General features: G+C 71.6%; 50 protein-coding genes (2 of these 50 running past the window's edge). 34 read left to right on the top strand and 16 right to left on the bottom strand.

Features of this window, described 5'->3' with window-relative positions; translation table 11 throughout:
• The 5 genes from ABZ822_RS15915 to ABZ822_RS15895 form a co-directional block, all read right to left on the bottom strand.
• A protein-coding gene (locus ABZ822_RS15915; protein ID WP_360853095.1) for an alkaline phosphatase D family protein crosses the window boundary here: on the bottom strand, positions 1-914 show its 5' portion. Its footprint begins 730 nt before the window's first position; 914 of the gene's 1,644 nt are visible here — the first part of the coding sequence; it begins with the start codon at positions 912-914; the stop codon falls past the left edge of the window.
• A gap of 361 nt (positions 915-1,275) precedes the next feature.
• On the bottom strand, positions 1,276-2,130 hold the full coding sequence (locus ABZ822_RS15910) for a thioredoxin domain-containing protein (protein ID WP_360853092.1): 855 nt from the start codon (positions 2,128-2,130) through the stop codon (positions 1,276-1,278).
• A 100-nt stretch (positions 2,131-2,230) separates the two neighbouring features.
• The gene (locus ABZ822_RS15905) at positions 2,231-2,914 is read right to left on the bottom strand and encodes a hypothetical protein (RefSeq protein ID WP_360853089.1); all 684 of its coding nucleotides are present in this window, start codon (positions 2,912-2,914) and stop codon (positions 2,231-2,233) included.
• Positions 2,915-3,203: 289 nt separating this feature from the next.
• Positions 3,204-3,656 (bottom strand): hypothetical protein, encoded by a 453-nt coding sequence (locus ABZ822_RS15900; protein ID WP_360853086.1) that lies wholly within the window; start codon positions 3,654-3,656, stop codon positions 3,204-3,206.
• 287 nt (positions 3,657-3,943) lie between these two features.
• A complete protein-coding gene (locus tag ABZ822_RS15895; RefSeq protein WP_360853083.1) occupies positions 3,944-5,278 on the bottom strand; it encodes a DUF2252 domain-containing protein in 1,335 nt (444 codons plus the stop codon).
• A gap of 159 nt (positions 5,279-5,437) precedes the next feature.
• Here ABZ822_RS15895 and dnaE point away from each other — a divergent pair, with 159 nt between their 5' ends.
• Positions 5,438-8,980 carry a DNA polymerase III subunit alpha gene (gene dnaE, locus ABZ822_RS15890; RefSeq protein WP_360853080.1) on the top strand — a complete coding sequence of 1,181 codons (3,543 nt, stop codon included), beginning with the start codon at positions 5,438-5,440 and terminating at the stop codon, positions 8,978-8,980.
• 79 nt (positions 8,981-9,059) lie between these two features.
• On the opposite strand, the gene ABZ822_RS15885 is transcribed toward dnaE, so the two are convergent.
• Positions 9,060-9,251 (bottom strand): hypothetical protein, encoded by a 192-nt coding sequence (locus tag ABZ822_RS15885; RefSeq protein WP_360853077.1) that lies wholly within the window; start codon positions 9,249-9,251, stop codon positions 9,060-9,062.
• A gap of 282 nt (positions 9,252-9,533) precedes the next feature.
• On the opposite strand from ABZ822_RS15885, the gene ABZ822_RS15880 reads away from it, so the two are divergent.
• From ABZ822_RS15880 to ABZ822_RS15865, 4 genes are all read left to right on the top strand, one after another.
• On the top strand, positions 9,534-10,781 hold the full coding sequence (locus tag ABZ822_RS15880) for an NYN domain-containing protein (protein WP_360853074.1): 1,248 nt from the start codon (positions 9,534-9,536) through the stop codon (positions 10,779-10,781).
• Positions 10,782-10,954: 173 nt separating this feature from the next.
• Positions 10,955-11,920, top strand: a complete 966-nt coding sequence (locus ABZ822_RS15875) for an ABC transporter ATP-binding protein (RefSeq protein WP_360853377.1) — start codon at positions 10,955-10,957, stop codon at positions 11,918-11,920.
• Between the two features lie 54 nt (positions 11,921-11,974).
• Positions 11,975-12,844, top strand: coding sequence for an ABC transporter permease (locus ABZ822_RS15870; protein ID WP_360853071.1), 870 nt, complete (start codon positions 11,975-11,977; stop codon positions 12,842-12,844).
• Between the two features lie 71 nt (positions 12,845-12,915).
• Positions 12,916-13,506 (top strand): ABC transporter permease, encoded by a 591-nt coding sequence (locus tag ABZ822_RS15865; RefSeq protein WP_360853374.1) that lies wholly within the window; start codon positions 12,916-12,918, stop codon positions 13,504-13,506.
• 82 nt (positions 13,507-13,588) lie between these two features.
• Here the strand turns inward: ABZ822_RS15865 and ybaK are convergent, their stop codons facing one another.
• From ybaK to ABZ822_RS15845, 4 genes are all read right to left on the bottom strand, one after another.
• Complete coding sequence (ybaK, locus tag ABZ822_RS15860; protein ID WP_360853068.1) at positions 13,589-14,089, bottom strand: Cys-tRNA(Pro) deacylase; 501 nt, start codon at positions 14,087-14,089, stop codon at positions 13,589-13,591.
• Between the two features lie 17 nt (positions 14,090-14,106).
• The gene (locus ABZ822_RS15855; RefSeq protein ID WP_360853065.1) at positions 14,107-14,847 is read right to left on the bottom strand and encodes an LON peptidase substrate-binding domain-containing protein; all 741 of its coding nucleotides are present in this window, start codon (positions 14,845-14,847) and stop codon (positions 14,107-14,109) included.
• Positions 14,848-14,858: 11 nt separating this feature from the next.
• Positions 14,859-15,851 (bottom strand): hypothetical protein, encoded by a 993-nt coding sequence (locus ABZ822_RS15850; protein ID WP_360853062.1) that lies wholly within the window; start codon positions 15,849-15,851, stop codon positions 14,859-14,861.
• 560 nt (positions 15,852-16,411) lie between these two features.
• Positions 16,412-18,013 (bottom strand): oxidoreductase, encoded by a 1,602-nt coding sequence (locus ABZ822_RS15845; RefSeq protein WP_360853059.1) that lies wholly within the window; start codon positions 18,011-18,013, stop codon positions 16,412-16,414.
• A gap of 178 nt (positions 18,014-18,191) precedes the next feature.
• On the opposite strand from ABZ822_RS15845, the gene hisD reads away from it, so the two are divergent.
• From hisD to hisF, 8 genes are all read left to right on the top strand, one after another.
• Positions 18,192-19,508 carry a histidinol dehydrogenase gene (hisD, locus tag ABZ822_RS15840; protein WP_360853057.1) on the top strand — a complete coding sequence of 439 codons (1,317 nt, stop codon included), beginning with the start codon at positions 18,192-18,194 and terminating at the stop codon, positions 19,506-19,508.
• Positions 19,508-20,614, top strand: a complete 1,107-nt coding sequence (locus ABZ822_RS15835) for a histidinol-phosphate transaminase (protein WP_360853054.1) — start codon at positions 19,508-19,510, stop codon at positions 20,612-20,614. The genes hisD and ABZ822_RS15835 overlap by 1 nt, the downstream gene beginning before the upstream one ends.
• Complete coding sequence (hisB, locus tag ABZ822_RS15830) at positions 20,611-21,204, top strand: imidazoleglycerol-phosphate dehydratase HisB (protein ID WP_360853051.1); 594 nt, start codon at positions 20,611-20,613, stop codon at positions 21,202-21,204. The genes ABZ822_RS15835 and hisB overlap by 4 nt, the downstream gene beginning before the upstream one ends.
• A 93-nt stretch (positions 21,205-21,297) precedes the next feature.
• Complete coding sequence (locus ABZ822_RS15825; protein ID WP_360853048.1) at positions 21,298-21,465, top strand: hypothetical protein; 168 nt, start codon at positions 21,298-21,300, stop codon at positions 21,463-21,465.
• Positions 21,462-22,109, top strand: a complete 648-nt coding sequence (gene hisH / locus ABZ822_RS15820; RefSeq protein WP_360853045.1) for an imidazole glycerol phosphate synthase subunit HisH — start codon at positions 21,462-21,464, stop codon at positions 22,107-22,109. Before ABZ822_RS15825 ends, hisH begins: the two co-directional genes overlap by 4 nt.
• 59 nt (positions 22,110-22,168) lie before the next feature.
• Positions 22,169-22,894, top strand: a complete 726-nt coding sequence (gene priA / locus ABZ822_RS15815; protein ID WP_360853042.1) for a bifunctional 1-(5-phosphoribosyl)-5-((5-phosphoribosylamino)methylideneamino)imidazole-4-carboxamide isomerase/phosphoribosylanthranilate isomerase PriA — start codon at positions 22,169-22,171, stop codon at positions 22,892-22,894.
• Positions 22,891-23,301, top strand: a complete 411-nt coding sequence (locus ABZ822_RS15810; protein ID WP_360853039.1) for a RidA family protein — start codon at positions 22,891-22,893, stop codon at positions 23,299-23,301. Before priA ends, ABZ822_RS15810 begins: the two co-directional genes overlap by 4 nt.
• Complete coding sequence (hisF, locus tag ABZ822_RS15805) at positions 23,298-24,068, top strand: imidazole glycerol phosphate synthase subunit HisF (protein WP_360853037.1); 771 nt, start codon at positions 23,298-23,300, stop codon at positions 24,066-24,068. Before ABZ822_RS15810 ends, hisF begins: the two co-directional genes overlap by 4 nt.
• 332 nt (positions 24,069-24,400) lie before the next feature.
• On the opposite strand, the gene ABZ822_RS15800 is transcribed toward hisF, so the two are convergent.
• Together ABZ822_RS15800 and ABZ822_RS15795 are read right to left on the bottom strand one after the other, a co-directional pair.
• The gene (locus ABZ822_RS15800) at positions 24,401-25,039 is read right to left on the bottom strand and encodes a TIGR03085 family metal-binding protein (RefSeq protein WP_360853034.1); all 639 of its coding nucleotides are present in this window, start codon (positions 25,037-25,039) and stop codon (positions 24,401-24,403) included.
• A gap of 137 nt (positions 25,040-25,176) precedes the next feature.
• Positions 25,177-26,091, bottom strand: a complete 915-nt coding sequence (locus ABZ822_RS15795; protein WP_360853031.1) for a hypothetical protein — start codon at positions 26,089-26,091, stop codon at positions 25,177-25,179.
• A gap of 192 nt (positions 26,092-26,283) precedes the next feature.
• Here ABZ822_RS15795 and hisI point away from each other — a divergent pair, with 192 nt between their 5' ends.
• The 13 genes from hisI (at position 26,284) to ABZ822_RS15730 (ending at position 43,288) form a co-directional block, all read left to right on the top strand.
• The gene (gene hisI / locus ABZ822_RS15790; RefSeq protein ID WP_360853028.1) at positions 26,284-26,673 is read left to right on the top strand and encodes a phosphoribosyl-AMP cyclohydrolase; all 390 of its coding nucleotides are present in this window, start codon (positions 26,284-26,286) and stop codon (positions 26,671-26,673) included.
• Positions 26,674-26,684: 11 nt separating this feature from the next.
• On the top strand, positions 26,685-28,217 hold the full coding sequence (locus ABZ822_RS15785; RefSeq protein ID WP_360853025.1) for an anthranilate synthase component I: 1,533 nt from the start codon (positions 26,685-26,687) through the stop codon (positions 28,215-28,217).
• Positions 28,218-28,346: 129 nt separating this feature from the next.
• The gene (locus ABZ822_RS15780) at positions 28,347-28,991 is read left to right on the top strand and encodes a TIGR02234 family membrane protein (RefSeq protein WP_360853022.1); all 645 of its coding nucleotides are present in this window, start codon (positions 28,347-28,349) and stop codon (positions 28,989-28,991) included.
• A gap of 155 nt (positions 28,992-29,146) precedes the next feature.
• Positions 29,147-29,371 (top strand): HGxxPAAW family protein, encoded by a 225-nt coding sequence (locus ABZ822_RS15775; RefSeq protein WP_360853019.1) that lies wholly within the window; start codon positions 29,147-29,149, stop codon positions 29,369-29,371.
• Positions 29,372-29,594: 223 nt separating this feature from the next.
• Positions 29,595-29,975 carry a DUF2752 domain-containing protein gene (locus tag ABZ822_RS15770; protein ID WP_360853371.1) on the top strand — a complete coding sequence of 127 codons (381 nt, stop codon included), beginning with the start codon at positions 29,595-29,597 and terminating at the stop codon, positions 29,973-29,975.
• 196 nt (positions 29,976-30,171) lie between these two features.
• A complete protein-coding gene (gene trpC, locus ABZ822_RS15765; protein ID WP_360853016.1) occupies positions 30,172-30,981 on the top strand; it encodes an indole-3-glycerol phosphate synthase TrpC in 810 nt (269 codons plus the stop codon).
• Positions 30,982-31,455: 474 nt separating this feature from the next.
• Positions 31,456-32,730, top strand: coding sequence for a tryptophan synthase subunit beta (trpB, locus tag ABZ822_RS15760; protein ID WP_360853013.1), 1,275 nt, complete (start codon positions 31,456-31,458; stop codon positions 32,728-32,730).
• Complete coding sequence (gene trpA / locus ABZ822_RS15755) at positions 32,730-33,545, top strand: tryptophan synthase subunit alpha (RefSeq protein ID WP_360853010.1); 816 nt, start codon at positions 32,730-32,732, stop codon at positions 33,543-33,545. Before trpB ends, trpA begins: the two co-directional genes overlap by 1 nt.
• 170 nt (positions 33,546-33,715) lie before the next feature.
• The gene (locus ABZ822_RS15750; RefSeq protein WP_360853007.1) at positions 33,716-34,492 is read left to right on the top strand and encodes a thioredoxin domain-containing protein; all 777 of its coding nucleotides are present in this window, start codon (positions 33,716-33,718) and stop codon (positions 34,490-34,492) included.
• A gap of 318 nt (positions 34,493-34,810) precedes the next feature.
• A complete protein-coding gene (lgt, locus tag ABZ822_RS15745; protein WP_360853004.1) occupies positions 34,811-35,941 on the top strand; it encodes a prolipoprotein diacylglyceryl transferase in 1,131 nt (376 codons plus the stop codon).
• 237 nt (positions 35,942-36,178) lie between these two features.
• The gene (locus ABZ822_RS15740) at positions 36,179-36,910 is read left to right on the top strand and encodes a VIT1/CCC1 transporter family protein (RefSeq protein WP_360853001.1); all 732 of its coding nucleotides are present in this window, start codon (positions 36,179-36,181) and stop codon (positions 36,908-36,910) included.
• A gap of 323 nt (positions 36,911-37,233) precedes the next feature.
• The gene (gene gltB / locus ABZ822_RS15735) at positions 37,234-41,835 is read left to right on the top strand and encodes a glutamate synthase large subunit (protein ID WP_360852998.1); all 4,602 of its coding nucleotides are present in this window, start codon (positions 37,234-37,236) and stop codon (positions 41,833-41,835) included.
• A complete protein-coding gene (locus ABZ822_RS15730) occupies positions 41,828-43,288 on the top strand; it encodes a glutamate synthase subunit beta (RefSeq protein WP_360852995.1) in 1,461 nt (486 codons plus the stop codon). The genes gltB and ABZ822_RS15730 overlap by 8 nt, the downstream gene beginning before the upstream one ends.
• A gap of 206 nt (positions 43,289-43,494) precedes the next feature.
• On the opposite strand, the gene ABZ822_RS15725 is transcribed toward ABZ822_RS15730, so the two are convergent.
• The 3 genes from ABZ822_RS15725 to ABZ822_RS15715 all read right to left on the bottom strand — a co-directional run bounded on the left by ABZ822_RS15725 (position 43,495) and on the right by ABZ822_RS15715 (position 45,089).
• A complete protein-coding gene (locus tag ABZ822_RS15725; protein WP_360852992.1) occupies positions 43,495-43,953 on the bottom strand; it encodes a hypothetical protein in 459 nt (152 codons plus the stop codon).
• 211 nt (positions 43,954-44,164) lie between these two features.
• Positions 44,165-44,599, bottom strand: a complete 435-nt coding sequence (locus ABZ822_RS15720) for a CBS domain-containing protein (RefSeq protein ID WP_360852989.1) — start codon at positions 44,597-44,599, stop codon at positions 44,165-44,167.
• Positions 44,600-44,657: 58 nt separating this feature from the next.
• Positions 44,658-45,089 carry an SRPBCC family protein gene (locus ABZ822_RS15715; RefSeq protein ID WP_360852986.1) on the bottom strand — a complete coding sequence of 144 codons (432 nt, stop codon included), beginning with the start codon at positions 45,087-45,089 and terminating at the stop codon, positions 44,658-44,660.
• Between the two features lie 195 nt (positions 45,090-45,284).
• On the opposite strand from ABZ822_RS15715, the gene ABZ822_RS15710 reads away from it, so the two are divergent.
• The gene (locus tag ABZ822_RS15710; protein ID WP_360852983.1) at positions 45,285-46,007 is read left to right on the top strand and encodes a sulfite exporter TauE/SafE family protein; all 723 of its coding nucleotides are present in this window, start codon (positions 45,285-45,287) and stop codon (positions 46,005-46,007) included.
• 117 nt (positions 46,008-46,124) lie between these two features.
• Here the strand turns inward: ABZ822_RS15710 and ABZ822_RS15705 are convergent, their stop codons facing one another.
• Complete coding sequence (locus ABZ822_RS15705; protein ID WP_360853368.1) at positions 46,125-47,027, bottom strand: hypothetical protein; 903 nt, start codon at positions 47,025-47,027, stop codon at positions 46,125-46,127.
• Positions 47,028-47,349: 322 nt separating this feature from the next.
• Between ABZ822_RS15705 and ABZ822_RS15700 the strand changes: the two genes are divergently transcribed.
• The 7 genes from ABZ822_RS15700 to ABZ822_RS15670 all read left to right on the top strand — a co-directional run.
• The gene (locus ABZ822_RS15700) at positions 47,350-48,144 is read left to right on the top strand and encodes a serine protease (protein ID WP_360852980.1); all 795 of its coding nucleotides are present in this window, start codon (positions 47,350-47,352) and stop codon (positions 48,142-48,144) included.
• Positions 48,145-48,685: 541 nt separating this feature from the next.
• Positions 48,686-51,733 (top strand): endo-alpha-N-acetylgalactosaminidase family protein, encoded by a 3,048-nt coding sequence (locus ABZ822_RS15695; RefSeq protein ID WP_360853365.1) that lies wholly within the window; start codon positions 48,686-48,688, stop codon positions 51,731-51,733.
• Between the two features lie 330 nt (positions 51,734-52,063).
• Positions 52,064-52,492, top strand: coding sequence for a VOC family protein (locus ABZ822_RS15690; protein WP_360853362.1), 429 nt, complete (start codon positions 52,064-52,066; stop codon positions 52,490-52,492).
• Between the two features lie 292 nt (positions 52,493-52,784).
• The gene (locus tag ABZ822_RS15685; protein ID WP_360852977.1) at positions 52,785-53,675 is read left to right on the top strand and encodes an AraC family transcriptional regulator; all 891 of its coding nucleotides are present in this window, start codon (positions 52,785-52,787) and stop codon (positions 53,673-53,675) included.
• 229 nt (positions 53,676-53,904) lie between these two features.
• A complete protein-coding gene (locus tag ABZ822_RS15680) occupies positions 53,905-54,255 on the top strand; it encodes a chorismate mutase (protein WP_360852974.1) in 351 nt (116 codons plus the stop codon).
• Positions 54,256-54,560: 305 nt separating this feature from the next.
• Complete coding sequence (gene pepN / locus ABZ822_RS15675) at positions 54,561-57,089, top strand: aminopeptidase N (RefSeq protein WP_360852972.1); 2,529 nt, start codon at positions 54,561-54,563, stop codon at positions 57,087-57,089.
• A 390-nt stretch (positions 57,090-57,479) separates the two neighbouring features.
• Positions 57,480-57,671: the start of a pyridoxal-dependent decarboxylase gene (locus ABZ822_RS15670; RefSeq protein WP_360852969.1), read on the top strand. Its footprint extends 1,281 nt past the window's final position; the window shows 192 of its 1,473 coding nt (coding positions 1-192); it begins with the start codon at positions 57,480-57,482; its stop codon lies beyond the right edge, outside the window.

The raw sequence follows: 57,671 nt of genomic DNA, 5'->3' as shown, positions 1-57,671 counted from the left end.
GCGAGCTTGCCGAAGCGCAACCGCCGGTAGGTCGTGCCCTCGGTGGAGGTGCGCACCGGCATCCACTCGAAGTACGCCTGCTTCGCCACCGCCATGCGCTGCGCCCAGGCACCCTCACCGTCCGGGGTGTGGTTCTCCGCGCCGCCCGACCAGGCGTCGTTGGCGAACTCGTGGTCGTCCCAGATCGCGACGACCGGGTGCGTGGCGTGCAGGGTCTGGAGGTCGGGGTCGGTCTTGTACGTGGCGTGCCGGACGCGGTAGTCGGTGAGGCTGACGATCTCGTGGACGGGGGAGTGGGGGCGGACGACGTATTTCGCCTCCGGGTACTGGCCGGTGCCGTACTCGTAGATGTAGTCGCCGAGATGAAGTACCGCGTCGAGGTCGGCACGGGCCGCGAGGTGGCGGTACGGGGAGAAGTAACCGGACTCCCAGTTGGCGCACGAGACCACACCGAACCGTACGGAGTGGGCGGCGTCGTCGTGCGCGGGCGCGGTCCGCGTGCGGCCGACGGGGGAGGTGGCATCGCCCTGGGTGAACCGGAAGTAGTAGGCGGTGGCGGGGCGGAGCCCGCGGACGTCGACCTTCACGGTGTGGTCGGTGGAGGCGTCGGCGCTGGTGCTGCCCTTGGCGACGACCTTGGTGAAGGACTTGTCCTCGGCGACCTGCCAACCGACCGTGACCTTCGGCCCCTTGCCGGAGCCGGGCATGGCCTCGGGGGTGGGCGTGACGCGGGTCCACAGGAGCACGCCGTCGGGGAGGGGATCGCCCGATGCGACGCCGTGCAGGAAGACGGGGGCTGCGCTTTCGGCAGCCATGGCGCCGGCGGTTCCGACGAGCGGAATCAGCGCGGCGGAGGCGGCAGCGGCCTTGACGACCGTGCGGCGCGTTGTGGTGTTGGGTAGGAAATCGGTCACGGCCGATCAGATTACGGGCGAGTAGGGTCGATGTGGAGAGTGTTGCCGCCTCTTCTTGTCGTGTTCACCGCACGGGCAATCTTGGCTCCGGGGACGAAGCACGAACTGGTAGCTGCCCCGGGACCTGAGAGCGTCAGGGGGCGCGATGGGACACGTCAGACACGGAGGCTGAAACCGTCTGCGCTCGCCGCCGCAGAGTGGAAGCGCTGCATGCAACCGTCGCTTCGCCAAGAGCTGCCTCGTTGAGGCGCGTTCACTCATGGCCGTGCCGCGTCGACTGAGCGGTTCGACTGAACGGGGCGAACGCGGACGGGCGGGGTCGCATGACGCGTGCCGACAGCGACCCCGCCTGCGCCGTGAATCAGCTCTTCTGCTTGAGCGCCTTCTCGTAAGCGGCGTTGAACTGCTCAGGTGTCACGATGGGGGTGCCCTCGGGGGCGCCCTCGACCGCCATCTTCACCCCGTTGACCTTGAAGCTCGGCGTGCCGGACACGTCCTTGGCCTCGTTGAAGCGGTCCTTCATCGCCAGGGCCCACTTGTCGTAGGTGCCGCGCTTCACTGCCTTCTCGAAGGCTGCGTTGCTCTTGAGCTCGTCGACCTTCTTGGCGATCTTCAGCAGGTACGCGTCGTCGGAGAACTTGTCCTCCGTCTCCTTCGGGTGGTTCGCCGGGGAGAACAGCGCCTTCTTGTACTCCAGGAAGGCATCGGGGCTGACGTTCAGGGCGGCTCCCAGGGCGCTGAGAGCGTTCTTGGAACCGGACCCCTTGATCTGCGGGTTCTCGTCGAGGAAGGCGCCCAGGGTGAACTGCAGCTTGTACTTGCCGGCCTTCATGTCCTTGATGACCGTGTCACCACTGGCTTCCTCGAAGCTCGCGCAGACCGGGCAGCGCATGTCCTCGTACACCTCGACGGTGTTCTTGACCTTCTTGTCGCCGATGACGACGACCGTGCCCTTGTCGCCGGAGGTGTTGGCAGGCTTGGTGAACGCCGACTTCTGCGCGGTGCTCACCCAGTCTTCGTTGCTGACCTTGCCGCCGCTGCCGCCCATGTTGCTGACGGCGATGCCGATCCCGGCGGCTATGCCGAGGACGGCGACGATCGAGCCGCCGACGACGAGCTGCCGACGGATCTTCTCCCGCTTCGCCTGTCGGGCGCGCTCCTCGCGGAGGCGCTCGCGTGCGGCTGCCTTGTTTGCCTTGCTGTTGCGGTTGCTCATGGTGAGATTCCTGCTCTTCAAGTCGGTGTCGTCGTGACGTCAGCGGCGCAGTGACGTCACGACGTCACTGATGCGGTGGGGGATGTTCTGTGCCGGGACTTCAGAAAGCCGTCGGGCACGGCGGTCCGCGTCGGCCGACGGAATGAGCGAGCAGGGGGAGGAGCCGCGACGTCGGTGGGCCGAAGGCAGGCCTCGAACGATCGATGGTCTGCTCGGCCGCGTGGGACAACGACGCGACAGCGATCAGCAGCGGCCGGAAGGCAAAGCCCGCGGCTGCCCGCACCAGCCGGGCCAGCGCTGTCTCGCCTCGCCGTAGCCATGCTGCGGCCACGAGGCCGACCGCTACATGGACGGCCAGCAGTAGCCACGGCGTCATAGGGTCGGAGGACAGGTGCGGCAGTGGGGGTACGTCGTCCCGACTCGCCATCCGAGCAAGCGGAGTGCCGAAGTCCCCACCCCGGCAGAGCAGGTCCACCCCGACTGAACGCAGGGGACCCGCCACCGGACCGCCCGCATGGCCGTAACAAGCGTGCTGGCCGGCGGTGAAGACGGTGTCCGCAGCCAGCTCGAGCGGTATGAGCAGCCCGGCGATGGCGCCGAAACGGCGCTCCCGGCCTGCGACGGCGTAGGCGATGGCGAAGACGCCGACGGACAGGCCCGTGACGGTGAGGGCAGGAAGAGGGGCCCCCGAGAGCAGCACGTGTGCGGCAGCGGACATCGTCACGCAGAGCGCGCTGAAGAGCGCTGCGCGTAGTGCCCGCAGGGGTGCCCCGGATATGTCCATCGCGGAGAGTGTGCCATGACCGCGGATAAGAGGTGCCTAAGTGGTCGTACTCGTTCGTCAGGTGCGCTCGCAGGGCGCGCGAGCCTGGGGCGGTCTCACTCGGCGGACCAGTTCGGTCCAATCCAGTACGTGTGTCCGGTTCGCCCTGTAGATCCCTCGGGTCCTGGGTGGGCTGAGCCGTGAGTCGACTGCGTCTGCTTGGCGTGAGGGTGGGCGCACCGCGAAGTGCGCCCACCCATCCCGACTGCTGGTCAGCAATCAGGCGGTGACATCGAGCGGGGGGTAATGGTTAAGCCTTACCCCCGCGGTCGATCGCGCAGTATTTCTTGTCCCCGCTCGATCCGTTCTGGAGGCAAATCTCAACGCTCACCTTTTCCCCCTCCCCGATGGAGAGGTTCTTGCGGGCGCATGAATTTCCGGAGCCGTTGGTGTCCTCAACCGGAACCCAGTGGGATCCGTTGGAGTCCTGCCAGAAGATGTGGCCAATGGCCCTCATCCCGTCCGACCTGTTGTCGCAAACGGTGAATATTTCACCGTCCGAGTAGAATCCAGCAGCTCCCCCGTTGAACGGATCCGTTGTGTTGACGTAGATGTCCGTTCCGGCCACAGCGGGACTGCTGACCAGCAAGACCGCCGCAGCCGCCGCGCCGATTGCAGCCGCCAGTCGCTTGGCGTGCAATTTCATGTTCCCCCCACTTTTTTGTTGTGTGTCGGTCGGATGCGCGCGGAAGGTGAATGGCATTCGCACGCATGCTCCATATGCTTCCCCAGGTGATCCTTCGGAGTCAAGGAATTGCTTGGCGTGTCGGGCGGGGTGCGAGGGCGATAGATTGTCCCTGATGGGCGGTTTGCGCCATTGCGCTAGGTGCTCGATTGGAGAAGGGCCGACAACCTGTTGGTTGTCGGCCCTTACTCTGCCTCCGGCTTGAGACCGGGGCTGTGCGGAAACGGACCAGAATGCTCCGCGCCGAGGTCGGGGTAATCGGATGGATGAATTCCGGGATGTGTCGTTCCCGAATCCCCCCGCGGCTACAGCCCCGGGATCCGGCCGTTGCGGAACAGGTCCACGAAGATCTGGTGGTCCGCCCGCGCCCGCGCCCCGTACTCGTGCGCGAAGTCGACCAGGAGCTGCGCGAAGCCGTTCTCGTCCGCCGCGATCGCCGCGTCGATCGCGCGCTCCGTGGAGAACGGGACCAGCGAGTGGCCGCTCTCGTCGTCCGCCGCCGCGTGCATCGTGGCGGTCGCCCGCCCCAGGTCGCCGACGACCTCGGAGATCTCGGCCAGGTCGTCGATGTCGGACCAGTCGAGGTCCACCGCGTACGGCGACACCTCGGCCACCAGCTGGCCCGCGCCGTCCAGCTCGGTCCAGCCCAGCCACGGGTCCGCGTGGGCCTGCAGCGCCCGCTGCGAGATCACCGTGCGGTGCCCCTCGTGCTGGAAGTACGAGCGGACCCGCGCGTCGGTGATGTGCCGCGAGACCGCCGGGGTCTGCGCCTGCTTCATGTAGATGACGACGTCGTTCTCGAGGGCGTCGCTGTTGCCCTCCAGCAGGATGTTGTACGAGGGCAGGCCCGCACTGCCGATGCCGATGCCGCGGCGCCCGACGACGTCCTTGACGCGGTAGGAGTCCGGCCGGGCGAGGCTGGACTCCGGCAGCGTCTCCAGATAGCCGTCGAACGCGGCCAGCACCTTGTAGCGCGTCGCGGCGTCGAGCTCGATGGCGCCGCCTCCCGCCGAGAAGCGCCGCTCGAAGTCACGGATCTCGGTCATCGAGTCCAGCAGCCCGAAGCGGGTCAGGGAGCGGGCGTCGCGCAGCGCGCCGAGCAGCGCGCCCTGGGCGGTGTCGAGCGAGTAGGGCGGCACTTCGTCGTTCTTGGCGCCGGTGGCCAGCGCGTGGATGCGCTCGCGGTACGCGGCGGCGTACGTCCGCACCAGATCGCTGATCATCTCGTCGCTGAGGGCCTTGGTGTACCCGATCAGGGCCACGGAGGCGGCGAAGCGCTTCAGGTCCCAGGTGAAGGGGCCGACGTACGCCTCGTCGAAGTCGTTGACGTTGAAGATGAGGCGGCCGTTGGCGTCCATGTAGGTGCCGAAGTTCTCGGCATGGAGGTCGCCGTGGATCCACACCCGGGCGGTGCGCTCGTCCAGATACGGGCCGCTGTTCCGCCCGCTCTCGAGGTCGCTGTAGAACAGGCAGGCGGTACCGCGGTAGAAGGCGAAGGCGGAGCCGGCCATCTTCCGGAACTTCACCCGGAACGCGGCCGGATCGGCACTCAGGAGCTGCCCGAAGGCGGTGTCGAAGACGGCGAGTATCTCCTCGCCGCGCTGCTCGGCCCGGTCCGCCGTGTCCTGCTGGGACGACATCGTCGTGCGCCTCCTGGTGCCTTGTGGAGAAGGTCGTGCTTCCGGCTGTTCCAACGCGCGAGGCTACCCGCGAGTGCCCGTGGGCTGTCAGTGCGGAGGCATAGACTTCGAGCCCGAAGCCCCACCCGTCAACCGACGTCCCGCCGGAGGTCCCCAGCCGTGGCAAAGCCGCCGTTCACGCACCTGCACGTGCACACTCAGTACTCCCTCCTGGACGGTGCGGCGCGGCTGAAGGACATGTTCAATGCCTGTCAGGAGATGGGCATGTCACACATCGCCATGACGGACCACGGCAACCTCCACGGGGCGTACGACTTCTTCCAGCAGGCCACCTCCGCCGGCATCACACCGATCATCGGCATCGAGGCGTACGTCGCCCCCGAGTCGCGGCGCAACAAGCGGCGTATCCAGTGGGGTCAGCCGCACCAGAAGCGGGACGACGTCTCCGGTTCGGGTGGTTACACCCACAAGACGATCTGGGCGAGCAACCAGAAGGGCCTGCACAACCTCTTCCGCCTCTCCTCCGACGCCTACAAGGAGGGCTGGCTCACCAAGTGGCCCCGTATGGACCAGGAGGTCATCGCCGAGCACGCCGAGGGACTCATCGCGTCCACCGGCTGCCCCTCGGGTGTGGTGCAGACCCGGCTTCGGCTCGGTCAGGAGGAGGAGGCGCTGAAGGCGGCGGCCGAGTACCAGGAGATCTTCGGCAAGGACCGGTACTTCCTGGAGCTGATGGACCACGGCATCGAGATCGAGCGCCGGGTCCGCGACGGCCTTCTGGAGATCGGCAAGAAGCTCGGCATCCCGCCGCTGGTCACCAACGACTCGCACTACACGTACTCCCACGAGTCGTCCGCGCACGACGCCCTGCTGTGCATCCAGACCGGCAAGAACCTCTCGGACCCGGACCGCTTCCGCTTCGACGGCACCGGCTACTACCTCAAGTCCACCGACGAGATGTACGCCATCGACTCCTCCGACGCCTGGCAGGAGGGGTGCGCCAACACCGCCAGGGTGGCCGAGCTCATCGACACCACCGGCTGGTTCGAGAAGCGCGACCTGATGCCCCGGTTCGACGTCCCCGACGGCTACACCGAGGTCACCTGGTTCCGTGAGGAGGTCAAGCGCGGCATGGGCCGCCGCTTCCCCGGCGGCGTCCCCGAGGACCGGCAGCGCCTCGTGGAGTACGAGATGGACGTCATCATCCAGATGGGGTTCCCGGGATACTTCCTCGTCGTCGCCGACTTCATCATGTGGGCGAAGAACAACGGCATCGCCGTCGGCCCCGGCCGGGGCTCCGCGGCGGGCTCGATCGTCTCGTACGCCCTGGGCATCACCGACCTCGATCCCATCGAACACGGGCTGATCTTCGAGCGGTTCCTCAACCCCGAGCGTGTCTCCATGCCCGATGTCGACATCGACTTCGACGAGCGTCGGCGCGCCGAGGTGATCCGGTATGTGACCGAGAAGTACGGGGCCGACAAGGTCTGCATGATCGGCACGTACGGCACCATCAAGGCCAAGAACGCGATCAAGGACTCCGCACGCGTCCTCGGCTACCCGTACGCGATGGGCGACCGGCTCACCAAGGCCATGCCCGCCGACGTCCTCGGCAAGGGCATCCCGCTCTCCGGCATCACCGACCCCGCCCACCCCCGCTACAGCGAGGCGGGCGAGATCCGGGGGATGTACGAGAACGAGCCGGACGTGAAGAAGGTCATCGACACCGCGCGCGGCGTGGAAGGCCTGGTCCGGCAGATGGGTGTGCACGCCGCGGGCGTGATCATGTCCAGCGAGAAGCTGACCGACCACATCCCGGTCTGGGTGCGCCACTCCGACCAGGTCACCATCACGCAGTGGGACTACCCGACCTGTGAGTCGCTGGGCCTGCTGAAGATGGACTTCCTCGGCCTGCGGAACCTCACGATCATGGACGACGCGGTCAAGATGGTGAAGGCCAACAAGGGCATCGACCTCAAGCTCCTCGACCTGCCCCTGGACGACCCCAAGACCTACGAACTGCTCTGCCGCGGTGACACCCTCGGCGTCTTCCAGTTCGACGGCGGCCCCATGCGCTCCCTGCTGCGCATGATGAAGCCCGACAACTTCGAGGACATTTCCGCGGTCTCGGCCCTCTACCGGCCCGGCCCGATGGGCATGAACTCGCACATCAACTACGCCCTGCGCAAGAACGGGCAGCAGGAGATCACACCGATCCACCCCGAGCTCGAGGAACCTCTGCGGGAGGTCCTCGACATCACCCACGGCCTCATCGTGTACCAGGAGCAGGTGCAGAAGGCCGCCCAGGTGCTCGCGGGCTACTCCCTCGGCCAGGCCGACCTGCTGCGCCGCGCGATGGGCAAGAAGAAGAAGGAAGTCCTCGACGCCGAGTTCGTCAACTTCCAGAAGGGCGCCCGCGACAAGGGGTTCTCCGACGAGGCGATCCAGGCCGTGTGGGACGTGCTGGTGCCCTTCGCGGGGTACGCGTTCAACAAGGCGCACTCCTCGGCGTACGGCCTGGTCACCTACTGGACCGCGTACCTCAAGGCCAACTACCCGGCCGAGTACATGTCGGCGCTGCTCACCTCCGTGCGCGACGACAAGGACAAGTCGGCGGTCTATCTCAACGAGTGCCGCCGCATGGGCATCAAGGTGCTCCCGCCCAACGTCAATGAGTCCGAGGCCAACTTCACCGCCCAGGGTGACGACGTCATCCTCTTCGGTCTCACCGCCGTGCGGAACGTCGGCCAGAACGTGGTGGATTCGATCATCCGCAGCCGCAAGTCGAAGGGGAAGTACACCTCGTTCCCCGACTTCCTCGACAAGGTCGAGGCGGTGGTCTGCAACAAGCGCACGGTCGAATCCCTCATCAAGGCCGGCGCGTTCGACGAGATGGGCCACACCCGCAAGGGCCTCACCGCGCACTACGAGCCCATGATCGACAATGTGGTCCAGGTCAAGCGCAAGGAGGCCGAGGGACAGTTCGACCTCTTCGGCGGCATGGGGGAGGAGTCGGGAGACGACACCCCGGGCTTCGGACTGGACGTCGAGTTCTCCGACATCGAGTGGGACAAGGCGTATCTGCTCGCGCAGGAGCGGGAGATGCTCGGTCTCTACGTCTCCGACCACCCGCTGTTCGGTATCGAGCACGTCCTCAACGACAAGGCGGACGCCGCGATCGCCCAGCTCACCGGTGGTGAGCACTCCGACGGCGCGATCGTGACGATCGGCGGCATCATCTCCGGACTCCAGCGGAAGATGACCAAGCAGGGCAACGCCTGGGCCATCGCGACCGTCGAGGACCTGGCGGGCTCCATCGACTGCATGTTCTTCCCCGCCACCTACCAGCTGGTGTCCACCCAACTCGTCGAGGACGCGGTCGTCTTCGTGAAGGGGCGGCTGGACAAGCGGGAGGACGTGCCGCGGCTGGTCGCGATGGAGCTGATGGTCCCCGACCTGTCCGAGGCTTCCGCCAACGCACCGGTCACCATCACCATCCCGACGGTGAAAGTGACCCCGCCGCTGGTCGAGAAGCTGGGCGAGGTGCTCACCCACCACCGGGGCAGCACGGAGGTCCGCATCAAGCTCCTGGGGGCGCGGAAGACGACCGTGCTGCGGCTGGACCGGCACCGCGTCACCGCGGACCCGGCGCTCTTCGGGGACTTGAAGGTGCTGCTCGGCCCGTCCTGTCTGGCCGGCTGACCAACCGAACAACCGGCGCCGAGGGGCGCGACCTGTGCGGTCGCGCCCCTCGGCGTGCTGGGCTGCCCTCCGGCGACGGTCAGTTGTGACCGAAGCTGCTCTTCCGCTTGCGCTGAGGGGACGACTCGTCCTGACCGGAGGAGTGCGGCTGCTGGCCCTGCGACTCCGGGGACCGGTCCTGCGAGTTCGGGCCCTGCGCGCGCTCGCCCGGGCGCTGCGACGCACCGCGGTTCTTGGGCTGATTCCGATTCTGGTTCCGGTTCTTGGCCATGATCGCCTCCTGTGCGGGGTCTGGAACGTGGCCTGCGGCCCGGGCGGGAGCCGGAACCGCTTCGGATCAACGCTCGCACGGCCGGACACGGAACGCATTCTGAACCATTACCGTGCGTGAAAAGGGCGGGTGGGGCGGTGCCTTGCGTTGCCCCGTCCCCACTCGCCACGCCGATGATCGAGTTCCGACTGATAACCCTCGTACGGTCGGGCAGACTCGAAGTAAATCCGATGCAAAAGCGCCGTTCCGGGGGGCGACGGTCTTCACGAAAGAGGGTGGAACGTGGACCGCTGCGTCGTCCTGGTGGACGCCGGCTATCTGCTGGGCGCTGCCGCGAGCCTCCTCGCCGGAGAGCCCGCACGGGCCCGCATCACCGTCGATCACAGCGCGCTCATCCAGGGGTTGAGAGAGCGCGCCGAAGCCGACACCGAGCGTCCGCTGCTGAGGATCTACTGGTTCGACGGTGCCCCCGACCGCGTCCCGCAGCCCGAGCACCGGCGGCTGCGCGTGATGCCCCGCGTCACCGTCCGCCTGGGCGCTCTGACCCGCAGCGACGGGCGCTGGGCGCAGAAGGGCGTGGACGCCGCCATGCACGCCGAACTGACCGAACTCGCCCGCAATCGAGCGTGTTCCGACATCGTCCTGGTCACCGGTGACGGCGATCTGCTGCCCGGACTGATGGACGCGAAGGAGCACGGCGTCGCCATCCATCTCTGGGCCGTGCAGGCGGCGGACGGTGACTTCAACCAGTCCGAGGACCTGGTCGCCGAGGCCGACGAACGGCGCGTCCTGGACCGCGTCTGGATCACACAGGCCGTACGGGCCAAGGATCTTGTGGGGCCCTGCGCGCCGCCGCCCGCCCCGGGGCCCGAGATCGCCGCGATCCTCTCCGCGCCGCTGCCCGAGTCCTCCGCCCAGGCGCCGGCCACCGAGGCGGGGACGGCGCAGAGTTCGCGGAACGGTTCGGCCGGTCATGCCCAGCCCACGTCGTCCACCGGTGAGACCACGGGCAGCAAGGGCGTACCGACCCCGAAGGACCTCGCCGGACTCGGCCGGGCGCACTCCGGCGGAGTCCACGCGCCGCACCCGGCCCAGCCGCCCGCCGGGAACGCCACCCTGCGGTGGTCCTCCGACCGCGGGTGGGTGGAGCGCGGAGGCACGTCGGAGTCACCGGAGATCGCGGCCCTCCCCACCCTCGCCCAGCTCACCAGCGCCGAGCAGCGCTGGGCCGACCGCGAGGAGGACATCACGGCGGTCAGCGGCGACCCGTTCGAGGTGGGCCAGGTCTTCGCCCGCCGCTGGACCGAGCGGCTGACCTCCCCGGGCCAGCTCCAGCACGTCTCGACCGAGTACCCGCGCATTCCGCACCGCATCGACGGCGAGCTGCTGCGGTACGCGGCCCGCTTCGGCCTTCTGGCCCACAAGGACGACCAGATCGACGAGCACGACCGCTATGCGATCCGGGCCGGCTTCTGGCGCGAGTTCGACACCCGCACGGCGGCCGACCGCACCCCGCCCGCGTCCGGCTGATCCGCCGGCAGCCGGACGGGCCTTCCGGAAGAGGTCGCTTTTCGGGGCGGATCGGGCCCCGCAGGGCGTGGCGGGGTGCCGGACGCGTACTCTCGTTGCTCGTGAGGACGGGCACAGCACAGGTACGGCAGGGCAGCAGAGCCGACGCGGCGGAAGCCTCGCCCGCGTGCGCCGTGCACGACCTGGTGAAGACCTACCCGGCGGCCCGTGCCCGCCGCGGCACCCCCGCCGCCCCGGCCGTGCGCGCCAGCGACGGCATCACCCTGGAGGTCCGCCGCGGCGAGATCTTCGGGCTCCTCGGTCCGAACGGCGCCGGCAAGTCCACCCTCGTACGCCAGCTCACCGGGCTGATGCGCCCGGACTCCGGCCGCGTCCGCGTCCTCGGCCACGACCTCGTACGCCACCCGGACCGCGCCGCCCGCCTCATCGGCTACCTCGGCCAGGAGTCCACCGCCCTGGACGAGCTGACCGTCGCGCTCGCCGCCGAGACGACCGGAAGGCTGCGCGGCCTCGACGCCCGTACGGCGCGGGCCGAGCGCGACGCGGTCCTCGACGAGCTGAGCCTGGCGGACCTGGCCGGCCGGCCGCTGCGGAGGCTCTCCGGCGGCCAGCGGAGGCTGGCGTGCTTCGCGGCAGCGCTCGTCGGCGACCGGCCCCTCCTCGTCCTCGACGAGCCGACGACCGGGATGGATCCGGTGGCCCGGCGCGCCGTGTGGGCGGCCGTCGACCGCCGCCGCGCGGAGCGGGGCGCGACCGTCGTCCTGGTCACCCACAACGTCATCGAGGCCGAGACCGTCCTCGACCGCGTCGCCGTCCTGGAGCGGGGCCGGGTCATCGCCTGCGACACGCCCGGCGGGCTCAAGGCCCTCGTCGCGGACGAGGTGCGGCTGGAACTGGTGTGGCGTGACAGCGCCCCGCTGGACGTGCCCGAGGTCGCCGCGCTCCGCGCCTCGGCCAAGGAGTCGGGGCGGCGCTGGGTGCTGCGGCTCGCCCCGGACGAGGCCCGCGCGGCGGTCGCCGCCGTCACCGGCGGCTCGGCTTTCGCTGCCCTCGACGACTTCACCGTCACCACACCGAGCCTGGAGGATGTCTACCTCGCGCTCGGCGGCCGTACGGAAGGTCTGGTGAAGGGTGACTGACCGCAGGCGTGGCATGGTGGAGCACCGATCCGTATCGAAGGGGAGCAGCGCAACGTGAGTGTCGTGCCCGCGGAGGCGGTGTCCGGGCAGCTCCGGACGACGGCCGGGTCCCAGGACGCCGGAGACCGGGAGGCCGAGGGCCGGGACGCCGATTCCCGCCCCGGCGCGGCGGCCCCGCTCGCCCCTCGCGCACGCCTCCTGCCCGCCCTGGCCGCGGTCTACCGCGCGCAGCTCTCCCGGGCCCGGGTGGCCCGCATCCCGCTGCTGTTCGTCGCGACCTTCCAGAGCGTCGGGATCATGGTGCTGATGCGCGGGGTCGTCGACGGCGGCGACGAGGCGCGCGCCGTGGTCGCCGGGTCGAGCGTCCTCGTCGTGGCGTTCGTGGCGCTCAACCTTCTCGCCCAGTACTTCGGCCAGCTCCGCGCCGGCGGCGGGCTCGACCACTACGCGACGCTGCCGGTCCCGCCGGCCGCCGTCGTGCTCGGCGCGGCCGGGGCGTACGCCTCGTTCACCGCGCCCGGCACCGTCGTCACCGCCGTGGTCGGCAGCCTGCTCTTCGGCCTGCCGCTGACGCATCTGTGGATCCTGCTGGCGGTGATCCCGCTCGCGGGTGCCGCCCTCGCCGGACTCGGTGCCGCACTCGGGCTCCTGGCCCCCCGCCAGGAAATCGCCACGCTGCTCGGCCAGTTGGGCATGTCCGCCGCGCTGCTGCTGGGCGTGCTGCCCGCCGCGCACCTGCCGGGCCCGGTGTCCTGGGCCCGTGACCTGCTGCCCTCGACGTACGGGGTGGAGGCCCTGGCCCGTACGTTCCAGGCGCGGCCCGACTGGCTCGTGGTCGGCGCCGACCTCGCGGTGTGCGCGGGGGTCGGCGTGGTCTCGCTGGCCGTCGCCACCTGGGCCTACCGGCGGGCGGCGGTCCGATGACGCACCCGGACCGGAGTCCTGCTCATTCCGGTACGGCTCCGGCCTGGCACGATGACGGGGTGACCGCACCGATGACACCGCACGACCAGTACCCGCACGACCCGCGCCGGAGTTCCGGCGCCGGAGGGCCGTACCCCGAGAACCCCGGCGGGCCGGGCCTGGGGGTGGAGTTGCGGCAGGGCGCGCTGGTGGCGCTGGCGGTGACGGTCGCCGGGGTGGCGCTGGGCCTGCTCTGGCTCTGGCTGGCCCCGCGGATGCCGCTGGTCTCGGACGGCAAGGCCGTCTTCATCAAGAACTCCGAGGGCGAGGAGGCGATCGGCGCGGACGGGACGTTCGTCCTGCTCGCGGCCGGACTCGGGGTGCTCACCGGCGCGGTGGTGTTCTGGTTCTTCCGGCGCGGCGGCATCGCGATCGTCGTCGGGACGGCGGTGGGTGCGCTGCTCGCCTCGGTCGTGGCCTGGCGGATGGGCGTCTGGCTCGGACCGGCGCAGGACGTGGCGGCGCACGCCCGCGCCGTCGGCAAGGGCAAGACCTTCGACGCGCCGCTGCAGCTCCGGGCGAAGGGCGCGCTTCTGGCGTGGCCGATCGCGGCCACGGCGGTCCACCTCGCTCTGACGGGTGTCTTCGGCCCCCGGGACCCGGAGCCTCCGGTCCACGTCTGAGGTCTGCCGAGGCCCTGCACGCCGTCTCCGGCCGCTTCCGGAGACGGCGGTTCGGGGGAGCCCGGCCCTCCGCGCGGCGTGGTTATGCGCGGCCGATCGGGGCCAGCACCGCGTCCGTCAGCGACGCCAGGTCCGACGGGGCCAGCTCGACCTCCAGCCCGCGGCGCCCCGCCGACACGCACACGGTCCCGTACGACGACGCGGAGTCGTCCAGCACGGTCGGCAGGCGCCGCCGCTGGCCGAGCGGCGAGATGCCGCCCCGTACGTAGCCCGTGGTGCGCTCCGCGACGGCCGGGTCCGCCATCACCGCCCGCTTGCCGCCCACCGCCGCCGCGAGCGCCTTGAGGTCCAGGGACCCGGCGACCGGGACGATCGCGACCGTCAGGGCGCCGTCGACCTCGGCCAGCAGCGTCTTGAACACCCGCTCCGGCTCCACGCCCATCGCCTGGGCCGCTTCCTCGCCGTACGACGCGGCGGCCGGGTCGTGCTCGTACGCGTGCACCGTGAAGTCCGTGCCCGCACCGGTCAGGGCGACCGTGGCGGGCGTTCCGCCGGCGCCCGCCTTCTGCTTCTTCTTCCCCAAGGTCCTCGGTTCCTCGCTCAGTTGGGAATCGTCGGCTGCCGCGTGAGATCGATCGCCGGCAGCGACGGGATGCCCCGGATCAGCGTGCTCTCGGTGCGGAGGATCTTCAGCTCCTGCCGGAGCCGTTCCGCCGTGGTCGGGGCCTCCAGCAGGCGCTGCTTCGCCGGGGTGTCCAGCACTGCCGCCGCGCCGACCAGGTACGACAGCACGGACGGCTCGTCGGGGAGATCCTGCTCGTCCATCAGCGACCGCTCGTTCGCCCCCGCCAGCCGCTTCTGGTACGTGCGGAAGGCCCGCATGACGCCCGAGGCGAGAGCCCCCGCGCCCTCGCCCTCGTCCTCCTCGAGCAGCTCGGTCTCGGCCATCAGATAGGCCCCGGACGCCTCGACCGAGCGCAGCCGGAAACGCGTGGTGCCGGTGGCCAGGATGTCGAAGCCGCCGTCGCTCTTCTCCCGGATGGTGGCCGCGTCCGCGACACACCCGACCGGGTGGAATGCCTGCAGCGGGTCCTCGCCGAAGCCGGCGGAGGGGCCCCGTTCGGGCAGGGCCGTGGCGTCCGGCATGCCGGGAGCGCTGGGCGCGACCTCGTGGCCGTCGCGGATGGCGACGACGGCGAACCGGCGCGGCGTCTCCTCGTCCAGCTTCAACAGGTCGCGCATCAGGGCGCGATACCGCTGCTCGAACACGTTGAGGGGCAGCACGAGACCCGGGTACAGCACCGAATTCAGCGGGAAGAGTGGCAGGCGCGCGACAGTCACAACGGTCTAGCCTAATGGCCGGTCGCCGCGGCCCGGCCGGACCGCCGACGCAAGGGCATGGTGGAGGCGACCTGGATGCGGACGCCGTCGCGCAGTTCCAGGAACTGCCCGAGCGGGTCGTCGGAGACATGGCTCCAGGGGAACGTGGTCGCGTACGGGCCGATCAGCCGGAACTGTTCGAGCGCCTCGGCCCAGCGCCCGCGGACGATCAGCACGTAGGTGAGAAGGTTCCGGACCTCGGCGGGCCAGGGGTCGCCGGGCACGTAGCGGGCCGACAGGGCGACGGCCAGATCCGCCGCCTTGTCGATACGGCCGCTGAGGGCGACCAGGGTGCCGCCCTCCCGCTGCCGCTCCTCCGCCAGCAGCGCCGCCAACGCGGCCCGTACGGGCAGGGCTTGCAGCAGCGAGCCGGGGAGCGCCTGCTCGGCCGCCTGCTCCGCGAAGTCGAAGGACTCGTGGTGGGAGCCGTACCAACGGGCGCTGAGGTACTGCAGCGCGGCGACATGGCACCCGTAGTGGTGCGAGGAGCGCTGGACCGCCTCGGCCCAGAGCGCGTCGAAGTCGCCGCGCGGGGCCCGCGTGCCGCGCGCGTGGTCGAGCGCGAGGCGCCACGGCACGGGGTCGCCCGGGGACGCCTTGGCCGCCGCCTCGATGAGTGGCGTGGTCTCGCGCAGCGGCTCGGCGCGTCCGGGCCGTTCCCACGCGGCCCGTACGGCGCGTTCCGCCCGGATCAGCGCCGCGTCCGGGTCGTGGGGCGAGGCGGCGAGCCACTGGGAGAACCAGTCGGAGCGGTGGCGCGCGAAGACCGCGAGGCAGATGGCGTAGCGGTCGCGCGACTCCCATTCGGCGGCCTCGCGGGTCGCCGCGAGCAGGGCGGCCGCCGGGCGGTGCTCGCCCCGTCCGGCGGCGGCGAGCGCCGGGCCGAGGCGTTCGTCGGGCGCGTCGAGCAGCACGTCGTCGTCGGGCGGCAGACCGGCGGCGAGGAGGGGGGTGTGGCGGATCATGCGAGCCGTGGTGATCAACGCACGGAGGAAGACCACGGTGCCTCCGGCCTGTGGGGGGACAAGGAGAATGTCCGGATTGTCTTATGGGTCTGGTGCACGGTACTGCGCTCATTGAAAGGTGCAGGTCGGGGGCGCGCCAGGGCAATTCGGTGAAGCTTTTGCATCGATGGAAAGGTTGCTTGCGGAATGGTCAATACCGGGTAAAGAGTGCAGGTGGCAGGGGGCGTGAAAGGCCGCCAGGGTAAGCGGTTGCCGCGCCTCCCGTGCTCCCGTGCGCCCCGTGCTCCCCGCTCACGCCTCCGCGTCGTTCACCTGCGCCTCTGTCCTGCCCCTGTCCTGCGCGGGGCCGCCCGGCCGCCGCCGCTCATGAGCCGTGCTGCTTCGCCCTCCGGCATGCCGTGCACGAGCCCGGCGACGGCATGGCGGCGGCCGGCGCGGCGTGGCGTGGCGGCGGGTCGGCACGGCACGCCGGAGGGCGGCACGGCGCGGTCGCGGTCGGCGCGGCGTGGCCACGGTCGGCCACGGCATGGCGGCGGGTCGGCTACGGCGCGGGCCGCGGGTCAGCTACGGCGCAGGACGCGCGACACGCCCGCCGCGACCGTCGTGGCGAGGATCCAGCCCAGCAGGATCAGAACGGTGGCCGTCCACTGGAAGCGGCCCTCCGGTTTCCAGAACGTCGCCTGCCCCAGGTCGATCACCGGCAGCAGCAGGTCCAGGGCGTACAACATGGCGTTCCACTGAGGTGTTTCGCCGTCGCGCAGTTCCGTCGGCGGATTCCGGTCGAAGATCAGCGTGCCGACCGCCCACAGAACGGCCATCCACAGCGCCGCCCGCCCCGGCTTGTAGCCGTACGCCACCGTCCAGTCCTGGAGGTAGCCCCACAGCTTCCCCGCCAGCGGCAGCGTCTCCCGGCGCCGCCGCTGCTTGGCCAGCAGCACCGCCCGCGCGTCCGAGTCCTCGCCGCTGGCCCGCATCGCCGCCGCCAGCTGCTCGTACGGCTCGGGGGCGTACTCCGGAGTCGCCGCGGCCACCCACTCCAGCCGCTCGGTCAGCGGGAAGGAGCCGCGCGGTATCAGCGTCTCGTAGGCGAATCCGGCCATCGCCAGGCCGCCGGGCCCCGGCCAGCTCGCCGCCCGGTCGACGAGGTTGACGACCTTCGCGCCCGAGAGCACCACCCGGCCCCGCTCCGGCCGCTCGCCGAGGAAGCGCAGCTCGGGGGTCTGGATGCGGCGCAGCGACACCTCCTGCCCCGCGTCCATGACGAAGCGGGCCTGGTAGAAGTCGACGGCGTCGCCGAACCGCCCGTCGTCCAGCCGCACCCCGCCCTCGCATTCGAAGTGCTGGATGCGCGTGCCGCGGGTCGGCGTGATCCCGTACGGCGGGGTGGTGCCGGAGGAGCCCGCGAGCGGCGAGGAGCTGAGTCCGGCCGCCGTCATGTAGAGCGAGCGCTCCACGGTGAGCTGCGGGGCGTTGAGCGCGCGCCGTCCGTACGGGTTGCTCAGCCGGGTGCCGCGCAGGCTCAGCGACACCCCTATCTGGGCGCCGCGCATGCTGAACTCGCCGTACGACTGCATCATCTCGGCCTGCAGATCCTGGGCGACGGTCATGCCGTCCGCCGAGATGGAGCGGCCCTTGCGGTCCTTGTAGACCGTGAGCTGGTTGAGCATGAGGTCGGTGCCGATGTGCGCGTCGGTGAGGCGTATGCCGCTGCGCACCGTGCAGCGGGCGAGGTGCAGGTCTCCCTCGGTGGTCAGCCGGGCGGCCTCGAGCCGGGGTATCGCGCAGGACACCAGGCGCAGGGTGGAGAAGCGGGACTCGGGCAGCAGGATCTCGTTCTCGAAGCGGCAGCCGAACAGCTCGACGTACGGCTCGACGGTGCCGCCGGACAGGTCGAGCGTGCCGGTGATGTACGCACCGGTCAGCTTGAGTGCGGCGACCCGCCCGGGCTGCGGGGGCGGGCCGTCGAGGAGTAAGAGCGCCACGATGCGCGCGCGGACGGCGCGGTCGGGCCCCCAGTGGTACTGGCCCTCCGGATCATCGTGTACGGGATTGCGAGTGCGAAGATCATGAGTGCTTCCATTGCGAAACGCCTGCCACATCCCCCACTCGGCCGGGGTCAGCTCCAGCCCCTCCGGCGGCTCACCGTCACCTGCTCCGGACACCTCCGCAGCCCCCTTTCCGTGCCGCGCGGCCCACACGGCTCCTTCAAGCTCCCTATTCCCGTTCCGTAACGGGCTGAACGCTAACGGTCAGCAGTGTCAAGGAATTCGCCGCAGGGGCGTGTATCAGCCACTGATACGCGCGACCGCGCAGCGGAACAGGTCTGAGACAATTGGCTCCGTGATCTCGCGAATCGATCTGCGCGGTGACGCCCTCCCCGAGGGTGCCGCCCTGCGTGACCTGCTGCCCCGTGCCGAGTTCGACGTCGAGGCCGCCCTGGAGAAGGTGCGGCCGATCTGTGACGACGTACGGCATCGCGGCACGGAAGCGCTGATCGACTACGCGGGAAAATTCGACGGTGTGCGGATCGAGCGGGTCCGCGTACCCGCCGAGGAGCTCGACCGGGCCCTGGCAGAACTGGACCCGCAGGTGCGTGCCGCGCTGGAGGAGTCGATCCGCCGCGCCCGCCTCGTCCACCGTGAGCAGCGCCGCACCGACCACACCACGCAGGTCGTGCCCGGCGGCACGGTCACCGAGCGCTGGGTGCCCGTGCAGCGCGTCGGCCTGTACGTCCCGGGCGGCCGCGCCGTCTATCCGTCCTCCGTCGTGATGAACGTGGTCCCGGCCCAGGAGGCGGGCGTCGACGCCGTCGCCGTCACTTCGCCCCCGCAGAAGGCGTTCGGCGGGCTGCCGCACCCCACGATCCTCGCGGCCTGCGCCCTGCTCGGCGTCGACGAGGTGTACGCCGCCGGCGGCGCCCAGGCGATCGCCATGTTCGCGTACGGCACGGACGAGTGCCTGCCGGTCGACCTCGTCACCGGCCCCGGCAACATCTACGTCGCCGCAGCCAAGCGCCTGCTCAAGGGCCGTATCGGGATCGACGCCGAGGCGGGCCCGACCGAGATCGCGGTCCTCGCCGACGCCACGGCGGACCCCGTACACGTCGCCTCCGACCTCATCAGCCAGGCCGAGCACGACCCGCTGGCCGCCGCCGTCCTCGTCACCGACTCCGTCGAGCTGGCCGAACAGGTCGAGACCGAGCTGAAGACCCAGGTCGCCGCCACCCGCCACCGCGAGCGCGTCGGCGAGGCGCTGGCAGGACGTCAGTCCGCGGTCGTCCTCGTCGACGGCCTGGACGAGGGACTGCGGGTCGTCGACGCCTACGCCGCCGAGCACCTGGAGATCCAGACCGCCGACGCCTCCGCCGTCGCCGCGCGGGTCCGCAACGCGGGCGCGATCTTCGTCGGACCCTACGCCCCCGTCTCGCTGGGCGACTACTGCGCCGGATCGAACCACGTGCTGCCCACCGGTGGCTGCGCCTGCCACTCCTCCGGCCTGTCCGTGCAGTCCTTCCTGCGCGGCATCCACGTCGTGGACTACACCCGCGACGCCCTCGCCGAGGTCACCCACCACGTCGTGACCCTCGCCGAGGCCGAGGACCTGCCCGCGCACGGGGCCGCTCTCAAGGCCCGGTTCGACGGAGAGGTGCCCCGCTAGTGCCCGGCATCGACGACCTCCCCATCAGGGACGAGCTGCGCGGCAAGTCCCCGTACGGCGCGCCGCAGCTCGACGTGCCCGTGCGCCTGAACACCAACGAGAACCCGTACCCGCTGCCCGAGCCGCTCGTACGGCGCATCGGCGAGCGCGTCACCGAGGCCGCCCGCGAGCTGAACCGGTACCCTGACCGGGACGCCGTGGAGCTGCGCACCGAGCTGGCCGCATATCTCACGCGGACCACGGGACACGCGGTGGAACGGGCCCAGGTATGGGCCGCCAACGGCTCCAACGAGATCATCCAGCAGCTCCTCCAGGCCTTCGGCGGCCCCGGCCGCACGGCCATCGGCTTCGAGCCCTCGTACTCGATGCACGCGCTGATCAGCCGCGGCACCGGCACCGGCTGGATCTCCGGACCGCGCACCGAGGACTTCACCATCGACGTGGACGCGTCGGCCGCCGCGATCGCCGAGCGGAAGCCGGACGTCGTCTTCGTCTGCTCGCCGAACAACCCCACCGGCACGGCGGTCGAGGCCGAGACCGTCCTCGCGCTGTACGAGGCCGCGCAGGCCGCGAAGCCCTCGCTCGTCGTGATCGACGAGGCGTACGGGGAGTTCAGCCACCGCCCCTCCCTGCTGCCGCTGATCGAGGGGCGCCCGAACCTGGTGGTCTCGCGCACCATGTCCAAGGCCTTCGGCGCGGCCGGGCTGCGCCTGGGCTATCTGGCCGCCGACGCGGCGGTCGTGGACGCCGTCCAGCTCGTCCGCCTGCCGTACCACCTCTCGGCCGTCACCCAGGCCACCGCGCTGGCCGCCCTCGAACACACCGATACGCTGCTCGGGTACGTCGAACAGCTCAAGACCGAGCGGGACCGGCTGGTCGCCGAACTGCGCGCCACCGGCCTCGAGGTCACCGAATCGGACGCGAACTTCGTGCAGTTCGGCCGCTTCGACGACGCCCATGCCGCATGGCAGGCCCTGCTGGACCGCGGTGTGCTGGTCCGTGACAACGGCGTACCGGGTCGCCTGCGCGTGACCGCGGGCACCCCGGATGAGAACGACGCGTTCCTCGATGCGGTGCGCGATCTGATGAAGGAGTTGAACCGATGAGCCGCGTAGGCCGCGTGGAGCGCACCACCAAGGAGACGTCCGTCCTCGTCGAGATCGACCTCGACGGCACCGGCAAGGTCGACGTCGCCACCGGGGTCGGTTTCTACGACCACATGCTCGACCAGCTCGGCCGCCACGGGCTCTTCGACCTCACCGTCAAGACCGACGGCGACCTGCACATCGACAGCCACCACACCATCGAGGACACCGCGCTCGCCCTCGGCGCCGCCTTCAAGCAGGCCCTCGGCGACAAGACGGGCATCTACCGCTTCGGCAACTGCACCGTCCCGCTGGACGAGTCGCTGGCGCAGGTGACCGTCGACCTCTCGGGCCGCCCGTACCTGGTGCACACCGAGCCGGAGAAGATGGCGCCGATGATCGGCGAGTACGACACGACCATGACGCGGCACATCTTCGAGTCCTTCGTGGCTCAGGCGCAGGTCGCCCTGCACATCCACGTGCCGTACGGGCGCAACGCCCACCACATCGTCGAGTGCCAGTTCAAGGCCCTGGCCCGTGCCCTGCGCTACGCCTCCGAGCGCGACCCGCGCGCGGCCGGGATCCTGCCGTCCACCAAGGGCGCGCTGTGACCCACGCGCCGCTGCGCCGCGCGGGCGGAGAAGCGAACGGAATGATGCAGTGACGAAGGGCCCGGGCAGCCGCCGGGCGAACGAAGGGACGTCGTGAACACCCTGTCCACCCTCCTGATCCTCGTCGGGCTGTTCCTGCTCGGCGGAGTGATCTCCTTCTCCAAGCAGAAGATGCCCAAGGGCGTGATCGTGGCGCTCGGCATCGCCTGCGTGATGTGCCTGGCCGCCGGTGTCCTGCGCCTGGACGGGGTGTTCGCATGAGCACCGGGGCCGCGAAGCGCGTCGTCGTCTTCGACTACGGCTTCGGCAACATCCGCTCCGCCGAGCGCGCCCTCGCCCGGGTCGGCGCCGATGTCGAGGTCACCCGGGACTACGACACGGCCATGAACGCCGACGGTGTGCTCGTCCCCGGTGTCGGCGCGTTCTCCGCCTGCATGACCGGGCTCAAGGAGGCCCGCGGCGACTGGGTCGTCGGGCGCCGCCTGGCCGGCGGACGGCCCGTCCTGGGCATCTGCGTCGGGATGCAGATCCTCTTCACCCGGGGCATCGAGCACGGCGTCGAGGCGGAGGGGCTCGACGAGTGGCCCGGCACCGTGGGACCTCTGAAGGCCGACGTCGTCCCGCACATGGGCTGGAACACCGTCGAGGCGCCCGAGGACTCCCGGCTCTTCGCGGGCCTGGACGCCGGTGCCCGCTACTACTTCGTGCACTCCTACGCCGTGCGCGACTGGGAGCTGGAGACCGGGAACCCCCACATCCGCGCGCCGAAGGTCACATGGGCCACGCACGGCGAGCCGTTCGTCGCCGCCGTCGAGAACGGCCCGCTGTGGGCCACCCAGTTCCACCCCGAGAAGTCCGGCGACGCCGGCGCCCAGCTCCTGACCAACTGGCTCGGCACCCTGTGAGCCCGAGCCCCGACAGTCCCGTGTCCCCCCTGAGCCCCGAAAGCACTGAGAGCCCCGTGATGCCGAAGCTCGAACTCCTTCCCGCCGTCGACGTCCGCGACGGCCAGGCCGTCCGCCTCGTCCACGGCGAGTCCGGCTCCGAGACCTCGTACGGCGACCCCCTCCAGGCCGCCCTCACCTGGCAGCAGGAGGGGGCCGAGTGGCTGCATCTGGTCGACCTGGACGCCGCGTTCGGCACCGGCGACAACCGGGCGCACATCGCCGAGGTCACCCGCGCCATGGACATCAAGGTCGAGCTGTCCGGCGGCATCCGCGACGACGACACCCTGGCCGCGGCGCTGGCCACCGGCTGCACCCGCGTCAACCTCGGCACCGCCGCCCTGGAGACCCCCGAGTGGGTCGCCAAGGTCATCGCCGAGCACGGCGACCGCATCGCCGTCGGCCTGGACGTCCGCGGCACCACGCTCCGCGGCCGCGGCTGGACCCGCGACGGCGGCGACCTCTACGAGACCCTGGCCCGCCTGGATTCCGAGGGCTGCGCCCGGTACGTCGTCACCGACATCGCCAAGGACGGAACCCTGCAGGGCCCCAACCTCGACCTGCTGAGGAACGTCTGCGCCGCGACCGACAAGCCCGTCGTCGCCTCCGGGGGCGTCTCCTCGCTGGAGGACCTGCGGGCCATCGCCGGTCTCGTCCCCGCAGGTGTGGAGGGCGCGATCGTCGGCAAGGCGCTCTACGCCAAGGCGTTCACCCTGCGAGAGGCGTTGGAGGCGGTGTCCGGATGAGCGAAGGCGTGCAGCGAGTGCAGTCCGACAGCCCGTGGGAGGAGACGATCGGCTTCGCGCGTGCTGTCGCGGCCGGCGACCGGGTCCTCGTATCGGGCACGATGCCGTTCACCGGCAGAGTGCTGCAGGGCGAGGGCGACCCGTACGAGCAGGCGCGAGCGGCGTTCCACAACGCCCTCACCGCGCTCAAGAAGTTCGGCCTCGGAGCCGAGGACGTCATCCGTACCCGCATGTACCTCACCCACCAGCGCGACGTCGACGCCGTCGGCCGCGCGCACCACGAGATCTTCGGCGCCGTACGCCCGGCCGCGACGCTCGTCGTGGTCTCCGGCTTCGTCGACTCGCGCGTCCTGGTCGAGGTGGAGATCGAAGCGTTCCGCAGTAACTCCGAGGAGTCCGCGCCATGACCCTGGCGGTCCGAGTCATCCCCTGCCTGGATGTGGACGGCGGCCGTGTCGTCAAGGGCGTCAACTTCCAGAACCTGCGCGACGCGGGCGACCCCGTCGAGATGGCCAAGCTGTACGACGCCGAGGGCGCCGACGAGCTGACCTTCCTCGACATCACGGCCTCCTCGGGCGACCGCGAGACGACGTACGACGTCGTGCGGCGCACGGCCGAGCAGGTCTTCATCCCGCTCACCGTGGGCGGCGGGGTCCGGACGACCGACGACGTCGACAAGCTGCTGCGCGCCGGGGCCGACAAGGTCGGTGTCAACACCGCGGCCATCGCCCGGCCCGAGCTGATCCGCGAGATCGCCGAGCGCTTCGGCAGCCAGGTGCTGGTGCTGTCCGTCGACGCCCGGCGCTGCCCGGAGGGGACGGTCACCGCGTCCGGCTTCGAGGTCACGACGCACGGCGGGCGGCGCGGTACGGGGATCGACGCGGTGGAGTGGGCGCACCGGGCGGCCGAACTGGGCGCGGGCGAGATCCTGTTGAACTCCATGGACGCCGACGGGACGAAGGACGGCTACGACACGGCGATGATCGAGGCCGTCCGCAAGCAGGTCACCATTCCGGTGATCGCGTCGGGCGGCGCGGGGAAGCTGGACGACTTCCCTCCGGCGGTCGCGTCCGGCGCGGACGCGGTCCTCGCCGCCTCGGTCTTCCACTTCGGCGATCTGCGGATCGCCGAGGTCAAGCAGAGGCTACGGGCGGCGGGCCACCCGGTCCGCTGAACCCGCGCCCGCTCGGCCCCGCCGGTCGGCTGACCCCGCGGGCCCGCTCGGCCTGGCGGGTTTGCTCGGGTCCGCGGGTTCGCTCGGTCCGCGGAGCCCGCGGTCCGTCGACTGCCCCCATTCCGCGGCCTGTTGGTCCGCGGACCGGTCGCCATTCCGGGACGCCCGGGGCCCGGTCGGCCCGTTGCTCCGCACGGCACGGGCCGACCCGCACATGGCTCCGGTCCGCCAACGGCCCCGTACGGGCGCGGGCGGACCGGAGACCGGTGTTCCGCGGTCCGCCGGGCTCGCCGGGCTCCCGCGGTCCGGGACTGCCCCGGACCGCCGTGGTCCTACATGGGCAGGCCGAGCGGCGCGTCCTGCGCCCGCGCGACGGCTTCCTTGTCGCCCTCCATCTCGACCTTCGCAACGCGCTGACGGCCGAAGAGGAACAGCGTCAACTCGCCCGGCTCCCCGGTGACGGTGACCACGGGCGTGCCGCGGCGGGCGACCGCCGTACGGCCGTCGGGACGGCGGACGACCAGCCCCACCGTGGACTTGCGGCCCAGCAGCCGTGCCCCGCGCTCCAGGCGCGTCCACAGGACGTCGGCGAACACCGGGTCGAGCTCACGCGGCGTCCAGTCGGGCTGGGCGCGCCGTACGTCCTCGGCGTGCACGAAGAACTCCACGGTGTTCGCCGCTTCGTCGATCTGCTTGAGCGCGAACGGGGACGAACGCGGCGGGCCGGTACGGATGAGCTGGATCAGCTCCTCGTACGGCTTCGCGGCGAACTCGGCCATCACCCGCTCCAGACGCGAGGCCAGCGGCTTGAACACGATGCCCGCGGCCGCGTCCGCCCGTCGCTCCCGCAGCACCACGTGTGCTGCCAGGTCGCGGGTCGTCCAGTCCTGGCACAGCGTCGGCGCCCCGGGGCCGGCGGACTCCAACAAATCGGCGAGAAGAAGGCGTTCACGCTTCGCATGGGTCGACATACGGCCAGCGTACGACCGGCCCGGGCACCCGGCCAGGACGCGCCCCGGCGCGGCCGGGGTCCGGTCACGCGCGGTCGCGTGCCGCATCCGGCGGTGGCCGGCCGGGCAGCGGTCGGGTCAGCCGGGCAGCGGTCGGGTCAGCCGGGCAGCGGCGCGGACAGCTTCTTCCCGCCGATGCGGTCGCTGAGCGTCATCGCGCAGGAGATCCGCTTCTCCTGGCGGACCCGGTAGGTGTCCAGGGACGGATAGAGGGCGTAGTTGAAGTACTGGCGCCCGTCCTCCGGAACCGACTTCATCCGGTCCGCCACGGCCGTCTCGCACAGCTCGAGCGCCTTGTCCTGGAGCTGTGTCTCGGAGGTGTACGACCCGCTGAGCGTCCGGCTGGCTATCACCTCGCCGTCATGAGGGCCGCCGCACGAGCGCGTCTCGATCGCGTCGACCGAACTGTCCAGCGCCGGGTGGTCGAAGCACTTGCCCGGTGCGAGGGCGACGAACGGCACCAGGTCGCCGGGCGAGGAGGACGCACCGCCGGTCGGGGCGTCGGCAGGCGCGGAGGGGGTCGTGACGTCGCCGCCCGCCGGGCCGTCGCTCGACCGGTCCCCGGAGGAGGCGCGCGGCTTGGCGTCGGCTGTGGCCCCGCTGTCGCCCGAACCCGCCAGGAGCAGGAAGCCGCCCACGGCGAGACCGGTCACCAGCACCCCGGCGATGAAGATCGCGGCGACCTTGGGGCCGCTCGGCCCGCCGCCGGAGGGCGGCTGCGGCGGGGGATAGGCGCCGTAGCCGCCGGGGCCCATGCCCTGCGGCGGGCCGTAGCCGACCGGCGGCTGCCCGTAGCCGGGCCCCTGACCGTAGGCGGGCCCCTGCCCATGACCGGGCCCCTGTCCGTATCCGGGCGGCTGCCCCTGTCCGTACGCCGGCGGCTGTCCCTGGCCCGGCTGTGCCTGCTCGGGCCCCTGGCCCTGCCCGCCGGCGGGGCCGAATCCCTGCGGGGGGCCGAAGCCGCCCCCGGAGGAGGGCGGCGTGGGCTCGTGCGGCGAGGGCGGGAACGTCATGCGGGAAGCATGCCCTATCGCACCGACAATCAGCCCATCGGCCCACGCGCCATGGGGAGTCGAGGACCGGCCGTGCTGTCCGCCCCTGCGCCCCGGCCGCCACCGGAAGCCATCGGTCCGGGGCGCTGCGCACACGTGCACGCTGCGCACACGGGCGCAGGGGCGCTGCGCACACGCGGCACAATGGAGTCCATGTCCAGCACCCAGCGCCCCTCCGACCTCGACCCCGCCATCGCCGCCCGCCTGAAGCGGAGCGCGGACGGGCTCATTCCGGCCATCGCCCAGCAGTACGACACGGGCGAGGTCCTCATGCTCGGGTGGATGGACGACGAGGCGCTGCACCGCACCCTCACGAGCGGCCGCTGCACGTACTGGAGCCGCAGCCGTCAGGAGTACTGGGTCAAGGGCGACACCTCGGGCCACGTCCAGCACGTGAAGTCCGTCGCCCTCGACTGCGACGCCGACACGGTCCTGGTGAGGGTCGACCAGGTCGGCGCCGCCTGCCACACCGGCGACCGCACCTGCTTCGACGCAGGTGAGCTGCCCATGGACACGTCCGCGCGGGAGCCGCGGGCGGACTAGGATCCCGCCCCATGACCACGGGTGCTGCCACGATGGACCTCGAGACCTTCCGCAAGCTGGCGGCCGACCGCCGCGTCATCCCCGTCAGCCGCAGACTGCTGGCGGACGGGGACACTCCGGTCGGCCTCTACCGCAAACTCGCCGCCGAACGCCCCGGCACCTTCCTGCTGGAGTCCGCGGAGAACGGCCGCTCCTGGTCCCGCTACTCCTTCGTCGGCGTCCGCAGCGCCGCCACCCTCACCGTCCGGGAGGGCCAGGCGCACTGGCTGGGCACACCGCCCGTCGGCGTACCCGTATCCGGTGACCCGCTGGCCGCGCTGCGCGCCACCGTCGAGACCTTGCACACCCCGCGCGACCTGGCCGCACAGGAGCATCTGCCGCCGTTCACCGGCGGCATGGTCGGCTACCTCGGCTACGACATCGTGCGGCGGCTGGAGCGGATCGGCGACAGCACCGAGGACGATCTGCGCCTTCCCGAGCTGACCATGCTGCTCACCTCGGACCTCGCCGTCCTCGACCACTGGGACGGCACGGTCCTGCTGATCGCCAACGCCATCAACCACAACGACCTCGACACCGGCGTCGACGAGGCGTACGCGGACGCGGTGGCCCGTCTCGACGCCATGGCCGCCGACCTCTCACGTCCGGTTCCGGCGAGCGCCGCCGTCCTGCCGCCCTCGCAGGTGCCCGACTTCACGGCACGGTGGGGCGGCGCCGCCTATCAGGAGGCGGTCGACGACATCAAGGAGCGGATCCGCGCGGGGGAGGCGTTCCAGGTCGTGCCGTCGCAGCGGTTCGAAACCCCCTGTCCCGCCTCGGCGTTGGACGTCTACCGGGTGCTGCGGGCCACCAACCCCAGCCCGTACATGTACCTCTTCCGCTTCCCCGGCGTGGACGGGGAGGAGGGCTTCGACGTCGTCGGCTCCAGCCCCGAGGCCCTGGTGAAGGTCGAGGACGGCCGCGCGATGGTGCACCCCATCGCGGGGACGCGCCCGCGCGGCGCGACCCCGCAGGAGGACGCGGCGCTCGCCGACGAACTGCTCGCCGACCCCAAGGAGCGGGCCGAGCACCTGATGCTGGTCGACCTCGGGCGGAACGACCTGGGCCGGGTCTGCGATCCGGGCAGCGTCGAGGTCGTGGACTTCATGTCGATCGAGCGCTACAGCCACGTCATGCACATCGTCTCGACCGTCACCGGCCGCCTCGGCGGGGGGCGTACGGCGTTCGACGTCCTCACCGCCTGCTTCCCCGCCGGCACGCTCTCCGGCGCGCCGAAGCCCCGCGCGATGCAGATCATCGAGGAGCTGGAGCCCACCCGCCGCGGCCTGTACGGGGGTTGCGTCGGCTATCTGGACTTCGCGGGCGACTCCGACACCGCGATCGCCATCCGTACCGCCCTGCTGCGCGGGGGCACGGCCTATGTGCAGGCCGGGGCGGGCGTGGTCGCCGACTCGGACCCGGTGGCGGAGGACACGGAGTGCCGCAACAAGGCCGCCGCGGTGCTGCGCGCGGTGGCGATGGCGAGCGGGCTGACGACGCCGTAGGCGCGACGCACGACACCCACCGCGCGGTGCTGTCCTGCGCCGTGAGAACGGCCACCTCCGCCCGGTCGATGACGGCGCGCGGGAGGCCCCCCTTGTAGGCCGGAATGTCCGACGCGCCATAGTGGTGGGGTGAGTGCCGTACCTCATCCCCGTACACCCCAGGCCCCGCCGCCGTCGTCGTCGCGACGGAGTCTCGCCATCGCCCTGCTGCTCGGCGCCCTCGGTGCCGCGCTCGCGCTGCTCGCGGGCGGCCAGACGTGGAGCGAGGGCCTGTCGACCGCGGCGCAGGGCGCCCAGCCGCTGTCCGCCAAGGGCCGCGACGTGACGGGTCTTCCCGCCGCGCTCGCCGTGGTCGGACTGGCCGCGCTCGTCGCCGTCTTCGCCGTGCGGCGAGGCGGCCGGGCCCTGGTTGCCGCCCTGCTGGCGCTGAGCGGCGCGGCCGCCGTGTTCACCTCCGTCATCGGCGGCTCCGACTCCGGTGCCCTGGAGGCCGAGGCGGCCGACGCCACCGGACTGGCCGACGCCGGTGTCGAGCACGTCACGCACACCCCCTGGCCCTGGGTCTCCGCCGCCGGGGGCGTGCTGCTGCTCCTGGCGGGACTGCTCGCCCTCCGCTACGGCCGTCACTGGCCGGCCATGTCGGGGCGGTACGAGCGTGGTGGCCGCCCGGCACCCAGCCGTACGCGCCGTGCGCCCGACCCCGACCGGCCCGAGGAGATGTGGAAGGCCCTCGACCGCGGCGAGGACCCCACGGGTGAGGACGACACCCGGTAGGAGCGACCCGGCGGAACCGTGAGGGCCCGACTGCTCCGCCCGGCGCGTCCGCGGTGCCCCCGGATCACCAGCAGCCCCACGCGTCGGGGACAATGACCCCCGAGCCTTCAACGCGCCGGGATCCGGGCGCGCGACACAGCAACGAGGAGTACTCAATGGCGGGCAGCAGCCACGGACACACCCCGGCGGCCTGGACCGGTGTCACCATCGCCTTCATCGGCTTCCTGATCGCCGGTGTCTTCACAGTGGCGGCCCAGCCCTTCGGCGTCGTGGCCGGACTGGTCGTCGTCGTGCTCGGCGGTGTCGTGGGCATGGCCATGCGCGCCGCGGGCATGGGCCAGCAGAAGCCCGCCGGCTCCGAGGCCACCGCCCAGAGCTGAGGCCGACGCACACCAGGCGCGGCTCCCGATCCGTACGGCTGTTCGGCGTGTACGGGGTCCGGAGCTGCGCCGCCGCGCGTCTGCGGGGAGACTCGGTGGTGTGAGTGATGAATCGGTGCAATCCGCGCAAACCGCAAGGCCCGTCCGGACTGCGGACGCCCTGCCCCCTGTCGCCGCACCGCCGCCGCCCACCACCGCACCGGCGCCGCGCCGCGCCACCGCCCTGGCCGCGCCGCTCGGCGCCCTCGCCGCCGTCGTCGGCGCCTTCGGCTACGTCGGCGCCGTGGACCCCGGCGAGCCCGGCCACTACCCGGTCTGCCCGCTGCTCCACCTCACCGGCCTGTACTGCCCCGCGTGCGGCGGCCTGCGCAGCGCCCACGCCGTCGCGCACGGCGACCTCTCCGCCGCGCTCGGCGCCAACGCCCTCGCCGTCACCGCGTACGCCGCCTTCGCCGCCCTCTGGACGGTCTGGCTCCTCCGCGCGGTCCGCGGGCGGCCCATGAAGCTCGGGCTGCGGGCTTCCCACGTGTGGTCCCTGGCGGCCGTCGTGGTGGTCTTCACCGTTGTCCGGAATTCGCCGTTCGGGACCGGGCTCGTGCCATGATCTCCGCCGTCGCAGCGGCCCGGCCGAGCCTGGGAACTCCACGAAACGTCCAGGTTGTGGGACCGCGGACGACCGGATGCGGGACCTCCGCGCCCGGCCGGATACCATCGCAGTGCCTCGTGCACCGCCCGCCCGGGCGGCGCCCGACCGGCGCCAACCGTCCGCTCCGCACCCGTTCCGGAAGGGGGCCGCTCGCGTGAGTGTGCTCGACGAGATCATCGACGGAGTCCGCGCCGACCTCGCCGAGCGGCAGGCGCGTGTCAGCCTCGACGAGCTCAAGGAGCGGGCCGCGAAGGCTCCCCAGGCCAAGGACGGTGTGGCCGCGCTCCGCGGCGACAGCGTCCATGTGATCTGCGAGGTCAAGCGCTCCAGCCCGTCCAAGGGCGCGCTCGCCGCGATCGCCGACCCCGCCGGGCTGGCCTCCGACTACGAGGCGGGCGGCGCGGCCGTCATCAGCGTGCTGACCGAACAGCGCCGCTTCGGCGGCTCGCTCGCCGACCTGGAGGCCGTACGGGCCAAGGTCGACATCCCGCTGCTGCGCAAGGACTTCATCGTCACCTCGTACCAGCTCTGGGAGGCGCGTGCGTACGGCGCCGACCTCGTGCTGCTGATCGTCGCCGCCCTCGACCAGGAGGCCCTGGTGTCACTGGTCGAGCGGGCCGAGTCCATCGGGCTCACCCCGCTCGTCGAGGTCCACGACGAGGAGGAGATCGAGCGCGCGGTGGACGCCGGGGCGCGGATCATCGGGGTCAACGCGCGTAACCTCAAGACTCTCGAGGTGGACCGCGGGACGTTCGAGCGCATCGCGCCGGAGATCCCCGACCACATCGTGAAGGTCGCCGAGTCGGGCGTCCGCGGGCCGCACGACCTCATCGCGTACGCCAACGAGGGCGCCGACGCCGTGCTCGTCGGCGAGTCCCTGGTCACCGGCCGGGACCCGAAGGCGGCCGTCGCCGACCTCGTGGCCGCCGGTGCCCACCCCGCTCTGCGGCACGGACGGGGCTGAACCGCCCATGCACGCCTACGCACGGCTCGCCCGCGGCTGCAGGCCGCGCGGCTGCCGTGCGCCCGCACGCCGCGTCCGGGGACGCCGCGTGCGCTATGTGATCGGCTGCGAGCCGGGCCAGGTCAACGGAATGCGATGGCCCGAAGCGGCTCAGCCCGGGCCGCAACGCCCCTGAAGGCGCCCCCTCGCCACATCGGCGTGCTGCTGACCCCGGCACACGGTGAGGAGGGGGTGTGGCGGGGTGCCCCCGCAGAGCGGCGATTCACCTGCCGGCAGCCGGACGACCGACCTGCGGGTTTCGCCGCTCGAGGAGGTACCCCGGCGCGCCCCTGACGACCGGGCACCACCGCAGCCACCCCCGTACGCCCCCGCCGGAGCGGCGAGCGCCTAAGCGGCGAGCGCCCACGCGGCGAGCGTTAACGTGTTCACAGATCGAGACTTCGGGGCGAAAGCCCCTTCCGAGGAGTACGTCGGATGTCCTCTGACTTCTTTGTCCCCGACCCCGAGGGTCGGATCCCCAGTTCCCAGGGCTACTTCGGTGCCTTCGGCGGCAAGTTCATCCCCGAGGCACTGGTCGCCGCGGTCGACGAGGTCGCCGCCGAGTACGAGAAGGCGAAGGCGGACCCCGCCTTCGCCGCCGAGCTCGACGGGCTGCTCGTCGACTACACCGGCCGCCCGAGCCCGCTCACCGAGGTGCCCCGCTTCGCCCGTCACGCGGGCGGCGCGCGGATCTTCCTCAAGCGGGAGGACCTCAACCACACCGGCTCGCACAAGATCAACAACGTCCTGGGCCAGGCCCTGCTCACCCGGCGCATGGGCAAGACCCGCGTCATCGCCGAGACCGGCGCGGGCCAGCACGGCGTCGCCACTGCCACCGCCTGCGCACTCTTCGGGCTCGAGTGCGTGATCTACATGGGCGAGATCGACACCGAGCGCCAGGCCCTCAACGTCGCGCGGATGCGCATGCTCGGCGCCGAGGTCGTGGCCGTGAAGTCGGGCAGCCGGACGCTGAAGGACGCGATCAACGAGGCGTTCCGCGACTGGGTCGCCAACGTCGACCGCACCCACTACCTCTTCGGCACGGTCGCAGGACCGCACCCCTTCCCCGCGATGGTCCGCGACTTCCACCGGGTCATCGGCGTCGAGGCGCGCCGCCAGATCCTGGAGCGCACGGGCCGTCTGCCGGACGCCGTCGCCGCGTGCGTCGGCGGCGGGTCCAACGCGATCGGGCTGTTCCACGCGTTCATCCCGGACGAGGGCGTGCGCCTGGTCGGCCTGGAGGCCGCGGGCCACGGCGTCGAGTCCGGCGAGCACGCCGCGACCCTGAGCGTCGGCGACCCCGGCATCCTGCACGGCTCGCGGAGCTACGTCCTCCAGGACGACGAGGGCCAGATCACCGAGCCGTACTCGATCTCCGCCGGCCTGGACTACCCGGGCATCGGGCCGGAGCACGCGTACCTCAAGGACGCGGGCCGCGGCGAGTACCGCCCGGTCACCGACGACCAGGCGATGCAGGCGCTGCGGCTGCTGTCGCAGACGGAGGGCATCATCCCGGCGATCGAGAGCGCGCACGCGCTCGCCGGGGCGCTCGACCTCGGCCGCGAGCTGGGCGAGGACGGCCTGATCCTGGTGAACCTCTCCGGCCGTGGCGACAAGGACATGGACACCGCTGCCCGCTACTTCGGGCTGTACGAGCCGACGGACGCCGTCGAGGCGGACGCGGCCGACGAGACCGAGGGAGCCAACTGATGGCGGGCAATCTGGAACTGCTGGGATCGGTTCTGGCCAAGGCCAAGGACGAGAACCGCGCCGCGCTGGTCGGGTACCTCCCGGCCGGCTTCCCCTCGGTCGACGGCGGCGTGCGCGCCGTCACCGCGATGCTGGAGGGCGGCTGCGACATCGTCGAGGTCGGGCTGCCGCACAGCGACCCGGTCCTCGACGGTCCGGTCATCCAGACCGCCGACGACATCGCCCTGCGCGGCGGCGTACGGATCGCGGACGTGATCCGTACGGTCCGGGACGCGCACGCCGCGACGGGTGCGCCGGTGCTCTGCATGACGTACTGGAACCCCGTCGACCGCTACGGCGTGGAGCGCTTCGCAGCCGAGCTGGCCGAGGCCGGGGGAGCGGGCTGCATCCTTCCCGACCTGCCGGTGGAGGAGTCCGAGGCGTGGAGGAAGGCCGCCGAGCAGCACGGCCTGGCGACCGTCTTCGTCGTGGCGCCGAGCAGCAGGGACGAGCGGCTGGCGAAGATCACGGCGGTCGGCACGGGCTTCGTCTACGCGGCCTCGCTGATGGGCGTGACGGGGACGCGGGCGTCGGTGGGCGAGCAGGCCAAGGACCTCGTCGGGCGTACGCGCGGGACGACCGATCTGCCGGTGTGCGTCGGGCTGGGCGTCTCCAACGGTGAACAGGCCGCGGAGGTGGCCGGGTTCGCGGACGGGGTGATCGTCGGCTCGGCCTTCGTCAAGCGGCTGCTGGACGCGCCCGACCTGGAGTCGGGCCTGGCCGGGGTCCGTGAGCTGGCGGCCGAACTGGCCGCCGGCGTACGGCGCCGCCCCTGACGGTCGGCGCGCCTGAACGCGCCACCGCACCTGACAACGCCACAGCGCCTGACAACGCGCTCCGGCGGGCCTGACAAGTCCCCGGACCGCTCATCAGGCCGCCGTCGCTCATAAGGGTGGATCTGGGACCGGGGAGGCACGCTCGTGCCTCCCCGGTTCGTTTCCCAGACGTGAGCGAGAAGAACCGTGAGGGAAAGCGCAGCGCGCGTGAGCGGCTGCAGGTGGAGCGCGAGCGGGACAAGGCCCGTGACAAGCGAAGGCGGACGCTGTTCGTCGGGGTGGTCGGTGTCGCCGTCCTCGGGATCGCCGCGGGCGTGGGCTTTGCGGTGTCCCAGTCGGGTGGCGACGGCGACGGGCCCGTGGTCGCGCCGACCGGTGCCAACGGCGAGGACAACCTCGCGATCCCGGTCGGCCGGTCCACCGCGCCGTCGTCCCTCACGGTCTACGAGGACTTCCGCTGCCCCGCGTGCGGCCAGTTCGAGAACGGCTTCCGCGACACCATCCACACATTGCAGAACCGCGGCCTGCTCCGCACCGACTACCACCTGGCCACGATCATCGACGGCAACATGGGCGGCACCGGCTCCCAGGCGGCCGCCAACGCCGCCGCGTGCGCGCAGGACGCCGGGAAGTTCCAGGCGTACCACGACGTGCTCTACCGCAACCAGCCGGCGGAGCAGGACGACGCCTTCGCCGACAAGGCCCATTTGATCGACCTGGCCGGACAGGTGAAGGGCCTGGTCACGCCCGAGTTCAGGAAGTGTGTGAACGACGGCAGCCACGACAGCTGGGTGGAGAAGTCCAACAGCGAGTTCACCAACTCCGGCCACCAGGGCACCCCGACGGTCCTGCTCAACGGCAAGAACGTCTACAGCAACCAGCAGAATCCGCTGACGCCCGAGAAGCTGACGAAGATGGTCGAGGACGCGGCCGAGCAGAAGTCCTGACGACCACGGCGCTCGCTGAGGGCCGGCCCCGCGACAGCCCGGCACTTTGCGCACCTCCCGCACCGCCCGGCCGTCCACCCGCCGCCCGGCCCCCGCTCCCCGCACCGGAGCGGGGGCCGGGTGCTTCCGCCCCCGACGCCGTCCCGCGTACTGCCGCCCTCCGGCGCGCGCCGCGTACTGCCGTGCCCCGGTGCCGCCCCGCGTCCTGCTGCCCCGGGCGCCGCCCAGCGCACTCCCACAGCCTTCGCGCAGCTCGGGGACGAAGGGGACGACCGGGCTGGGAAAGCGGCAGGGGTGCACGGTAGGTTCGGTTCTGCCATGGACCTCGCATACATTCCCAGTCCGTCGACCGGCGTGATCCACCTCGGACCGATCCCGCTGCGCGGCTACGCGTTCTGCATCATCATCGGCGTCTTCGTCGCCGTCTGGCTCGGCAGCCGCCGGTGGGTGGCCCGGGGCGGCCTCCCGGGCACGGTGGCCGACATCGCCGTGTGGGCGGTGCCCTTCGGGCTCGTCGGTGGCCGTCTCTACCACGTGATCACCACGTACGAGCCGTACTTCGGCAAGAACGGCGACTGGGTCGACGCGTTCAAGATCTGGGAGGGCGGTCTCGGTATCTGGGGCGCCATCGCCCTGGGCGCGGTCGGAGCCTGGATCGGCGCCCGGCGGCGCGGCATCCCGCTGCCCGCGTACGCCGACGCCGTCGCGCCGGGCATCGCCCTCGCCCAGGCGATCGGTCGCTGGGGCAACTGGTTCAACCAGGAGCTGTACGGCCGGGCCACCGATCTGCCGTGGGCGCTGAAGATCGACGGCGACCCCGCCAGCGGCCGGGTCGCGGGGACGTACCACCCGACCTTCCTGTACGAGTCGCTGTGGTGCATCGGTGTGGCGCTGCTGGTCATCTGGGCCGACCGCCGCTTCCAGCTGGGACACGGCCGGGCCTTCGCGCTCTACGTGGCCGGGTACACCGTGGGCCGCGGCTGGATCGAGTACATGCGCATCGATGAGGCGCATCACATCCTGGGCGTCCGGCTCAATGTGTGGACCTCGGTCCTCGTCTTCCTGGCGGCCATCGCCTACATGATCATTTCCTCGAACCGCCGACCGGGGCGCGAGGCCGTCGTCGAACCGGCCGCCGAGGCCGCCCGTGCGGAAGCGGAGAAGAAGAAGGGCGAGGAGCCGGACTCCGCGTCCGACGCCGATGCCACCGCCTCCGGCGCGGTCGACGGGGAAGCGGAATCCACGCCGGGTGATGGCGGTGACGGTGACGACGACGGGGCCGCGGCCGCGGGATCCGGCGACTCCACGGCCACCCCACCCGCCGACGCCTCCGCGAGGACCGGCGCCGGCGACGCGCCCGCACCGGCCGACGAGGCCGCGCCCGCATCCGGCGAGGCCGGGTCCGGCTCCGCGTCGAGCTCCGAGGCGGGCACCGGCAAGAAGCGCTGACTCCCTGCTCCACATGAACGGCCGCCATGTCCGCCCGGGGCAGGCGGCCGTTTCGTATCGACGGCCCGCCCTCCCTGCATGGCCACGTCAACCACCCCGGTCGAGAACTCCCAGGTCAGCGTGGTTAGTTCGGCCTTCCTTGCTAGACGATCTTGGGGAAGTGTGCGTACGGTCGAGGCGTTGGGCACAGGGGGCACGCCCATGCCCCCGAGCCCGGGGAAGGAGCATCCGAAGACGATGTCCGTCATCGACACCGACGCCGAACTGCACGACGCCCACCGTGACAACCACACGCACCGGGACGTGAACGGCGGCTGGCTGCGGCCCGCCGTCTTCGGCGCCATGGACGGGCTCGTCTCCAACCTCGCCCTGATCAGCGGTGTCGCCGGTGGCAGCGTGTCCTCCCAGACGATCGTGCTCACCGGTCTCGCCGGGCTGGCCGCCGGTGCCTTCTCCATGGCCGCCGGCGAGTACACCTCCGTCGCCTCCCAGCGTGAGCTGGTCCTCGCCGAGCTGGACGTGGAGCGGCGCGAGCTGCGCAAGCACCCCAAGGACGAGCAGGCGGAGCTGGCCGCGCTGTACGAGGCGCGCGGCGTGGACGCGGACCTCGCGCGCAAGGTGGCGGGCCAGCTCTCCCGAGACCCCGAGCAGGCCCTGGAGATCCATGCCCGGGAGGAGCTGGGCGTCGACCCCAAGGATCTGCCGTCACCCACCGTGGCCGCCGTGTCGTCGTTCGGATCCTTCGCGCTGGGCGCGCTGCTGCCCGTGCTGCCGTATCTGCTCGGGGCGGTCACGCTGTGGCCCGCGGCGCTGCTCGCGCTGCTGGGGCTCTTCGCGTGCGGTGCGGTCGTGGCGAGGGTCACGGCCCGCTCCTGGTGGTACAGCGGGCTCCGGCAGCTGATACTGGGTGGAGCCGCGGCCGCGGTGACCTTCGGACTCGGCGTGCTCTTCGGTACCGCGGTCGGCTAGCGATCAGGGCTCCGATCGGCCCTGCCGGACCTCGGGCAGTACCCTGCCGACCTCGATCAAGACGTTTCTCTTCGGTTTCAGCTCGTTTACGAGCGGGCATGAGCCGAAAGCGCTACAGGCAATGTCGCCTGGTGCGCCCCGGGCTGCGGATGTCGATCCGTCCGCATTTGCCTCCTTCACCGCACCAGGGCGGTGTCCGCATGCTGGAATGATGCATCCGCTTCGCGAGAAGCGACCCATCATGTAACCTGCACGAAAATTTGCGCAGAGGGCCAACGTCGTCCCTCGGCACTGACACTGCCACGACGACGACGGGAGAGCCGATGCGTTCCGCGTCCACGCACTCGACCAGCGGCACCGCCGCCTGGTCGCCCATGGACGGGCGCCCCGCTCCGCAGGGGATGTACGACCCGCGCAACGAGCACGACGCCTGCGGTGTCGGTTTCGTGGCCACCCTCACCGGTGAGGCGAGTCACGAGCTCGTGGAGCAGGCTCTCACCGTGCTGCGCAACCTCGAGCACCGTGGTGCCACCGGCTCCGACCCGGACTCCGGTGACGGCGCGGGCATCCTGCTGCAGGTCCCGGACGCCTTCCTGCGTGAGACCGCCGGATTCGACCTCCCCGAGGCCGGTTCGTACGCCGTCGGCATCGCCTTCCTGCCCGCCGAGGACGAGGCCGGTACCGCGGCCGCCGCCGCCATCGAGACCATCGCCGCGGACGAGGGGCTGACCGTTCTCGGCTGGCGCGAGGTCCCCGTCGCCCCCGAGATGCTCGGCGCGGGCGCCCGCGCCACCATGCCCGCCTTCCGCCAGCTCTTCGTCGCGGACCGTGACGGGCAGGCGACCGGCATCGCCCTGGACCGCAAGGCGTACGTGCTGCGCAAGCGCACCGAGCACGAGACCGGCGTGTACTTCCCGTCGCTCTCCGCCCGTACCCTCGTCTACAAGGGCATGCTGACCACCGGGCAGCTGGAGCCGTTCTTCCCTGACCTCTCCGACCGCCGCTTCGCGACCGCCGTCGCCCTGGTCCACTCGCGCTTCTCGACGAACACCTTCCCGAGCTGGCCGCTGGCCCACCCGTACCGCTTCGTCGCGCACAACGGCGAGATCAACACCGTCCAGGGCAACCGCAACTGGATGCGGGCGCGCGAGTCGCAGCTCGCCAGCGAGCTGTTCGGCCAGGACGGCCTGGAGAAGATCTTCCCCGTCTGCACGCCCGGCGCCTCCGACTCCGCGTCCTTCGACGAGGTCCTGGAGCTGCTCCACCTCGGCGGCCGGTCGCTGCCGCACGCGGTGCTGATGATGGTCCCCGAGGCCTGGGAGAACCACGCCTCGATGGACCCGGCCCGCCGCGCCTTCTACCAGTTCCACTCCACGATGATGGAGCCCTGGGACGGCCCCGCCTGTGTCACCTTCACCGACGGTGTCCAGGTCGGCGCCGTCCTCGACCGGAACGGTCTGCGCCCCGGCCGCTACTGGGTCACCGACGACGGCCTCGTCGTCCTCTCCTCCGAGGTCGGCGTCCTCGACATCGACCCGGCCAAGGTCGTCCGCAAGGGCCGCCTCCAGCCGGGCCGGATGTTCCTCGTCGACACCGCCGAGCGCCGCATCATCGAGGACGACGAGATCAAGGCGAGCCTCGCCTCCGAGCAGCCGTACGCGGAGTGGCTCGAGGCCGGGATCATCGAGCTGGAGGACCTGGCCGAGCGCGAGCACATCGTGCACACCCATGCCTCGGTCACCCGCCGCCAGCAGACCTTCGGCTACACCGAGGAGGAGCTGCGCGTCCTGCTCGCGCCGATGGCCAAGGCCGGTGCGGAGCCCATCGGTTCGATGGGTACGGACTCGCCGATCGCCGCGCTCTCGACCCGCCCCCGGCTGCTGTTCGACTACTTCACCCAGCTCTTCGCGCAGGTCACCAACCCGCCGCTGGACGCCATCCGCGAGGAGCTCGTCACCTCGCTGATCTCGCCGCTCGGCCCGGCCGGCAACCTGCTGGAGCCGCACGCGGCGTCCTGCCGCAGCGTCACCCTGCCGTTCCCGGTGATCGACAACGACGAGCTGGCCAAGCTCATCCACATCAACGCCGACGGCGACCTGCCCGGTTTCAAGGCCGCGACCCTGTCCGGCCTGTACCGGGTCAGCGGCGGCGGCGCCTCGCTGTCCGCCCGGCTCGAGGAGATCTGCGCCGAGGCCGACTCCGCCATCGAGGCCGGCGCCCGGCTCATCGTGCTCTCCGACCGCCACTCGGACGCCGAGCACGCGCCGATCCCGTCGCTGCTCCTCACCTCCGCCGTCCACCACCACCTCATCCGCACCAAGCAGCGCACCCAGGTGGGTCTGCTGGTCGAGGCCGGTGACGTCCGCGAGGTGCACCACGTCGCGCTGCTCATCGGCTACGGTGCCGCGGCCGTCAACCCGTACCTGGCCATGGAGTCGGTCGAGGACCTCGTCCGCGCAGGGACGTTCCTGCCGGAGATGGAGGCCGAGACCGCGATCAAGAACCTGATCAAGGCGCTCGGGAAGGGCGTCCTGAAGGTGATGTCCAAGATGGGCATCTCCACCGTCGCCTCCTACCGCGGCGCGCAGGTCTTCGAAGCCGTCGGCCTGGACGAGGAGTTCGCCGACACCTACTTCCACGGCACCACCACCAAGATCGGCGGTGCGGGCCTGGACGTCATCGCCCGCGAGGTCGCCGAGCGGCACGCAAAGGCGTACCCGGCCTCCGGTATCGCCCCGGCCCACCGGGCGCTGGAGATCGGCGGTGAGTACCAGTGGCGCCGCGAGGGCGAGCCGCACCTCTTCGACCCCGACACGGTCTTCCGGCTGCAGCACTCCACGCGCTCCCGCCGCTACGACATCTTCAAGCAGTACACGCAGCGCGTGGACGAGCAGTCCGAGCGCCTGATGACGCTGCGCGGCCTCTTCGGCTTCAAGGAGGGCGACCGCGAGCCGATCTCCATCGACGAGGTCGAGCCCGTCAGCGAGATCGTCAAGCGGTTCTCCACCGGCGCCATGTCGTACGGCTCCATCTCCCAGGAGGCGCACGAGACGCTGGCCATCGCCATGAACCAGCTCGGCGGCAAGTCCAACACCGGTGAGGGCGGCGAGGACCCGGACCGGCTGTACGACCCGGCCCGCCGGTCCTCCATCAAGCAGGTCGCCTCCGGCCGCTTCGGTGTCACCAGCGAGTACCTGGTCAACTCCGACGACATCCAGATCAAGATGGCGCAGGGCGCGAAGCCCGGCGAGGGCGGCCAGCTTCCCGGCCACAAGGTGTACCCGTGGGTGGCCAAGACCCGGCACTCCACGCCGGGCGTGGGGCTCATCTCCCCGCCGCCGCACCACGACATCTACTCCATCGAGGACCTGGCCCAGCTCATCCACGACCTGAAGAACGCCAACCCCCAGGCGCGTATTCACGTCAAGCTGGTCTCCGAGGTCGGCGTCGGCACCGTTGCCGCCGGTGTTTCCAAGGCGCACGCGGACGTCGTGCTGATCTCCGGCCACGACGGCGGTACGGGCGCCTCGCCGCTCACCTCCCTCAAGCACGCGGGCGGCCCCTGGGAGCTGGGCCTGGCCGAGACCCAGCAGACGCTGCTGCTCAACGGCCTGCGTGACCGCATCGTCGTGCAGACCGACGGCCAGCTCAAGACCGGCCGTGACGTGGTCATCGCCGCGCTGCTCGGCGCCGAGGAGTTCGGCTTCGCGACCGCGCCGCTCGTGGTCTCCGGCTGCATCATGATGCGCGTCTGCCACCTGGACACCTGCCCGGTCGGTATCGCCACGCAGAACCCGGTGCTGCGCGAGCGCTACAGCGGCAAGGCCGAATTCGTGGTGAACTTCTTCGAGTTCATCGCGCAGGAGGTCCGCGAGCTGCTGGCCGAGCTGGGCTTCCGCACGCTGGAGGAGGCCGTCGGCCACGCCGAAATCCTCGACATCCGGCGGGCGGTGAACCACTGGAAGGCCCAGGGCCTCGACCTCGAACCGCTGCTGCACGTGCCGGACCTGCCCGAGGGCGCGGTGCGCCACCGCGCTATCGAGCAGGACCACGGCCTGGCGAAGGCGCTGGACAACGAGCTCATCAAGCTCGCCGCCGACGCGCTGACCGCCGACAGCCCGGAGGCCGCACAGCCGGTCCGCGGGCAGGTCGCGATCCGCAACATCAACCGTACGGTCGGCACGATGCTGGGCCACGAGGTCACGAAGAAGTTCGGTGGCGCGGGCCTGCCCGACGACACCGTCGACATCACCTTCACCGGCTCCGCGGGCCAGTCGTTCGGCGCCTTCGTGCCGCGCGGCGTGACCCTCCGCCTCGAGGGCGACGCCAACGACTACGTCGGCAAGGGCCTCTCCGGTGGCCGCCTCGTCGTCCGCCCCGACCGGGGCGCCGACCACCTGGCCGAGTACTCGACCATCGCGGGCAACACCATCGCGTACGGTGCGACCGGCGGTGAGATCTACCTCCGCGGCAAGGTCGGCGAGCGCTTCTGCGTCCGCAACTCCGGTGCCACGGTGGTCTCCGAGGGTGTGGGCGACCACGGTTGCGAGTACATGACCGGTGGCAACGCGGTCGTGCTCGGCGAGACGGGCCGCAACTTCGCGGCCGGTATGTCGGGCGGCTTCGCCTACGTCATCGACCTCGACCCGGACCAGGTCAACCCGGACCTGTCCTCCGCCGTCGGACCGCTGGACAGCGACGACCAGCAGTGGCTGCACGACGCCGTGCGCCGCCACCACGAGGAGACCGGCTCCACGGTCGCGGAGAAGCTCCTCGCCGACTGGGACACCGCCGTGACCCGCTTCAGCAAGGTCACGCCGGCCACGTACAAGGCAGTGCTCGCCGCCAAGGACGCCGCCGAGCGAGCCGGACTCCCCGAGTCCGAGATCCACGCGAAGATGATGGAGGCGGCGACCCATGGCTGACCCGAAGGGCTTCCTCACCACCGGCCGCGAGGTCGCCGAGACGCGCCCCGTCGAGGAGCGCGTCAACGACTGGAACGAGGTCTACAAGCCGGGTTCCCTGCTGCCCATCATCAGCAAGCAGGCCGGCCGCTGCATGGACTGCGGCATCCCGTTCTGTCACAACGGCTGCCCGCTTGGGAACCTCATCCCCGAGTGGAACGACTACGCCTACCGCGAGGACTGGACCGAGGCCAGCGAGCGCCTGCACGCCACCAACAACTTCCCGGAGTTCACCGGGCGGCTGTGCCCCGCGCCGTGCGAGTCCGCCTGCGTCCTGGGCATCAACCAGCCCGCGGTGACCATCAAGAACGTCGAGGTCACCATCATCGACAAGGCGTGGGAGGCCGGTGACGTCACCCCGCAGCCGCCGGACCGGCTGTCCGGGAAGACCGTCGCCGTGATCGGCTCGGGCCCCGCGGGCCTGGCCGCCGCCCAGCAGCTCACCCGGGCCGGCCACACCGTCGCCGTCTACGAGCGCGCGGACCGCATCGGGGGTCTCCTCCGGTACGGCATCCCCGAGTTCAAGATGGAGAAGCGCCACATCAACCTGCGGATCGAGCAGATGCGCGCGGAGGGCACCAAGTTCCGTACGGAGGTGGAGATCGGCCGCGACATCGACGCGGCGAAGCTCCGCCGCCGCTACGACGCGGTGGTCATCGCCGCCGGTGCCACCACCGCGCGCGACCTGCCGGTGCCGGGGCGCGACCTCAAGGGCATCCATCAGGCGATGGAGTACCTGCCGCTCTCCAACAAGGTGCAGGAGGGCGACTTCGTCTCCTCGCCGATCAGCGCCGAGGGCAAGCACGTCGTCGTCATCGGCGGCGGCGACACCGGCGCGGACTGCGTCGGTACGGCCCACCGCCAGGGCGCGGCGTCCGTCACCCAGCTGGAGATCATGGCCAAGCCGGGCGAGGAGCGCAGCCCGAACCAGCCGTGGCCGACGTTCCCCATGCTCTACAAGGTCACCTCGGCCCACGAGGAGGGCGGCGAGCGCCTGTACTCGGTGTCGACCACCCACTTCGAGGGTGACGAGGAGGGCAACGTCCAGTGGCTGCACATGATCGAGGTGGAGTTCAAGGACGGCAAGCTGGAGCAGAAGCCGGGCACCGAGCGGAAGATCCCGGCCCAGCTCGTCACCCTGGCCATGGGCTTCACCGGTGTGGACCGCGAGAATGGCCTGGTCGAGCAGTTCGGCCTGGAGCTGGACGAGCGCGGCAACGTCGGGCGGGACGCCGACTTCGCGACCAACGTGCCCGGTGTGTTCGTCGCCGGTGACGCGGGCCGCGGTCAGTCGCTGATCGTGTGGGCCATCGCCGAGGGGCGCTCCGCGGCCAAGGGCGTGGACCGCTTCCTGACCGGTGCCAGCTCGCTGCCGGCGCCGATCCGCCCGACGGACCGTTCGCTGACCGTCTGACCGTCTGACCGTCTGACCCACCGGACACGGGCGGACCACCGCGGCGCACCACAGGCCGCGGCGCAGCGGCGCAGACACGCCGCACAACAGGAAAAGCTGTTCCGTACAACGGCGTACGGACGGAACCGCGGCGCCTGACTCCCACCCCGACCGGAGCAGGCGCCGCGGACCGTCTTCCCGCCTTCTCCCCACCCTGCTGCCGGCGCTCAGCCGTTCAGCAGCGTCTTCCCGGTGGCGGCGTCCACCACCGGGCGGTCCCCGAGATCCTGCTTCAGCTTCACGTCCACGTTGTCGATCAGCAACTGGTCGGTGCAGACGTCGACGTCCTTCTTCTTGACCGCCCAGCCGGCGACCACGACGACCTTGCCCGACTCGCGCACATGGGCGCCGAAGTCCGCGTCGCACGCGCCGTGGCCGACCCGGACGACGAACTGGTCGCCGTCGCGTCCGCGGGGGAGTTCGGCGCCCTCCAGCGGGAGCATGTCGCCTGGCCGCCCGCTCACCGGGCGGACGTGCCGCGGCCACTCCTCGATGATCCGCTCCGACCGCCGGTCGAAGCGGGAGGGCTCCTCGCCGGTGCTCACCGTGGTCGCGTCGTCGCCGCAGCCCGTCGCGGTCAGAGCCGCGGCCAGGGCGAGCAGCGCGGCCGTCACACCTCTGCGCATCGTGCCTCCTGATGTCGCAGATGTGACGGCCGCACGCCGCAGCGGGTTCCCCCGGCGGTCCCGGTCCCGGCCCCGCTACTCGTTCCGCTGTGTGTTCCGATTCGGGTTCCGGTATTGGCTCCGGTCGTGGTTCCGGATCCGGTTCCGGTTCCGATGCCGCCGGGAGGTCCGGGAGATTCGGGAGGTCCGGGCGGCCGGAGACGGACGCCGCTCAGGCGTAGACCCGCTCGACGAACTCCGCGACCTGCTCGTCGCTGATGTTCCGTGCCAGGTTGTGTTCGCTGATCATTCCGCACAGTCGGTGATTGTCGCGCACATCGATCACCGGGAGCCGCTTGACCTGATGCCTCTCCATCATTTCGAGGGCTTCGGTCATGGGGGCTTCGGCATCGACCCAGTGCAGCTCACCGGCGAACCGTCCCGCCTTCGTCCGCCCCAGGTCCATGCCCTCGGCGCAGCACTTCACCACGATGTCGCGGTCCGTGATCATGCCCTTGAGCCGGTCGTCCGCCCCGCAGATGGGAAGGCTGCCCACGTGGAGATCGCGCATCATGCGACAGGCGTCCAGGATCGACTCGTTCTCTCCGATGCACTGGGTGCCGGTGGTCATGATGTCCCGTACCTTCAGCGTTCCTGTCGCGGCCATGGCCGATCCTTCCTTTCCGCTTGTCGTCCTCTTCTTCCTCTTACTTCTGCTGCGCTTCCTACTCCGCTTCCTCCGCCAGGTCCTTGAGCTGCTGCAGATCCTCGCGGACCAGCCGCTCGATGGCGTGGGCCTGGGCGAACCCCTTCGGACCTCCGAACGTCTCCTTCACCGTGTCCGGGTCGTACTGCACCCGCACCTGTACACGGGTGTGCTCGGGGTCGAGGGGGAGGACGGAGAACGTGCCCTGCAGACGGGCCCCGTTCGTGGTCCGCCACATCATCAGCCGGCCCTGGCCCCGGTCGAGGATCTCGGCGTCGACCTCGTACACCCGGTCGCCCGCGTCGATGGCCAGATGCGCGCGGTGCAGGCCCTCGGTGCGGGCATCCCGTACGCCGCCCACGAAGCGCGGGTAGTCCTCCACACGGTGGAGGCAGTCCCACGCGACCTTCGCCGGTACGTCGATGTCGATCTGCTCTTCGAGCGTGCTCATCGTCGGACCTCCACACACCAGCCTGCGCCGCCAGGGCGTGCTCTGCGACTCGGGCCTCCTCGCCCCGTCGCCACCCACCGCGACCGGTCGAGAACCCCGCGCTTCGACGGGTGCGCGTCCCCTTCCGGCCGCCCCGGGACGGGCCGCGACGGGCGTCTGGACCGTGGTCGCTCCGGCTGCGATCGTCGGAGCACCATGACCCCCGACGTCCTCGTGCCGCTCGCCGTCACCGTCGGCGTCGCCGCGTTCGTCCAGGGGACGAGCGGTCTCGGTTTCGCACTGGTCGTCGCGCCCGTCGCCGGGCTGCTGGCGCCCGGCCTCCTTCCGGTGTTCCTGCTCGCCGCGATGATCCCGCTCAATCTCTACGTCGCGTGGCGCGAGCGGGCGGCCGCGGACCTGCGCGGCGCGGGGTGGATCACCGCGGCCCGGCTGGCGGCGACGCCGCTCGGGCTGGTGCTGCTCCAGGCCGTACCGGCGGACCGGCTCGGCCTGCTCGTCGGGGCAGCGACCGTACTCGCGGCGCTGGTGAGCCTGGCCGCTCCGGCGTTCACGCCGGGGCGCGGCGCGTGGCTCGCCGCGGGCGCGGTCACCGGCGTCACCGAGACCGCGACGGGGGTGGGCGGTCCGCCGCTCGCGCTGGTCCACCAGCACCGGCCGCCGCCGGAGCTGCGCTCCACGGTCGCCCTGTGCTTCCTCGCCGGTGAACTCGCGTCGCTGGCCCTGCTGTTCGCGACCGGACGGGGCCGGGCGAGTGCGTTGTGGGCCGCCCTTCTCGTCCTCCCGGCGCTGGCCGCGGGGGCGTGGCTGAGCCGTCTCGTGCACCGGCGCGTGGACGCACGACGCATGCGGATCATGGTGCTCGCGTTCGCGCTGATCTCGGGGGCGGTGCTGATCGTCGGCGCTCTGCCCGGTGTCTGAGCGCGGCGGTCACCCGCCCTGAGCCGTCGGGCCCGGGCACCGAGGGTGATGTGCCGCTGACCGTGGGGTCGGCGCGCGCAGCCACGGGCGACGCGCGGCGGGGGCGCGTCGACCGTCTCAGGTGTCGCAGTCCAGCACCGTGCGGCAGAGGGAACAGCGCGCCCGGACCCGCCCCCGCACCGGCACGCGGATGCGCTGATGGCAGGTGGGGCAGGGGAAGGTCACCCGCAGCGGGGCCTGCCCCTCGAAGGCGTACGCGGCACCGGACGGAGCCGCGCCCCCTGCCTCCGGCGCGCGTCCGCCCTGTACGGAGCGCCGGTCGCGCGCATAGCGGCGGCGCCCGGCCCAACCGGACGCGGTCAGCGGCGGCTGCTGCCCGTCGCGCCGGGCCAGCGCCCGGCCGGTGGTGTACGCGGTGTACGCCTGCGGGCTGGTGAACCAGGGGGAGGGGTCCTCTCCGAAGACCATCGCGCGCTTGGCGAGCACGTAGCCGAACTCCTCGGGGGTGAGGTAGCCCAGCTTCTGCGAGGAGACCGCGTCCTCCCGGAAGGCGTCGAGCAGCAGCCACCCCGCGCCGAGGTAGGTGGTGGCGGTGTCGGTGAGGATCTCGTTGTCGCGCGTGCCCTGGAAGGACAGGTCGAGGCGGTGCAGATAGACGTGCATCACCTCGTGCGCGAGGGCGGCGCCGATGTCCTGGCGGTGGGTCTTGAAGCGGCTGTTCAGCTCGATGAAGTACTCGGGTCCGGCGGCGAGTTCGACGTTCGCGGCGTGGTGCATGTCGCGGAAGCTGACGATGATGCGGGCGTCGGGGAGCCGCAGATGCTGGACCATCGCGCGGGCCACGCGCTGCACCCCGAGGTAGAGGTCGTCGGCGTCGGCGAAGGCGACATCGGCGGGCAGCACGCTGGCGGAGAAGGTGCGCACGGTGTCGTACGACAGCCGTTTGTAGATCGCGTTGATGGACGCCCGCACGGTCTCGATGTGCGGATAGCCGTGCGCCACGTCGCTGCCCGTTTCCACGCCCACGGGTTCAACTGTACGGGTGCGCGACCCCTGCCGGGCAAGAAGATCCGAGGTCGGAAGGGGTACTTCCGGAAAGCTGCCGTGCCCCTGCCGCACGGCAGGTGAGGGGGTGCGCGGGCCGGTTCCGGCGCGCACCCGGACCCCCGGTCCCCCGAACTCCCCCTGAAACTGGGTAGTTGCACACCCTTGTCATGCGCGCATCTCCTTCGTGATAATCCAATCGCGCTTTTTGCTGCCTCATCCCCCACGTCCCACAGATTCTTCGGGATTGGTATGAGCCTGCCAGAAAGCGTGCAGACCCCCCACGAAAGGACATCTCTTGAACACCCTGGTCAAGACTCTCCAGAGAACTGCCGCTGTCGGTGCCGTCGCGCTCGCCGCGTTCAGCCTTCAGCCGCTGACGGCCAGCGCCGAGCAGGCGCCGGTCGCGGGAGCCAAGCCCCCCGTCGTCGGTGGAAAGCCCGCCGAGAAGGGCGAGTTCCCGTGGATGGTCCGTCTCTCGATGGGCTGTGGCGGTTCTCTTCTCGCCAAGGACGTCGTCCTCACCGCAGCGCACTGTGTTGACGGCTCCGGCGACAACACCAGCATCACCGCGACCGGCGGCGTCGTGGACCTGAACGACTCCGACGCCGTCACCGCCAAGTCCACCAAGGTCCTCCAGGCCCCGGGCTACGACGGCAAGGGCAAGGACTGGGCTCTCATCAAGCTCGACAAGGCGATGGACCTCGAGACGCTCCCGATCGCGGAGAGCGACAAGTTCGACAACGGTGACTTCACCATCGCCGGTTGGGGCGCGGCCGAGGAGGGCGGCGGCCAGCAGGAGAAGATGCTCAAGGCCGAGGTGCCGTTCGTCGAGGACGCCACCTGCAAGTCCGCGTACCCCGACCTGGTCGAGGGCGAGGAGCTCTGCGCCGGTCTCATGGACACCGGCGGCGTCGACACCTGCCAGGGCGACTCCGGTGGCCCGATGTTCCGCAAGGACGACTCCGACGCCTGGGTCCAGGTCGGCATAGTCAGCTGGGGCGAGGGTTGCGCCCGCCCGGGCAAGCCCGGTGTCTACACCGAGGTGAGCCACTTCGCCGCGGACATCAAGAAGGCCGCGGAAGAGCTCTGATCTCCGGCGCCTGATTCCGGGCGCCTGAACTCCGGTGCCTGATCCCAGGGCGCCCGAAATCCGGCGTCTGATCCCTGGGCGCCTGATCCTCCGCCGCGGCAGCGGCGACTCGCACCATCTGCACCAACCCGGCGCGCGGCTCCCTCCGCGCGCCGGGGGCGGAGTTCCCGCCCACGCACGCGGATCCTCTCCGCATCAAGTGCCGCGCTCGTGCTGTGTCGTGGCCCTCGCGCCCACTCGCCCCCGTCCGGGCGGGTGGGCGTGGCCGTTTCGGCGCCCGTCCGGGAGCCCGTCCCGGCGGCATCCGCGCACCGCGTCGCCCGTATGTCCAACACCTGCCTCCCCTTTGTCCATGGGCGCGCCTGGTCCCGCCCGGCCAGGGTGATCACGACCGAGCGGGCACGGGGCACGAGAAGGGGCGAGGCGCGTGGACACTGACGCCGGAGAGGCACCGTACGAGGCGGAGCGGGGACGGGAACCGGAGCGGGGACCTGGTGGCACGGACGGCGCCCCCACCACCGCCCCCAGCCGCCGCACCGTCGTGGTGTCCACCGCCCTCGCCGGGCTGGCCGTGGCCGCGCAGCACGGCGGTACCGCGTACGCCGCGTCCGCGCGTCCCGCCGCGCAGTACGCCGTCCTGCGCTCCGCCCAGCTCGATGTCCGCGTCGACACCGGTTTCCCGCGCATCGTGTCCTACACCGACCGCGCCACCGGCGCCGTGTTGCACGGCCAGGAGGAACCCGTCGGCACACTCCTCGTCGACGGGGCCGAGCACACCCCGCGGGTCTCCGCCCGCGCGGCCGCCGGGCGCATCGCGTACGTCCTCGAACTCGACGGCGGTACGCGGATCGAGGCCGAGATCGCCGTCGACGGATGGATCGTCACCCTCCGCGTCACAAGGATCGCGGACACCCCCGCCCTCAGGGTCGGCACCCTGGAGATCCCGGGCCTCCACCTGCTCTCCGTCCGCAGCGACCAGCCGGGCGCGGCCGTGCGTACCGCCCGCGTCGAACTGGACAAGGCGAAGGACGGCGACACGCACGTCCGGGTCACCGCGGACACCCCGCCCGACCCGAAGCCCGCCGGCTGCGCGTACGCCGTCGTCTCCACCGACCGCCTCGCCGGGGCCGTGGAGAGCAACACCGTCCACGACAAGCCGGACAGTGCCGCGGGGACCACCTGGGAGAACGGCCGCTTCCGGCGCCGGGCGGTACGGCGGGACGGCCAGGTCACCGTCGGGATCGCCTGCGGGCAGTGGACCCACCGCGCCGCCACCGCGCCGGTGACGGACACCGAACCCCTGCCGTACGCGAAGGTCGTCGTCACCCGGGACCGCAACGGCGACGGCGTCGTCGACTGGCAGGACGCGGCCATCGCGTTGCGCGACATCATGGTCGAGCCGCTGGGCGCCGACGACCAGCATCTTCGCGTCGTGCCCCACATCCCGTTCAACTTCGCCAGCCAGGCCACGAATCCGTTCCTGACGACGCTGGACAACGTCAAGCGGATCGCGCTCGCGACCGACGGACTGCGGCAGTTCACGCTCCTCAAGGGCTACCAGTCCGAAGGCCACGACTCCGCCCACCCCGACTACGGAGGCAACCACAACAAGCGCGCCGGGGGCCTGAACGACCTCAACTCCCTGCTGCGGACGGGCAAGCGGTGGAACTGCGACTTCGCCGTCCACGTCAACGCCACCGAGTCCTACCCGGTCGCCGACGCGTTCTCCGAGACGCTGGTCGACCAGGGCAACGCGCAGTGGGACTGGCTCGACCAGTCCTACCGCATCGACCAGCGCCGCGATCTCGTCTCCGGAGACATCGTCCGCCGCTTCCGCCGGCTGCGCGAGGAGACCGACCCGGCGCTGGACATGCTCTACATCGATGTCTTCCGGGAGTCCGGCTGGACCTCCGACCGGCTGCAGCGCGAACTGCGCGCGCAGGGCTGGCGGATCACCACCGAGTGGGGCCACGGCTTCGAGCGCTCCGCCCTCTGGTCGCACTGGGCCACCGAGACCGACTACGGGCCCGACACCTCACGCGGCGTCAACTCCCGGCTCATCCGCTTCGTCCGCAACCACCAGAAGGACGTCTTCGCCGACAAGTGGCCGACGCTGCTGGGCATCCCGCGGACCGGCAACTTCGAGGGCTGGGTCGGCAAGACGGACTGGAACGTCTTCCACCGGCAGATCTGGACCGACAGCCTGCCCGCCAAGTACCTCCAGGCGTACCCGATCAAGCGGTGGGACGAGCACGAGATCACCTTCTTCGGGCCGGGCGCCACATGCGTCTCGGACGCGGACGGCACCCGCAGGATCACCACCGACGGACGGCTCGTCCTCGACGGGGGCACCTATCTGCTGCCCTGGGAGCCCCGTACGGCCCTTGATCCCCGCAAGCTCTACCACTACAACCCCGAGGGCGGCACGACGCGTTGGGAGGTGCCGCGCGGATGGTCCGGCGCCTCGTCCGCCGGTCTGTACCGCCTCACCGATCAGGGCCGGGTCCACGTCCGCGACCTGCCCGTACGTGCGGGCCGCGTCACCGTGACGGCGGAGGCCGGACAGCCGTACGTCCTCTACCGCGGCCGCCCGCCCCGGCAGCCCGCGCCGCGCTGGGGGGAACACACCCCGCTGCACGACCCCGGCTTCAACTCCGGTTCCCTGGAGGGCTGGGAGGCCACCGGACCCGCGTCCGTGGTCCTCTCCGAGCGGGGCGACCACGAACTGGTGGTGGCGGGCGGGGGAGCGGCCGCGGTCGGGCAGCGCCTCGCCCGCCTCGCGCCCGGCGGCTACGCGGCCTCGGTGGACGTCGAGGTCGGCGGACGCGCGGGGGAGCGGAGAAAGGCCTCGCTGCAGGTCCGTACGGCCGACGGGGTCACGGCCGCCACCTGGACGGACGTCTCCACGGCCGTCAACTACGTGGCCGCGGACCGCAAGCACGGGACGCGCTTCCAGCGGATGATCACCTGGTTCACCGTCCCCGAGGGCGGCGGCACGGTGCGGCTCACGCTGCGGGCGGAGGCGGGTGCGGCACGGGTGCGGTTCGACAACGTCCGTGTCGTCGCGGCGCGCCGCTCCACCCGGCCCGGGGCGCTCCTCCACGAGGACTTCGAGCACGTGCCGCACGGCTGGGGCCCGTTCGTGAAAGGCGACGCGGGCGGCGCCACCGACCCGCGCACGCACATCGCGCAGCGGCACGCGCCGTACACCCAGCGCGGCTGGAACGGCAAGGCGATCGACGACGTGATCGACGGCCGCGAATCGCTGAAGTCGCGCGGTGAGAACGAGGGCCTGGTGTACCGCACCGTCCCGCACACGGTCCGCTTCCGCTCCGGCCGTCGCTACCGCGTCTCCTTCCGGTACGAGAACGAGCAGGCCGGGCAGTACGCCTGGATCACGGCCACCGACACCCCGGACGCCCGTGAGCTGAGCCGGACGCCGCTGCCGGAGGCGACCGCTCCCACCGCCTTCACCCACGAGTTCACCGCCCCCGGGGACGGCGACGCCTGGGTGGGCCTGCGCAAGACCGGCGACAGCGGCACCGCCGAATTCGTCCTGGACGGCTTCACGGTCGAGGAGCTCGGGTAGGAGCCCTGGCGCAGGAGGGCCGGTCCGTAACTGACGGGGACCGGCTCTCCTGGTGTGAGGCCGCCGCTCGGTGACCTCTCGGCCGCCGGCGGAGTACGCCGACCGGTACCGGCCCGAACGGCATTGCCCCGGACCGTAGTTGACCTTAGAGTCGGCCGGGTGACTGCCGGGTCGGCCATGGGCCACGCACGCGTGAGGTTCCCGGCCCCTGCGTGAACGGGCGGCGGGCCAGGGGCCCGCCCGTTGCTCCGCGTCCTTCCTCCTCATCCGCCTCGCGCCCGTATGCGGCGCACCGCCCAGCGCATCCCGGACCCGGAGACACCTGCCCTGATGCCGTACGACCAGCAGCACCCGCACCGAACCGCGTTGCCGACGGCCGCGGTCCATCTGAACCACACCGTTGTCCACGCCCGAGACCGCCGGCTCTCGGCCGAGTTCATCGCCACGATCCTGGGGCTGGAGGTCGGTGCCCCTTTCGGGCCGTTCCTCCCCGTCGACCTCGGCAACGACGTGACCCTGGACTACTACGAGAAGCGGGACGAGCCGATCCAGTCGCAGCACTACGCGTTCCTCGTGCCCGACGCGCAGTTCGACACCATGATCGCCCGGCTGGACGCCGTCGGCGTCACCCACTACGCCGACCCCGGCCATACCGAACCCGGCGCGATCAACCGCCTCTTCGGCGGTCGCGGCGCGTACTTCGACGACCCCGACGGCCACAACATGGAGATCATGACCCGGCCGTACGCCCGTCCCTGACCGGCCGCGCGGCAGCGGGGGTGCCCTTCCGGGGTGCCCCCGCGGCCGGCCCGGGCCGTGGCCGGCCGGGTGCCCCCGCTGCCGGGACGGGTCGCCCGAGCGCGCCGCGCGGGCCGCGCCTCGGGGGCTCCGCACGGCTCGCTTCCTCCCCGGTCCGGCCCCGCCCACCGCCGTCCGGTTTCGCCGCCACCTCTGGCACCGCGCCCGTCCATCGACGAAGATCGGCGGTGCTCAGGCGCCCGCCCCCGGCCGGCGCGCGGGGCGCAGCGGTCGCGAGGACGGGAGGCCCGCCGTGTACCACACCTGGATGCGGTACTTCACGCCCAGCCCGGTCCACCACCGGCTCGGCCTGGTCTGCCTCGGCGTCGGCCTCCAGCACGGAACCCTCCCCACCGTCGGGCCGCGCACCCTCGACCACCACGTGGCGGTCGTCATCAACTCCGGCCGCGGCTGGCTGCGTGAACCCGACGGCCGGGACCGTACGGTCGTCGCGCCCGCGCTGCTGTGGCTCGTCCCCGGCGTGCCGCACCACTACGGCGCCGACCCGGAGACCGGATGGGACGAGAGCTTCGTCGACTTCACCGGGCCCGCCACCACCACGTACACCGAACTCGGGTACATCGAGCCGGAGCGGCCCCTGGTGCCGCTCGCCGACACGGCCGGCGCGCGCGCCGCGGTAGGGCGCATCGCGCGGGCCGCGCGCCGGGGCAATCCGCTCCTGGAGGTCGAGACCGGCGCCGCCGTCCACGAACTCCTCGTCGCCCTCCGCCGCGCCCGCGCCGACCTGGGGCGCGACGGCGACCCTGTCCTCCAGGCCCTGGCCCGGGACGCCTTCAGGCCGCTGTCCGTCGCCGAGCACGCGGCACGGCACGCCATGACCGCGGCCGAACTGCGCGCCGCCGTACGCCGCGCCGCCGGATGCAGCCCCAAGGACTACCTGCTCGGCATCCGCCTCGGCCGCGCCAAGGAACTGCTGGCCGCCACCGAACTGCCGGTCGCGGCCGTCGCCCGCCGGGTCGGCTACGACGACCCGGCGTACTTCAGCCGCCTGTTCACCCGCCGCGTCGGCACCGCGCCGGTCCGCTTCCGCGAGCAGCAGGGACGGACCGTGCCCGGCGGCTGGAGCGACCGGATACCCGACCCGGACGACCCGCCGACGATCGGACCCGCGGGCGCGGCGTGACGCACCCCCGCGGACGCCGTCCCGACGACGCGCGATGCCCCCTGGCCGCCGCCGTCCCCGATGAGACGGGACCGCGCCCGCCCCTCCGTACGCCGTCCGACCAGCCCGTCCGAGGAGCGGTCACGCCGCGCCGCACGCGGGCCCGCCCTGTTACGGTGACGCCGACTGCCGCCCGCAAGGGTTCCGCCCCTGTGTTCCGCATGTGTTCCGCAACGGGAGACCCCGCTCCATGACCGATCAGCCCGACCGGCCCGTGAACCACGCCGCCACGGCCGAGCCCCCGGCCGCATCCGACGACGCCGTCCTGGCCGAGCTGACCCGCCTCCGCGAGAGCATCGACAACATGGACGCGGCGCTCGTCCACATCGTGGCGGAGCGCTTCAAGTGCACCCAGCAGGTCGGCCGCCTCAAGGCCGAACACCGTCTCCCCCCGGCCGACCCGGACCGAGAGTCCCGCCAGATCGCCCGGCTCCGGCAGCTCGCCGAGGGCGCGAAGCTGGACCCGGCGTTCGCCGAGAAGCTGCTGAACTTCATCATCGCCGAGGTCATCCGCCACCACGAGACGATCGCCCGCAGCTGAGAGCAACAGGCCGCCTCCCGGCGGCCGTTCACGCCGCGCGCATCGAGTGGCGGGGCCGTCTCCCCGGATGGACCGGGATCAACGCCCCCGCCGCAGCCCGCGTCACGGCCGCCCTCCAGGACGCAACGCGACCGCGCCCGTACCGCCACCGACACAGCGGGACCGTGTCCGTACCGGTCCCGGACAGGCCGGTGCCGTGCCCGTACCGTCACCGTGGGTACCGGTGAGGCGTGCGTCCACCGGTGGGGCGCCGCGCGCCCGGACCCACCTGCGCGGACCGCGGAAGATGCGGCAGCATGGGCCCCATGTCCGTACTCACGCGCGACGAAGCGCAGACCCGAGCCCGCCTCCTCGACGTGCAGCGCTACGCCATCGACCTCGATGTGACGCGCGGTGAGGACGTCTTCCGCTCCACCACCGTCATCACGTTCACTGTGCACGAGCGGGCCGACACCTTCGTCGAACTGCGCCCGGACACCCTGCACAGCGCCGAGCTCGACGGGCAGAAGCTCGATCCTGCGGCCTTCGGCGACGGCCGGCTGCCGCTCACCGGGCTCACGGCCGGGCGGCACGAGCTGCGCGTCGACGCCGACATGCGCTACTCCCGCACCGGCGAGGGCATGCACCGCTTCACCGACCCCGCCGACGGCTGCACGTACCTCTACTCGATGTGCTGCATGGCGGACGCGCCCGCCATCTTCGCCTGCTTCGACCAGCCCGACCTGAAGGCCGTCCTCGAGGTGGCCGTCACCGCGCCCGCCGAGTGGACCGTCCTCGGCAACGGCATCGCCGATGAGACAGGCAAGGGGCGGTGGCGGCTCGCGCCGACCCCGCCGATCAGCACGTATCTGATGGCGGTGGCCGCAGGGCCGTACCACTCCGTGCGCAGCGAGATCGACGGCCTGCCGGTCGGTCTGCACGTACGGCGGTCGCTCGCCGAGCACCTCGACGCGGACGCCGACGAGCTGTTCGCCGTCACCCGCCGCTGCTTCGCGCGCTACCACGAGATCTTCGACGAGCCGTACCCCTTCGACTCCTACGACCAGGCGTTCGTGCCCGAGTTCAACATGGGGGCCATGGAGAACCCCGGACTCGTCACCTTCCGCGACGAGTTGGTGTTCCGCTCCGCCGTGACCGACACCCAGCGCCAGAGCCGGGCGATGGTCATCGCCCACGAGATGGCCCACATGTGGTTCGGTGACCTGGTCACCCTGAAGTGGTGGGACGACATCTGGCTCAACGAGTCCTTCGCCGAGTACATGGGCTTCCAGGTCCTCAGCGAGGCCACCGACTTCACCGGCACCTGGACCGACTTCGCCGTCGCCCGCAAGAGCTGGGGCTACGACGCCGACGAGCGCCCCTCCACCCACCCCGTCGCACCCGAGCCCGACGGCGTGCCGGACACGGAGGCCGCCCGCGTCAACTTCGACGGCATCTCCTACGCCAAGGGCGCCTCCGCCCTGCGCCAGCTCGTCACCTGGCTCGGCGAACGCGACTTCCTCGCAGGCATCAACGACCACTTCGCACGGCACCGGTTCGGCAACGCCACGCTCGCCGACTTCATCGACTCCCTCGCCCGCGCCTCCGGCCGCGACGTGCACGCCTGGGCCGACGCCTGGCTGCGGACCACCGGGATCGACACCCTCACCGCCGAGCCCGCCGACGCGCCGGACGGCCGCTGGAGCCTGGCCGTGCGCCGCGACGGCAGCCGCCCGCACCGCGTCGCGGTCGGCGCGTACGACATCGACGCGGTCGAGCCGGACCGACTGGTCCTGCGGGAGCGGTTCGAGGTCGACATCCCGCAGGACGGAGCCGGCGCCCCGGCCGGTGTCCCGCAGGACGGCGACCGCCCCACGTACCCCGGCCGCCGGCCCGACCTGGTGCTCCTCAACGACGGCGACCTCGACTACGCCAAGATCCGTCTGGACGCGCGCTCCTGGCAGACGGCGGTCGGCAGTCTCTCGGGGCTTCCCGATCCGCTCTCCCGTGCCGTGGTCTGGAACACCGCCCGCGACATGGTCCGCGACGGTGACCTCGCGCCCGCCGCCTATCTGGACACCGCCCGCGCCCACCTCCCGTACGAGCCGGACAACGCGATCGTGCAGGGCGTCCTCACCTTCGCCGGCGTCCATGTCGTCGACCGTTTCCTGCCGCTCGAGGCACGCCCCGACGCCCTGAAGACCCTCACCGCCATCGGCCGCAGCATGCTGCGGATCACCGAGGACGGCTCGGCGCCCGGCCGGAGGCTCACCGCGCTCCGCACCTTCATCGACAGCTCCACCGACTCCGACACCCTGCGCGAATGGCTCGCCTCCGGCGCCGTCCCCGGGGGCCCCGAGCTCGACCCGGAGCTGCGGTGGCGCATGCTCGGCCGGATCTCCGCGCTGGGCGCGGCGACGCGGGAGGACATCGCGGCCGAGCTGGAACGGGACCCGAGCGCCGCGGGTGAGGAGGGCGCCGCGCGGTGCCGGGCCGCCCTGCCGGAGCCGGAGGCCAAGAAGACCGCCTGGACGGAGATGTTCGAGAGCGACGAACTGTCCGCGTACCTCGTCACCGCCACCGCCCAGGGCTTCTGGCAGCCCGAACAGCACCACCTCCTCCGGGACTTCGTGCCGCGGTACTTCCCCGCGGCCGTCGCCGCCTCCGCGCGCCGTGGCGCGGCCATCGGTGAGGTCCTGGGCCGCCACGCGTTCCCCGCCCACGCCGTGGACGCGGAGACCCTGCGGCTGGGCGAGGACTGCCTCCGCGACGACGAGCCGATCCCGGTGCTGCGCCGCAGGCTCGCCGACCAACTGGACGACCTGCGCAGGGCGTTGCGCGTCCGCATGGGCTGATGCGCCGGGCCTGCCGCGGTCCCGCACGAACCGGGGACGCGGCAGGCCCGCCCGTATGCATCGGGGCCGCGGCGCACCGCCCCCTGACGAACCGTCGCTACGAGCCCCCATGCAATCTCGTACGCGCGCCCGTACGCGCCATCCCGTACGAGACCGAGCACCCGTGCCGGACGAGGCGCGCGGGGCTTCGACCGGGGCTTCCCGCGAGCCGGTCGCCCGGTGGAGTGACGCCGGGGGACGGCATCCGGGCCCTGTGGCCGTACCACTTTCGGGTTCTGATCGCGCGCTCTCCGTACGGACCGCGGGCGTGCCCGCCCAAACTGTGCACTGGCCGCGGACCTGGCGGCCGCCGGTTGGCCTGTCCGGCGACGCACTCCCCGAAGGACGACCATGCCTCTGCCGCCGGACGGCACACACGGCACACACGGCACTGAAGGGACCCACGGCACGCACGGTTCGCTCCGCTCCACCGCACCGCTCGCGGGAGGGGTCGACGGCCCGCGGGCGCTGCGGCCCCTGCTCGACGTCGTGCTGGACGCGCTCGAGGCGGGCACCGCGGATCGCGGCGGGCCCATCCCCGCG

Origin of the sequence: Streptomyces sp. NPDC047108, from assembly GCF_040643575.1 — a bacterium.
Taxonomy (GTDB): domain Bacteria; phylum Actinomycetota; class Actinomycetes; order Streptomycetales; family Streptomycetaceae; genus Streptomyces.
This window is presented reverse-complemented; position numbering and strand designations above follow the sequence as displayed.

Coding starts and splice junctions, on each gene's coding strand:
- ABZ822_RS15910 (WP_360853092.1), bottom strand. CDS start 2,130: ATGAGCAACCGCAACAGCAAGGCAAACAAGGCAGCCGCACGCGAGCGC.
- ABZ822_RS15905 (WP_360853089.1), bottom strand. CDS start 2,914: ATGGACATATCCGGGGCACCCCTGCGGGCACTACGCGCAGCGCTCTTC.
- ABZ822_RS15900 (WP_360853086.1), bottom strand. CDS start 3,656: ATGCCATTCACCTTCCGCGCGCATCCGACCGACACACAACAAAAAAGT.
- ABZ822_RS15895 (WP_360853083.1), bottom strand. CDS start 5,278: ATGTCGTCCCAGCAGGACACGGCGGACCGGGCCGAGCAGCGCGGCGAG.
- ABZ822_RS15885 (WP_360853077.1), bottom strand. CDS start 9,251: ATGGCCAAGAACCGGAACCAGAATCGGAATCAGCCCAAGAACCGCGGT.
- ABZ822_RS15865 (WP_360853374.1), top strand. CDS start 12,916: ATGACACCGCACGACCAGTACCCGCACGACCCGCGCCGGAGTTCCGGC.
- ABZ822_RS15850 (WP_360853062.1), bottom strand. CDS start 15,851: ATGATCCGCCACACCCCCCTCCTCGCCGCCGGTCTGCCGCCCGACGAC.
- hisB (WP_360853051.1), top strand. CDS start 20,611: ATGAGCCGCGTAGGCCGCGTGGAGCGCACCACCAAGGAGACGTCCGTC.
- hisH (WP_360853045.1), top strand. CDS start 21,462: ATGAGCACCGGGGCCGCGAAGCGCGTCGTCGTCTTCGACTACGGCTTC.
- priA (WP_360853042.1), top strand. CDS start 22,169: ATGCCGAAGCTCGAACTCCTTCCCGCCGTCGACGTCCGCGACGGCCAG.
- ABZ822_RS15810 (WP_360853039.1), top strand. CDS start 22,891: ATGAGCGAAGGCGTGCAGCGAGTGCAGTCCGACAGCCCGTGGGAGGAG.
- hisF (WP_360853037.1), top strand. CDS start 23,298: ATGACCCTGGCGGTCCGAGTCATCCCCTGCCTGGATGTGGACGGCGGC.
- ABZ822_RS15800 (WP_360853034.1), bottom strand. CDS start 25,039: ATGTCGACCCATGCGAAGCGTGAACGCCTTCTTCTCGCCGATTTGTTG.
- ABZ822_RS15795 (WP_360853031.1), bottom strand. CDS start 26,091: ATGACGTTCCCGCCCTCGCCGCACGAGCCCACGCCGCCCTCCTCCGGG.
- hisI (WP_360853028.1), top strand. CDS start 26,284: ATGTCCAGCACCCAGCGCCCCTCCGACCTCGACCCCGCCATCGCCGCC.
- ABZ822_RS15785 (WP_360853025.1), top strand. CDS start 26,685: ATGACCACGGGTGCTGCCACGATGGACCTCGAGACCTTCCGCAAGCTG.
- ABZ822_RS15775 (WP_360853019.1), top strand. CDS start 29,147: ATGGCGGGCAGCAGCCACGGACACACCCCGGCGGCCTGGACCGGTGTC.
- trpB (WP_360853013.1), top strand. CDS start 31,456: ATGTCCTCTGACTTCTTTGTCCCCGACCCCGAGGGTCGGATCCCCAGT.
- trpA (WP_360853010.1), top strand. CDS start 32,730: ATGGCGGGCAATCTGGAACTGCTGGGATCGGTTCTGGCCAAGGCCAAG.
- lgt (WP_360853004.1), top strand. CDS start 34,811: ATGGACCTCGCATACATTCCCAGTCCGTCGACCGGCGTGATCCACCTC.
- ABZ822_RS15740 (WP_360853001.1), top strand. CDS start 36,179: ATGTCCGTCATCGACACCGACGCCGAACTGCACGACGCCCACCGTGAC.
- gltB (WP_360852998.1), top strand. CDS start 37,234: ATGCGTTCCGCGTCCACGCACTCGACCAGCGGCACCGCCGCCTGGTCG.
- ABZ822_RS15730 (WP_360852995.1), top strand. CDS start 41,828: ATGGCTGACCCGAAGGGCTTCCTCACCACCGGCCGCGAGGTCGCCGAG.
- ABZ822_RS15725 (WP_360852992.1), bottom strand. CDS start 43,953: ATGCGCAGAGGTGTGACGGCCGCGCTGCTCGCCCTGGCCGCGGCTCTG.
- ABZ822_RS15720 (WP_360852989.1), bottom strand. CDS start 44,599: ATGGCCGCGACAGGAACGCTGAAGGTACGGGACATCATGACCACCGGC.
- ABZ822_RS15715 (WP_360852986.1), bottom strand. CDS start 45,089: ATGAGCACGCTCGAAGAGCAGATCGACATCGACGTACCGGCGAAGGTC.
- ABZ822_RS15710 (WP_360852983.1), top strand. CDS start 45,285: ATGACCCCCGACGTCCTCGTGCCGCTCGCCGTCACCGTCGGCGTCGCC.
- ABZ822_RS15690 (WP_360853362.1), top strand. CDS start 52,064: ATGCCGTACGACCAGCAGCACCCGCACCGAACCGCGTTGCCGACGGCC.
- ABZ822_RS15680 (WP_360852974.1), top strand. CDS start 53,905: ATGACCGATCAGCCCGACCGGCCCGTGAACCACGCCGCCACGGCCGAG.
- pepN (WP_360852972.1), top strand. CDS start 54,561: ATGTCCGTACTCACGCGCGACGAAGCGCAGACCCGAGCCCGCCTCCTC.